49 protein-coding genes and 1 tRNA gene (2 of these 50 cut by a window edge) are annotated in these 57,465 nt (G+C 71.3%); 29 read left to right on the top strand and 21 right to left on the bottom strand.

Annotation, left to right across the window (positions count from 1 at the left end):
• Window positions 1-489, top strand: the 3' end of a protein-coding gene (locus ACRAKF_RS09245) for an APC family permease (RefSeq protein ID WP_447036449.1). It extends 1,077 nt beyond the left edge of the window; 489 of the gene's 1,566 nt are visible here — the last part of the coding sequence; its start codon lies off the left edge, out of view; the stop codon is at window positions 487-489.
• A gap of 58 nt (window positions 490-547) precedes the next feature.
• On the opposite strand, the gene ACRAKF_RS09240 is transcribed toward ACRAKF_RS09245, so the two are convergent.
• Both ACRAKF_RS09240 and ACRAKF_RS09235 read right to left on the bottom strand, forming a co-directional pair.
• A complete protein-coding gene (locus tag ACRAKF_RS09240; protein ID WP_447036448.1) occupies window positions 548-1,945 on the bottom strand; it encodes a GntT/GntP/DsdX family permease in 1,398 nt (465 codons plus the stop codon).
• 49 nt (window positions 1,946-1,994) lie between these two features.
• The gene (locus ACRAKF_RS09235) at window positions 1,995-2,516 is read right to left on the bottom strand and encodes a gluconokinase (protein ID WP_447041888.1); all 522 of its coding nucleotides are present in this window, start codon (window positions 2,514-2,516) and stop codon (window positions 1,995-1,997) included.
• A gap of 138 nt (window positions 2,517-2,654) precedes the next feature.
• Between ACRAKF_RS09235 and ACRAKF_RS09230 the strand changes: the two genes are divergently transcribed.
• From ACRAKF_RS09230 to ACRAKF_RS09215, 4 genes are all read left to right on the top strand, one after another.
• A complete protein-coding gene (locus ACRAKF_RS09230; protein ID WP_447036447.1) occupies window positions 2,655-3,356 on the top strand; it encodes a FadR/GntR family transcriptional regulator in 702 nt (233 codons plus the stop codon).
• A gap of 37 nt (window positions 3,357-3,393) precedes the next feature.
• Window positions 3,394-3,795 (top strand): YchJ family protein, encoded by a 402-nt coding sequence (locus tag ACRAKF_RS09225; RefSeq protein WP_447036446.1) that lies wholly within the window; start codon window positions 3,394-3,396, stop codon window positions 3,793-3,795.
• A gap of 341 nt (window positions 3,796-4,136) precedes the next feature.
• On the top strand, window positions 4,137-7,013 hold the full coding sequence (locus ACRAKF_RS09220) for a peroxidase family protein (RefSeq protein ID WP_447036445.1): 2,877 nt from the start codon (window positions 4,137-4,139) through the stop codon (window positions 7,011-7,013).
• Window positions 7,000-8,457, top strand: coding sequence for a hypothetical protein (locus tag ACRAKF_RS09215; protein ID WP_447036444.1), 1,458 nt, complete (start codon window positions 7,000-7,002; stop codon window positions 8,455-8,457). Before ACRAKF_RS09220 ends, ACRAKF_RS09215 begins: the two co-directional genes overlap by 14 nt.
• A gap of 21 nt (window positions 8,458-8,478) precedes the next feature.
• On the opposite strand, the gene ACRAKF_RS09210 is transcribed toward ACRAKF_RS09215, so the two are convergent.
• Window positions 8,479-10,044 (bottom strand): acetolactate synthase large subunit, encoded by a 1,566-nt coding sequence (locus tag ACRAKF_RS09210; protein WP_447036443.1) that lies wholly within the window; start codon window positions 10,042-10,044, stop codon window positions 8,479-8,481.
• 391 nt (window positions 10,045-10,435) lie between these two features.
• On the opposite strand from ACRAKF_RS09210, the gene ACRAKF_RS09205 reads away from it, so the two are divergent.
• The 6 genes from ACRAKF_RS09205 to ACRAKF_RS09180 all read left to right on the top strand — a co-directional run bounded on the left by ACRAKF_RS09205 (window position 10,436) and on the right by ACRAKF_RS09180 (window position 16,093).
• On the top strand, window positions 10,436-11,137 hold the full coding sequence (locus ACRAKF_RS09205; RefSeq protein WP_447036442.1) for a bleomycin resistance protein: 702 nt from the start codon (window positions 10,436-10,438) through the stop codon (window positions 11,135-11,137).
• Between the two features lie 105 nt (window positions 11,138-11,242).
• Window positions 11,243-11,425, top strand: a complete 183-nt coding sequence (locus ACRAKF_RS09200) for a hypothetical protein (RefSeq protein ID WP_447036441.1) — start codon at window positions 11,243-11,245, stop codon at window positions 11,423-11,425.
• Window positions 11,422-11,511, top strand: a complete 90-nt coding sequence (gene kdpF / locus ACRAKF_RS09195; RefSeq protein WP_447036440.1) for a K(+)-transporting ATPase subunit F — start codon at window positions 11,422-11,424, stop codon at window positions 11,509-11,511. The genes ACRAKF_RS09200 and kdpF overlap by 4 nt, the downstream gene beginning before the upstream one ends.
• A gap of 7 nt (window positions 11,512-11,518) precedes the next feature.
• Complete coding sequence (kdpA, locus tag ACRAKF_RS09190; RefSeq protein ID WP_447036439.1) at window positions 11,519-13,183, top strand: potassium-transporting ATPase subunit KdpA; 1,665 nt, start codon at window positions 11,519-11,521, stop codon at window positions 13,181-13,183.
• Window positions 13,180-15,378 carry a potassium-transporting ATPase subunit KdpB gene (kdpB, locus tag ACRAKF_RS09185; protein WP_447036438.1) on the top strand — a complete coding sequence of 733 codons (2,199 nt, stop codon included), beginning with the start codon at window positions 13,180-13,182 and terminating at the stop codon, window positions 15,376-15,378. Before kdpA ends, kdpB begins: the two co-directional genes overlap by 4 nt.
• Before the next feature lie 37 nt (window positions 15,379-15,415).
• Window positions 15,416-16,093 (top strand): potassium-transporting ATPase subunit C, encoded by a 678-nt coding sequence (locus ACRAKF_RS09180; RefSeq protein WP_447036437.1) that lies wholly within the window; start codon window positions 15,416-15,418, stop codon window positions 16,091-16,093.
• A 58-nt stretch (window positions 16,094-16,151) separates the two neighbouring features.
• Here ACRAKF_RS09180 and ACRAKF_RS09175 read toward each other — a convergent pair.
• Window positions 16,152-16,239, bottom strand: a tRNA-Leu gene (locus tag ACRAKF_RS09175).
• Window positions 16,240-16,426: 187 nt separating this feature from the next.
• Between ACRAKF_RS09175 and ACRAKF_RS09170 the strand changes: the two genes are divergently transcribed.
• The 3 genes from ACRAKF_RS09170 to ACRAKF_RS09160 all read left to right on the top strand — a co-directional run bounded on the left by ACRAKF_RS09170 (window position 16,427) and on the right by ACRAKF_RS09160 (window position 19,188).
• Complete coding sequence (locus tag ACRAKF_RS09170) at window positions 16,427-17,752, top strand: M20/M25/M40 family metallo-hydrolase (RefSeq protein ID WP_447036436.1); 1,326 nt, start codon at window positions 16,427-16,429, stop codon at window positions 17,750-17,752.
• Window positions 17,753-17,977: 225 nt separating this feature from the next.
• Window positions 17,978-18,211, top strand: coding sequence for a chaplin ChpH (gene chpH, locus ACRAKF_RS09165; protein WP_447036435.1), 234 nt, complete (start codon window positions 17,978-17,980; stop codon window positions 18,209-18,211).
• Window positions 18,212-18,348: 137 nt separating this feature from the next.
• Window positions 18,349-19,188, top strand: a complete 840-nt coding sequence (locus tag ACRAKF_RS09160) for a chaplin (protein ID WP_447036434.1) — start codon at window positions 18,349-18,351, stop codon at window positions 19,186-19,188.
• 137 nt (window positions 19,189-19,325) lie between these two features.
• On the opposite strand, the gene ACRAKF_RS09155 is transcribed toward ACRAKF_RS09160, so the two are convergent.
• Window positions 19,326-19,514 (bottom strand): DUF5703 family protein, encoded by a 189-nt coding sequence (locus ACRAKF_RS09155; protein WP_447036433.1) that lies wholly within the window; start codon window positions 19,512-19,514, stop codon window positions 19,326-19,328.
• Between the two features lie 47 nt (window positions 19,515-19,561).
• Here ACRAKF_RS09155 and ACRAKF_RS09150 point away from each other — a divergent pair, with 47 nt between their 5' ends.
• Entirely contained in the window at window positions 19,562-20,344 is a 783-nt protein-coding gene (locus tag ACRAKF_RS09150; RefSeq protein WP_447036432.1) for a hypothetical protein, read from the top strand.
• A gap of 84 nt (window positions 20,345-20,428) precedes the next feature.
• Here the strand turns inward: ACRAKF_RS09150 and ACRAKF_RS09145 are convergent, their stop codons facing one another.
• A complete protein-coding gene (locus tag ACRAKF_RS09145; protein ID WP_447036431.1) occupies window positions 20,429-22,747 on the bottom strand; it encodes an AAA family ATPase in 2,319 nt (772 codons plus the stop codon).
• Entirely contained in the window at window positions 22,744-23,724 is a 981-nt protein-coding gene (locus ACRAKF_RS09140; protein ID WP_447036430.1) for an aldo/keto reductase, read from the bottom strand. Before ACRAKF_RS09140 ends, ACRAKF_RS09145 begins: the two co-directional genes overlap by 4 nt.
• Before the next feature lie 258 nt (window positions 23,725-23,982).
• Between ACRAKF_RS09140 and ACRAKF_RS09135 the strand changes: the two genes are divergently transcribed.
• The gene (locus tag ACRAKF_RS09135; RefSeq protein ID WP_447041886.1) at window positions 23,983-25,038 is read left to right on the top strand and encodes an LLM class F420-dependent oxidoreductase; all 1,056 of its coding nucleotides are present in this window, start codon (window positions 23,983-23,985) and stop codon (window positions 25,036-25,038) included.
• A 283-nt stretch (window positions 25,039-25,321) separates the two neighbouring features.
• Entirely contained in the window at window positions 25,322-26,110 is a 789-nt protein-coding gene (locus ACRAKF_RS09130; RefSeq protein ID WP_447036429.1) for a ferritin-like domain-containing protein, read from the top strand.
• Here the strand turns inward: ACRAKF_RS09130 and corA are convergent.
• Window positions 26,088-27,086: a magnesium/cobalt transporter CorA gene (gene corA / locus ACRAKF_RS09125; RefSeq protein ID WP_447036428.1), complete on the bottom strand. Its 999-nt coding sequence runs from the start codon at window positions 27,084-27,086 to the stop codon at window positions 26,088-26,090. The genes ACRAKF_RS09130 and corA overlap by 23 nt on opposite strands.
• Before the next feature lie 118 nt (window positions 27,087-27,204).
• On the opposite strand from corA, the gene ACRAKF_RS09120 reads away from it, so the two are divergent.
• The 4 genes from ACRAKF_RS09120 (at window position 27,205) to mshC (ending at window position 30,790) form a co-directional block, all read left to right on the top strand.
• Entirely contained in the window at window positions 27,205-27,891 is a 687-nt protein-coding gene (locus ACRAKF_RS09120; protein WP_447036427.1) for a histidine phosphatase family protein, read from the top strand.
• Between the two features lie 121 nt (window positions 27,892-28,012).
• A complete protein-coding gene (locus tag ACRAKF_RS09115; RefSeq protein ID WP_447036426.1) occupies window positions 28,013-28,603 on the top strand; it encodes a DUF3090 domain-containing protein in 591 nt (196 codons plus the stop codon).
• Entirely contained in the window at window positions 28,567-29,388 is an 822-nt protein-coding gene (locus ACRAKF_RS09110) for an SCO1664 family protein (protein WP_447036425.1), read from the top strand. The genes ACRAKF_RS09115 and ACRAKF_RS09110 overlap by 37 nt, the downstream gene beginning before the upstream one ends.
• A 172-nt stretch (window positions 29,389-29,560) precedes the next feature.
• The gene (gene mshC / locus ACRAKF_RS09105) at window positions 29,561-30,790 is read left to right on the top strand and encodes a cysteine--1-D-myo-inosityl 2-amino-2-deoxy-alpha-D-glucopyranoside ligase (protein ID WP_447036424.1); all 1,230 of its coding nucleotides are present in this window, start codon (window positions 29,561-29,563) and stop codon (window positions 30,788-30,790) included.
• Window positions 30,791-30,884: 94 nt separating this feature from the next.
• Here the strand turns inward: mshC and ACRAKF_RS09100 are convergent, their stop codons facing one another.
• The 10 genes from ACRAKF_RS09100 to ACRAKF_RS09055 form a co-directional block, all read right to left on the bottom strand.
• Window positions 30,885-32,024, bottom strand: a complete 1,140-nt coding sequence (locus ACRAKF_RS09100) for a PAC2 family protein (protein WP_447036423.1) — start codon at window positions 32,022-32,024, stop codon at window positions 30,885-30,887.
• A 153-nt stretch (window positions 32,025-32,177) separates the two neighbouring features.
• Window positions 32,178-32,849, bottom strand: a complete 672-nt coding sequence (locus ACRAKF_RS09095; protein WP_447036422.1) for a FadR/GntR family transcriptional regulator — start codon at window positions 32,847-32,849, stop codon at window positions 32,178-32,180.
• A gap of 91 nt (window positions 32,850-32,940) precedes the next feature.
• A complete protein-coding gene (locus ACRAKF_RS09090; protein ID WP_447036421.1) occupies window positions 32,941-33,717 on the bottom strand; it encodes a ferredoxin reductase in 777 nt (258 codons plus the stop codon).
• Window positions 33,710-34,339 (bottom strand): sulfite oxidase-like oxidoreductase, encoded by a 630-nt coding sequence (locus tag ACRAKF_RS09085; protein ID WP_447036420.1) that lies wholly within the window; start codon window positions 34,337-34,339, stop codon window positions 33,710-33,712. The genes ACRAKF_RS09090 and ACRAKF_RS09085 overlap by 8 nt, the downstream gene beginning before the upstream one ends.
• Window positions 34,336-35,697 (bottom strand): amidohydrolase, encoded by a 1,362-nt coding sequence (locus ACRAKF_RS09080; protein WP_447036419.1) that lies wholly within the window; start codon window positions 35,695-35,697, stop codon window positions 34,336-34,338. Before ACRAKF_RS09080 ends, ACRAKF_RS09085 begins: the two co-directional genes overlap by 4 nt.
• 21 nt (window positions 35,698-35,718) lie before the next feature.
• Window positions 35,719-36,510 (bottom strand): nucleoside phosphorylase, encoded by a 792-nt coding sequence (locus ACRAKF_RS09075; RefSeq protein WP_447041884.1) that lies wholly within the window; start codon window positions 36,508-36,510, stop codon window positions 35,719-35,721.
• Between the two features lie 125 nt (window positions 36,511-36,635).
• The gene (locus tag ACRAKF_RS09070; RefSeq protein WP_447036418.1) at window positions 36,636-38,246 is read right to left on the bottom strand and encodes an FAD-dependent oxidoreductase; all 1,611 of its coding nucleotides are present in this window, start codon (window positions 38,244-38,246) and stop codon (window positions 36,636-36,638) included.
• Between the two features lie 4 nt (window positions 38,247-38,250).
• The gene (glpK, locus tag ACRAKF_RS09065; RefSeq protein WP_447036417.1) at window positions 38,251-39,795 is read right to left on the bottom strand and encodes a glycerol kinase GlpK; all 1,545 of its coding nucleotides are present in this window, start codon (window positions 39,793-39,795) and stop codon (window positions 38,251-38,253) included.
• 70 nt (window positions 39,796-39,865) lie between these two features.
• A complete protein-coding gene (locus ACRAKF_RS09060) occupies window positions 39,866-40,657 on the bottom strand; it encodes an MIP/aquaporin family protein (protein WP_447036416.1) in 792 nt (263 codons plus the stop codon).
• A gap of 321 nt (window positions 40,658-40,978) precedes the next feature.
• The gene (locus ACRAKF_RS09055) at window positions 40,979-41,743 is read right to left on the bottom strand and encodes an IclR family transcriptional regulator (protein WP_447036415.1); all 765 of its coding nucleotides are present in this window, start codon (window positions 41,741-41,743) and stop codon (window positions 40,979-40,981) included.
• 267 nt (window positions 41,744-42,010) lie between these two features.
• Here ACRAKF_RS09055 and metH point away from each other — a divergent pair, with 267 nt between their 5' ends.
• The 3 genes from metH (at window position 42,011) to ACRAKF_RS09040 (ending at window position 48,300) form a co-directional block, all read left to right on the top strand.
• Window positions 42,011-45,547, top strand: a complete 3,537-nt coding sequence (metH, locus tag ACRAKF_RS09050) for a methionine synthase (protein WP_447036414.1) — start codon at window positions 42,011-42,013, stop codon at window positions 45,545-45,547.
• 99 nt (window positions 45,548-45,646) lie between these two features.
• A complete protein-coding gene (locus ACRAKF_RS09045; RefSeq protein ID WP_447036413.1) occupies window positions 45,647-46,342 on the top strand; it encodes an HAD-IA family hydrolase in 696 nt (231 codons plus the stop codon).
• Between the two features lie 350 nt (window positions 46,343-46,692).
• Entirely contained in the window at window positions 46,693-48,300 is a 1,608-nt protein-coding gene (locus ACRAKF_RS09040; protein ID WP_447036412.1) for an ABC transporter substrate-binding protein, read from the top strand.
• A gap of 113 nt (window positions 48,301-48,413) precedes the next feature.
• Here ACRAKF_RS09040 and ACRAKF_RS09035 read toward each other — a convergent pair whose 3' ends face one another.
• Together ACRAKF_RS09035 and ACRAKF_RS09030 are read right to left on the bottom strand one after the other, a co-directional pair.
• Entirely contained in the window at window positions 48,414-49,085 is a 672-nt protein-coding gene (locus ACRAKF_RS09035) for a response regulator (RefSeq protein ID WP_447036411.1), read from the bottom strand.
• A 14-nt stretch (window positions 49,086-49,099) separates the two neighbouring features.
• Window positions 49,100-49,981, bottom strand: a complete 882-nt coding sequence (locus ACRAKF_RS09030; RefSeq protein ID WP_447036410.1) for a RecB family exonuclease — start codon at window positions 49,979-49,981, stop codon at window positions 49,100-49,102.
• 130 nt (window positions 49,982-50,111) lie between these two features.
• On the opposite strand from ACRAKF_RS09030, the gene ACRAKF_RS09025 reads away from it, so the two are divergent.
• The 3 genes from ACRAKF_RS09025 (at window position 50,112) to ACRAKF_RS09015 (ending at window position 53,426) form a co-directional block, all read left to right on the top strand.
• The gene (locus ACRAKF_RS09025; RefSeq protein ID WP_447036409.1) at window positions 50,112-51,650 is read left to right on the top strand and encodes a site-2 protease family protein; all 1,539 of its coding nucleotides are present in this window, start codon (window positions 50,112-50,114) and stop codon (window positions 51,648-51,650) included.
• Window positions 51,651-51,710: 60 nt separating this feature from the next.
• Entirely contained in the window at window positions 51,711-52,613 is a 903-nt protein-coding gene (locus ACRAKF_RS09020) for a tRNA (adenine-N1)-methyltransferase (protein WP_447036408.1), read from the top strand.
• A gap of 231 nt (window positions 52,614-52,844) precedes the next feature.
• A complete protein-coding gene (locus tag ACRAKF_RS09015) occupies window positions 52,845-53,426 on the top strand; it encodes a hypothetical protein (RefSeq protein ID WP_447036407.1) in 582 nt (193 codons plus the stop codon).
• 60 nt (window positions 53,427-53,486) lie between these two features.
• Here ACRAKF_RS09015 and ACRAKF_RS09010 read toward each other — a convergent pair whose 3' ends face one another.
• Window positions 53,487-53,801: a ferredoxin gene (locus ACRAKF_RS09010; protein WP_447036406.1), complete on the bottom strand. Its 315-nt coding sequence runs from the start codon at window positions 53,799-53,801 to the stop codon at window positions 53,487-53,489.
• A gap of 255 nt (window positions 53,802-54,056) precedes the next feature.
• On the opposite strand from ACRAKF_RS09010, the gene arc reads away from it, so the two are divergent.
• Together arc and dop are read left to right on the top strand one after the other, a co-directional pair.
• Window positions 54,057-55,823, top strand: coding sequence for a proteasome ATPase (arc, locus tag ACRAKF_RS09005; protein WP_447036405.1), 1,767 nt, complete (start codon window positions 54,057-54,059; stop codon window positions 55,821-55,823).
• A gap of 213 nt (window positions 55,824-56,036) precedes the next feature.
• A protein-coding gene (gene dop / locus ACRAKF_RS09000; RefSeq protein WP_447036404.1) for a depupylase/deamidase Dop crosses the window boundary here: on the top strand, window positions 56,037-57,465 show its 5' portion. The gene runs 83 nt beyond the window's last position; only the first 1,429 of its 1,512 coding nucleotides appear in the window; it begins with the start codon at window positions 56,037-56,039; its stop codon lies beyond the right edge, outside the window.

Raw genomic sequence — 57,465 nt, 5'->3', positions numbered from 1 at the left:
GCCCCGGGCACGGGGTCGCTGCTCCAGACCGTCGTCTCCGTCGTGGTCGTCGTGGGCTTCGCCCTCACGGACGACGGCGCGGCCGGTGACCCGACCGCGCCCGTCCTGCACCTGTTCACCTGGGGCGGCAACATCGGTGCCCTCGGCGTGATCCTGCTGATGGCCACGGCCTCCGTCGCCGTCATCGTCTTCTTCGCCCGCAGGGGCGCCGCGCGGGCCCAGGCCTGGCGCATCGCGGCCTCCGCGCTGGCGGCGGCGGGCCTCCTGGTCATCGCCGCCTACACGGTCAAGGACTTCGACGTCCTGGTGGGCGCGGGCCCCGACTCCGCCCTGAGCTGGGTGCTGCCGGGCATCATCTTCCTGGCGGCCGCGATCGGAGTGGCCTACGGAGCGTTCCTGCGGGCCAGGAACCCCGCCGCCCACGCCAGGATCGGCCTGGGCAACGAGGCCTTCCGGCTGGAGAAGGCGTCGGGCTCGCCGGAGGGCTGAGAACCAACCCTCCGGCGAGCGAGAAGCGGTGCCCCGGGGCGGTGCCCCGGGGCGGGGGCTAGATGATCAGGGACAGCAGGAGGACCAGGGCTCCCGCCACCACGGAGATGATCGTCTCCATGATGGACCACGTCTTGATCGTCTGGCCGACGTCCAGGCCGAAGTACTCCTTGACCAGCCAGAACCCGGCGTCGTTCACGTGCGAGAAGAACAGCGAACCCGCACCGATGGCCAGCACGAGCAAGGCCGCGTGCGAGGTCGACATGTCGGCCGCCAGCGGCGCCGCGAGGCCCGCCGCCGAGATCGTCGCGACCGTCGCCGAGCCGGTCGCGAGCCGGATGGCCACCGCGATGAGCCAGGCGAGCAGCAGCGCGGGGATCGACCAGTCCTCGGAGAAGTCCAGGATCATCTGGCCCACGCCGACGTCGATGAGCGTCTGCTTGAAGCCGCCGCCCGCGCCCACGATCATCAGCACGCCCGCGATCGGGGCGAGGGACTTCTCGACCGTGACCGACAGCCGGTCCTTGGTGAAACCGGCCGCGCGGCCCAGCGTGAACATCCCGACGATGACCGCGGCGAGCAGGGCGATCAGCGGTGAGCCGACGACGTCGAAGACCCGCTGCACGGTGGTGTCGGGGTCGTCGACCACGATGTCCACCAGGGCCTTGGCCAGCATCAGGACGACCGGCAGCAGCACCGTGGCCACGGTGACGCCGAAGCCGGGGCGCTTCTCCAGGTCGTCCGACGACCGCTGCGGGATCATCTTCTCGGGGGCGGGTACGTCGACCCAGCGCGCCGCGACCTTCGAGAACAGCGGCCCCGCGATGATCACCGTGGGGATCGCCACGAGGACGCCGAGCGCGAGCGTGACGCCGAGGTTGGCCTTGACCGCGTCGATCGCGACGAGCGGGCCGGGGTGCGGCGGGATGAGGCCGTGCATCACGGAGAGCCCGGCGAGCGCGGGGATGCCGATCCGCATCAGCGAGTAGTTGCCGCGCTTGGCGACCATCAGGACGACCGGGATCAGCAGCACGATGCCGACCTCGAAGAAGAGCGGCAGACCGATCACCGAGGCGATGAGCACCATCGCCCACGGCATGGCGCGCCCGCCCGCCTTGGCGAGGATCGTGTCGACGATCTGGTCGGCGCCCCCGGAGTCGGCGAGCAGCTTGCCGAGGATCGCGCCGAGGGCGATGAGGACGCCCACGCCCGCGACGGTCGAGCCCAGCCCGCTCGTGAAACTCGTGATGACCTTGTCGAGCGGGGCGCCCGCGAAGGCACCCAGCGCGAGTGACCCGACGGTCAGCGCGAGGAACGCGTGCAGCTTGAACTTGGTGATGAGCAGGACGATGACGGCGATACCCGCGAGGACGGCGATCCCCAGCTGGGCATGGCCCGCCGAGGTGATCGCCTCGACGGGGTCCGCTGCCAGCATCTCGACGCTGAGATGGGTCACGGTTGATCCCTAGTACGAGAGGTGTTGTGGGAGTGCGTGGGGGGTGGGGCTACGGGGCTTCGAGGCCGCGCAGGGCCTCGACGGCCCGCTCGGTGATCTCCTCGGGGCTGCCCGAGACGTCGACGGCGACGCCCGCCTCGTCCGCCCCGAGGGGCTGGAGCGTGGCGAACTGCGAGTCGAGGAGCGCGGTCGGCATGAAGTGGCCCTGCCGGTGCGACATCCGGTCCTCGATGAGCTTCCGGTCACCGGTGAGGTGGACGAAGGTGATCCCGGGGGCCGCGGCGCGCAGCCGGTCCCGGTAGCCGCGCTTCAGCGCCGAGCTGCTGACCACGCCGCCCTTGCCCGCGCGGCCGTCCGCCCAGGCGCCGATGGCGTCGAGCCAGGGCCACCTGTCGTCGTCGGTGAGCGGGGTACCGGACGACATCTTCTCGATGTTCGCCGGCGGGTGGAAGTCGTCGCCCTCGGCGTACGGGACGCCGAGCCGGTCCGCGAGCAGGGGCCCGATCGTGGTCTTGCCGGTCCCTGCCACGCCCATGATCACGACGACGTGGGGGGTGCGCCGTTCCTTCATCGCGTCCTGCCTCGCTGTCTTCATCGACATCGGTCTTTCGTTCACGTCACTGAAACCTATTAGGTCTGACGAATTCAAGAGTCTGTGACATAAAAGTCTGACTTATTGTTCACGTGGCATGCCTCGTAGGCTTCCCCCATGACCGCTCAGGCCCGAGGGCTGCACTCCCGCGTACTGGAAAGCCTCGGGCCCGCCATCACGGCCGGCGAGTACCCGGCCGGAAGCGTCCTGCTCACGGACGAGCTCGCCCAGCGCTTCGAGGTGTCACGCTCCGTGATGCGCGAGGCGGTCCGGGTCCTGGAGTCCATGCGCCTCGTCGCGTCCCGCCGTCGCGTGGGCGTGACCGTGCTGCCCATCGAGCAGTGGAACGTCTACGACCCGCAGGTCATCCGCTGGCGGCTGGCCGGCGCCGAGCGGCCGCGCCAGCTCCGCTCGCTGACCGTGCTGCGCTCCGCGATCGAGCCGGTCGCGGCCGGGCTCGCCGCCCGGCACGCCACGGCCGCCCAGTGCGCGGAGCTCACCGAGTGCGCGCTCGGCATGGTCGCCCACTCGCGGGGCCACCAGTTGGAGGGCTATCTGCGGCACGACGTCGCCTTCCACCGGGTCATCCTCAACGCCTCCGGCAACGAGATGTTCGCGCGCCTCGGTGACGTCGTCGCCGAGGTCCTGACCGGCCGCACCGCCCACCAGGTGATGTTCGAGGACCCGGACCCGCCCGCCGTGACCCTGCACGTCAAGGTCGCCGAGGCGGTCAGGGAGGGCGACGCCGCCCGCGCCGAGGAACTGACCCGGGAGATCGCCCTGGGCGCCCTGGAGGAACTGGACATCCTGGCGCCCTGAGGCGCAGGCCATCCGGGGGTCGGTGACAATGGACGGCATGTCCCGACGCGCCACACGCCCCACGCCCTGCCCCTGCGGCCACCCCCAGCCGTACGAGAAGTGCTGCGGCGGTCTCCACCGGGGCGAGGCCGCGGCGAGCAGCCCCGAGGAGCTGATGCGCTCCCGCTACAGCGCCTTCGCCGTGCGGGACGAGGGCTACCTGCTGCGCACCTGGCACCCGCGCACGCGCCCGCCGCGCGTGGAGTTCGACCCGGCGATGCGCTGGACGGGCCTGGAGATCGAGGAGACCACCGAGGGCACCGCGTTCCACACCACCGGCACGGTGACCTTCCGGGCGCGCTACACCGACGGCGGCCGCCCCGACGCACTGCACGAGCGCAGCCGCTTCGAACGGCTGGACGGCGCCTGGGTGTACGTCGACGGCGCGTTCATCGACTGAGGCCCACGCGCCCTCGCCCCCGCGCCCTCGCCCCACGCGCCCTCACCCCACCCGTCGTGACCCGGCCACCGGCGCGGGTGCGCGCGTGGGGCTCCAGGGGAGCGGGGATTCACACGGGGTGTGTCCCCGTCGCGCCCGGTGCGCACCGCTGCCGCCCGGAAGCCGCCGACGGGCCCAAACACCCCGGCCCGACCGTCAGTTCGAGGCCCCGGAGCGCCCGCCCACATAGGCGGGAACCCTCGCTGCGGCCGACCGGGCCCGCCAGTAGCGTCTGGCTGCCCCGTCCCTCACGCAGTCCCGTACGCCGTATGCCCTACGCCGTGCGATGGAAGAGGCTCCCGATGGCCGACAGCGCACAGCACCAGCGGAGTTACGAGCGTTACATGGGCGGCAGCCCGGAGGCGGAGCGGCGGATATTCGAGCGCCTGGCCCGGGAGCTGATGAAGGTCCAGGAGAGGAACCGGCGCGCCGCCAAGGCCGCGGGGCCCGAGCGCGCCCTCCACGCCAAGGCCGCGCTCGGCGTGGAGAACGCCCGGCTCCGCTTCCATGACGACCTCCCCGACGCCCTGCGCGCGGGCTTCGCACAGCCCGGCGCCGAGTACCCGGCGACCCTGCGGCTCTCCAACGCGAGCGGCATCCGGTCGGCCGACGGGGCGCCCGACCTGCGCGGCGCCGCACTGCGCGTCACGGTCTCCGCCGAGGAGAGCCACGACCTGCTCGCCACCAACTTCCCCGTGTCGCACGCCCGTGACGCCCGCGAGTTCGTGGCGTTCGCCGTGGCCATGGCGGGGGCGACGAGCCGCCTGCGCAAGGCGGTGGGGCTCTTCGTCAAGCTGCCGCTCGCCATCGGCCCCACCGCGGCACGACGTATGCGCCGCAACGTCGGGGCCGCCGTCAAGCACCCGGTCGGCAGCCTCGCGGACGAGACGTACTGGAGCCGCAGCGCGATCCTCTGGGGCCCGGCGGGACCCGTACGGTACCTGCTGCGCCCCGTCTCCAACGGCGGTGCCACAGCCGACGCGACGCGGCGCGACCCGCACCACCTCGGCCGCGAACTGGAAACGCGGCTCGCCCGCCAGGAGATCGCCTTCGACCTCTGCGTCCAGCGGTACGTCGACGAGCGGGCCACGCCCATCGAGGACGGCTCCGTGGAGTGGACGGAGTCCGTCGCGCCCGCGCTGCCCGTCGCCCGGCTGACCGTCCCGAGCCAGGACCTCGACACCGCGGAGGCCCGCGCCGCGGCCGGGCGCGTCGAGACCACCGGGTTCAGCCCGTGGTTCACCACCGACGACTTCCGCCCCCTCGGCAACCTCAACCGGGCCCGCAAATCCGCGTACGAGGCGAGCGCCGCCCACCGCCACGGTCTGCGCTTCGTCACCGAGGAGCCGCTGCGCAACCGGGTGCTCGGCGCCCCCGTCGGCGCGGCGTTCCGCCTCCTGAACCGCTACGTGCCCTGGCACAGGCTGCCGCTGTCGGCGAGCCTGCTCAACCTCGTCTTCCTGCGCAAGACGCTGCGCCGCCTCAACCTCATCGACACCGACGTGCACGAGGCGCCGCCCAGGGCCGTGCCCGTGCCCACCCCGCCGCCCGACGAACGGCTGCGCACCTCGCGCTCGTACGACGGCACGTACAACGACCTGTCCAAGCCGCAGATGGGCGCCGTGGGCGCGGCCTTCGGCCGCAACCTCAAGCCCGTCCACCGCCCCGACCTCTTCGACGTCCCGAACCCCGTCGAGGTCAGCCGCCGGCTCCTGTACCGGGACACGTTCCTGCCCGCGACCTCGCTGAACGTCCTGGCCGCCGCCTGGATCCAGTTCCAGGTCCACGACTGGGTCGACCACCGTCGCCACAAGCCGGGAGGACCGACCGTCGAGGTGCCGCTGCCGCCCGGAAGCACCTGGCACAACACCCCCGGCGGCCCCGCCGAGCGCGTCATGCGCTTCGCCGAGAACGAGGGCGTCGAACTCCCCGGCGGCCGGCCCCCGCTGCTCTTCGCCAACGCGGCGTCCCACTGGTGGGACGGGTCCGAGGTGTACGGCGAGAACGAGCGGACCGCCACGTATCTGCGCGAGCCGGGCGGCGGCGCCAAGCTGCGCCTGGAGGAGGGCCATCTGCCCCTCGGCCAGAACGGCATCCCGCTGACGGGCTTCGCCGAGAGCTGGTGGACGGGCCTCAGCGCCATGCACACGCTCTTCGCCCGTGAACACAACGCGGTCTGCGACGCGCTGCGGCACGCCTACCCCTCGATGGGCGAGGAGAGCGTCTACCACACCGCGCGCCTCGTCGTCTCCGCCCTCATCGCCAAGATCCACACAGTGGAGTGGACCCCGGCGATCCTCGCCACCGAGGCCATCGACCTCGGCCTGCGCACCAACTGGGAGGGGCCGCCCGCGAACTGGCTCAACAAGCTCGGCCTGTGGCTGCTGGAATCCCACTCGCTGACCGGCATCCCCCGGACCCTCCCCGACCACCACAAGGCCCCGTACTCCCTGACGGAGGACTTCGTCACCGTCTACCGCATGCACCCGCTGATCCCCGACGACTTCGAGATGCGCGAGCACCGCTTCGGGCAGCGCCTCGAAACCCTCGGCTTCCGCGACATCCAGGGCGGCTTCGCCGAGGCCGCCATCCGCAAGACGGGTCTCGCCGACACGCTGTACTCCTTCGGCATCGCCCACCCCGGCGCGATCACCCTGCACAACTTCCCGCGCGCCCTCCAGCGGTTCGAGCGGGACGGCGAGATCATCGACCTGTCCGTCGTCGACCTGGTCCGCACCCGCAGGCGCGGCGTGCCCCGCTACAACGACTTCCGCGAGGGCCTGCACAAGCAGCGCATACGCCGCTTCGAGGACCTCTCGCAGGACCCCGCGACCGTGGCCGCGCTCAAGGACGTCTACCGCTCGGTCGACGAGATCGACACGGTGGTCGGCCTGTTCGCCGAGAACCCGCCGCACGGCTTCGGCTTCAGCGACACGGCCTTCCGCGTCTTCCTCCTCATGGCCACCCGGCGGCTCCAGAGCGACCGCTTCCTGACCGTCGACTTCCGCCCCGAGATCTACACCCCGCTCGGCATCGACTGGGTGCAGAAGGGCGGCATGAACACCGTCCTGCTGCGGCACTGTCCGGAACTCGCGGGGCTGCTGCCGCGCGGGGCCAGCGCCTTCGCCCCTTGGCGGCACGTCCAGCCGATGACCGGTGACGGCCGTGACGGCGGCTGAGGGCGGCCCGGGCGGGTCGTCCGGGCCGTCCGCGTCGTCCGCGTCGTCCGCGTCGTCCGGGGCCCACGGTTCCGACGACCCCGGCGGCCCCGGACACCCGGGACTCGCCGACCTGTTCACCCGGCCCCTCCTGGAGACGCTCTGGCGCCGCCGCACCCACCGGGTGAGCCGCGGCGCCACCGTCCCCGCGGGCTCGATGACGTACCGCTCACCGCACGAGCCGCGCCCCCTGACCGAGCTGGAGGAAGCGGTCCTCATCGCGCTGACCGGCTGTACGGGCCTGACCATGCCGGACCGTCCCTTCGACGATCCGCGCGACGGCAAGCCGATCATGGCCAAGCCCAACATGACCATGGCGGGCCGGACCGCAGGCAGCCCCGACAACGCCCAGGCCACGCACTTCTTCCTGATCAACGACTCGGGTACGTACTTCCTGCGCAGGCTCCCTCCGGCGCCCGACGAGCCGCTCGACGCCCGGCGGCTCGTCGAGCGGGCCCGGCAGGCCAAGGTGCGCGTCCTCGACCACCGCCTCGACGTCGCCGAGGGCATGCGCGACTTCCCTGCGTACCTGGACTCCAACCGCTTCCTGTCCAACCTGCCGGGAACGACCGTCCTCTTCCCGGTGGTCGACCTCTCCCACCAGTACATCAACGCCCTGATGTACCTGCTCACCCAGCCGGACGACGCCCGCCCCACCCTCGTCGACGACCGCAACTTCTACCGCCCGGCGGGCGTACGGAAGTGGATCCGCAACGGCTTCCTCAACCCCGGTCTGAAGCTGCCGCTCGGCGCGCTCGGCCCGCTGCGCACCCAGATCGAGGCGGACCTGCTCCTCCAGAACCTCATGCTGACCGCCGAGGCGATGGGGCTCGGCGCCTGGATCCACGCGTCCGTCAACCCGCAGATCGCCCTCGGCGACCCGAAGTTCTCCCGCGCCTACGGCAGGATGCTCGGGTTCACCTTCGTCACCCCCCGCTGGCACCCGCACGATGTGTGGCGCTGGCACGTCCCGCTCCCGAGGTACGCGGCGCTGCGCTCCCACCCGGTGGGCCTCACCTCGCCCGGGGGCGAACCCCTGATCCAGGCCGCCTGCCCGCCCGCGCACCGCACGATGAGGCAGGCGGTCGACGCGGTCGTCCGGGCCAAGTTCGGCCGGGGAGGCGTCTACGCCGACCCGGACGTGTTCAGCCGCATCTACCGCGAGGACTACGGGCGGCGCTACCTCGCGGAGGCGAGCGCGTACGAGGACCGGGTGGTCGCCTGCGCCCGCGACATCTGCGAGTACATCCTGCGGACGCACCGCCGCTTTCCCGCGCACGTCGACGCGGTCCACGTGCCCGGTATCTGGCTCCAGGTCCACCACGTGGAGGAGGACTACTACGAACGGTTCTTCCACCGCGGGCTCACCGAAGCGCACCTCCGGCACGGGGCTCTCTGGGACTGACGGCCCGGCGGCAGAACACCGCTAGCGGCCCAGCGGCGGCACCCGGCAGGCGATCAGCAGCGGCCCCGGCCCGGCGAGACCCCGCTTCAGCAGCGCCGCGAACTCCGCCGCCGTCGTGGCCCGTTCCGCGGGCACGCCCATGCCGCGGGCCAGGGAGACGAAGTCCAGGGACGGGCCCGAGAGATCCAGCAACCGCCGGGCACGGGTGCCGTCGGACCGCGCGCCCACCGCTCCCAGCTCCAGGTCCAAAATCGCGTACGAGCCGTTGTCGAAGACCACCGTCGTGACGTCCAGGCCCTCCCTGGCCTGCGTCCACAGGGCCTGCGGCGTGTACATCGAGGCCCCGTCACCGACCAGCGCGAGCACCGGCCGCTCCGGAGCGGCGACCGCCGCGCCCACCGCGAGCGGCAGGCCCTGCCCCATGGCGCCGCCGGTCAGCGTCAGCCAGTCGTGCGGGGGTGCGCCCGCGGTCGCGCCGGGGAGCCAGATGCCGCTGGTGTTGGCCTCGTCGACGACCACGGCCCCTTCCGGCAGCAGCGCCCCGATCACGGCGGCGGCCGACTCCGCGGTGAGGTCGCCGCAGGGCAGCGCGGGCCTGGCCGCCGCCTCCCGTACGGCGCACACGCCGCGCCCCACCACTTCGGCGAGGCCCTCCAGCGCGGCCGTCACGTCCTCGGCGCCCGCCGCCAGCGTGTGCACCGCGCACCCCTCGGGGGCGAGGTCGCCGCCCTGCCCCGGGTAGGCGAAGAACGACACGGGCGACGCGGCTCCGACGAGCACCAGGTGCCGTACGCCCGCCAGTTGGCGCGTGGCGCCGGACGCGAGGTAGGCCAGGCGCTCGACGGCGGGCCGCCCCGCGCCGCGTTCGAGGCGGGCGGGGAAGGTCTCGCAGAGCAGCTTCGCGCCGGTCGCCGCGGCCACCCGCCCCGCCGCCGTCAACGCCGCCCCGCGCACCGCGTCCCCGCCGAGCAGCAGGGCGGCGGGGACGCCCGAGCGCAGCGCGTCGGCGGCGCCCGTCACCGCGTCCACCGAGACCAGGCCGCGCCGCGCGGCGGGCGGCGGTGCGGCGGCCGGCGGTGCCCCCGCCTGGGACCAGGAGACGTCCGCGGGCACGATCAGCGTGGCGATCGCCCCCGGCGGGCCCACCGCGGCGGCGACGGCGGCCCTGACGTCTTCGGCCAGTTCGTCGGCGTGGTACGTGCGCCGCGTCCAGGCCGACACCGTGCCGGCGAGCGCCCCGATGTCGGACTCCAGGGGCGCGTCGAGCCGCTTGTGCCGCAGGGCGTGGTCGCCGACGACGTTGACGACGGGCGACGCGGCCCGCCGGGCGTTGTGCAGGTTGGGCAGACCGCCCGCGAGGCCGGGGCCGAGGTGCAGCAGCGTGCACGCGGGGCGTCCGGTCATCCGCCCGTACCCGTCGGCGGCTCCCGTGGCCACGCCCTCGAAGAGGCAGAGCACGGGCCGCAGTTGCGGGGCCTCGTCCAGGGCGGCCACGAAGTGCATCTCGGAGGTGCCGGGGTTGGCGAAGCAGGCGCGGACGCCCTGCTCCACGAGGCCGCTGATCAGGGTCTGCGCTCCGTTGGGCATGGCGTTCCGCCTCTGCTCGGTGGCGAGGGCGCGCGTGGGGCGTCCGCGCCCGGTGCGTGGGGGAGGCCAGTCTTCACGGGGTGCGGGCCGCGACGGCAGCCGCGATCCGGCCAGCCGCGGGGCCCCCGCCGGGCCCGAACCTGCGCCGGTAGTCGGTGGGGCTGAGCCCCGTCCGCCGGCGCAGCCTGGCCCGCAGATTCGCGGCGGTACCCAGGCCACTGCGGCGAGCGACAACATCGAGCCGCTCCCGCGCCCAGTCGAGCCGCACGGCCGGAAACCGCCCCCGGAACTCATCGGCCCACCGCCCGGGCGCGGCACGTCTACGCCACGCGCTGTAGAGAGGGACCCCGAAGCCCTGCGGGACTATTCAAACTGGACTAGTCTGCGGTGCATGCCCGAGAAAACGATCCCGCTCCTCCCGTGCCGAGCGATCCAGCCGGTGGTGGACTTCTACACCGCCCTCGGCTTCGAGACGACGTTCCTCCAGAAGAGCCCCTACGCCTACGCCGTCGTCGAACGCGGCGCGATACAGCTCCAGTTCTACGGCATGAAGCAGTACGAACCCACGGAGTCCCACTCCGGCTGCTACGTCCTCACCGACGACGTGGACGCCCTGCACGCCGCCTTCCGCGCCGGGCTCAAGGCGGCGTACGGCAGGATTCCGACGCGCGGCCTGCCCCGTATCGGACCGCTCAAGGACATGTCGTACGGAGTGCGGCAGTTCCTCATGACCGACCCCGGCGGCAACTGCGTCCGGGTCGGCCGGCCGATCAGCGACGACCCCTCCCTGCGCCCCGTCCCGAAGGAAACCTTCGCGCGGGCGCTGCACCTGGCCGACCTCTTCGTCGACTCCAAGCAGGACCTGCCCGGCGCCGCGAAGATCATCGACAAGGCGCTGGACCGCACGGACGAGCGGCCCACCGCGGAACAGGAGCTGCGCCTGCTGGTCCTGCGCGCCGACGTCGCCCAGCGGCTCGACGACGCGGAGCATGCCGACAGGCTGCTGACCAGGGCCGCCGCGCTCGTCCTCACGGCCGCCGAGCGGGAGACGGCGAGCGACGCCCTGACACGCCTCGCCGAGCTGACGGCGTAGCCGGAGGGGGAGCGGGTCAGGGGGAGCGGGGGCGGGACAGGGCAGCGGGACGGGGGAGCGGGCGTGCTGTCGTAAGAGACCCGTCAAGAGGGCCGTGGACGTCGTATGGACGGCGTCAACGGCGGCCGGATGCGGCTTGAACAGCGGTTTCCTTCAACCGTCAGAGCAAGCAGTTCATCCGTCCACTTCTTTCGGGAGCTCACGATGGCCGACGCGGCCTTCGTCGTCACCACACTCGCGCTCTTCGCGCTGGTGGCACTCGTCGCCAAGGGGGTGACGAAGCTGTGACCACCGAGAACATCGTCGGTCTCGTCGTGGCCCTCGCCCTCCTGGGCTACCTCGTCCTCGCCCTCATCTTCCCGGAGAGGTTCTGAGCACGACATGAGCCCAGTCCCAGCCGGTGTGCTCCAGCTACTCGCACTCATGGCGGCGCTCGCCCTCGCGTACCGCCCGCTCGGCGACCACATGGCCCGCGTCTACAGCTCGAAGAGACACCTTCGCGCCGAGAAGTGGATCTACAAGGCCATCGGTGCCGACCCGGACACGGAGATGCGCTGGCCCGCGTACCTGCGCGGTGTCCTCGCCTTCTCCGCGGCCGGCGTCCTCTTCCTCTATCTGCTCCAGCGGCTCCAGGGCACGCTGCCCGGCTCCCTCGGCTTCCGCTCCATCGACCCCGACCAGGCCTTCAACACCGCGGTCTCGTTCGTGGCCAACACCAACTGGCAGTCCTACTCCGGCGAGCAGGCCATGGGCCACGTCGTCCAGACGGGCGGCCTCGCGGTACAGAACTTCGTCTCGGCGGCGGTGGGCATCGCGGTCGCCGTGGCCCTCGTACGCGGCTTCGCGCGCTCCCGCACCGGTGAGCTCGGCAACTTCTGGGCCGACCTGGTGCGCGGCGTGGTCCGCGTCCTGCTGCCGATATCCGTGCTCGGCGCCCTCGTCCTCGTCGCCTGCGGAGCCCTCCAGAACTTCTCCGGCATCCACGAGGTCGGCCGGTTCGGCGGCGGCTCGCAGCAGTGGAACGGCGGCGCGATCGGCTCCCAGGAGGTCATCAAACTCCTCGGCACCAACGGCGGCGGCTACTTCAACGCCAACTCCGCCCACCCCTTCGAGAACCCCACCCCCCTCTCCAACCTCTTCCAGATCTTCCTGATCCTCCTCATCCCCTTCGCGCTGACCCGCACCTTCGGCCGGATGACCGGATCGCTCCGGCAGGGCCACGCGATCCTCGCCACGATGGTCACCATCTGGGTCGGCTTCACCGCGCTGATGATGTGGACCGAGTTCCACCACGGCGGCCCGGCGTTCGACCTGGCCGGCGGGGCGATGGAGGGCAAGGAGACCCGGTTCGGGATCGGCGGTTCGTCGCTCTTCGCGGTGGCCACCACCCTCACCTCCACCGGCGCCGTGAACTCCTTCCACTCCTCCTACACCGGCTTCGGCGGCGGCCTGGAGATGCTCGGCATGCAGCTCGGCGAGATCGCCCCCGGCGGCACCGGATCGGGCCTCTACGGCATGCTGATCATGGCGATCATCGCGGTGTTCATCGCGGGCCTGATGGTCGGCCGTACGCCGGAGTACCTGGGCAAGAAGATCGGCACCCGCGAGATCAAGTTCGCGGCGTGCTACATCCTCATCACCCCGGCGCTCGTACTGAGCCTCACCGCCGTGTCGATGGCGCTGCCCACGCCCAAGGACTCCCTGCTCAACTCCGGCGCCCATGGATTCTCCGAGATCCTCTACGCCTTCACCTCCGGCGCCAACAACAACGGCTCCGCCTTCGGCGGCCTGAGCGCCGACACGAACTGGTTCAACACCACGATCGGCCTCGCCATGCTCCTCGGCCGCTTCCTGCCGATGGTCTTCGTCCTCGCGCTCGCCGGATCACTGGCCGAACAGCGTCCCGTACCGGAGACGGCAGGCACCCTGCGCACCGAGAAACCGCTCTTCACCGGGTTGCTCGTCGGCACGATCACGATCATCACCGGACTCACCTACTTCCCCGCGCTCGCGCTGGGACCGCTCGCCGAGGGGCTCGCGTCATGAGCACGGACACCGAGAAGCACGAGGCGGCCGAGGCCACCCCGCACCACGAGAACAAGGCCGATACGGGCAACACCGAGGCGGGCAACACGGATACGGGCTACACGGATACGGGTAACACCGAGGCGGGCAAGGCCGATACAGGCAAGGCCGAGGCGGGCAAGGTCGGTGCCGGGCTCTTCGATCCGGCCCAGCTGCTCACGTCGCTGCCCGACGCCTTCCGCAAGCTGCACCCGCGGCTCATGGTCAAGGCCCCGGTGATGTTCGTGGTCCTGATCGGCTCGGTGGCCACCACCGTGCTCGCGGCTCTGGACCCGTCCGACTGGTTCGGCTGGGCGATCACCGCCTGGCTCTGGCTGACCACGCTCTTCGCCAACCTCGCCGAAGCCGTCGCCGAGGGCCGGGGCAAGGCGCAGGCCGACACCCTGCGCAGGGCCAAGACGGACACGATGGCCCGGCGGCTGACCGGGGGCGTCGAGGAGGCGGTGCTCGGCACCGCCCTGCGCGTCGGCGACCGGGTCGTCTGCGAGGCGGGCGACATCATCCCCGGCGACGGAGACGTCGTCGAGGGCGTGGCGTCCGTCGACGAGTCGGCGATCACCGGCGAATCCGCCCCCGTCATCCGGGAGTCGGGCGGCGACCGGTCCGCCGTCACGGGCGGCACGAAGGTGCTCTCCGACCGCGTCGTCATCGAGATCACGACGAAACCCGGTGAGACGTTCATCGACCGTATGATCAACCTGGTCGAGGGCGCGGCCCGGCAGAAGACCCCCAACGAGATCGCGCTGAACATCCTGCTCGCGTCCCTCACCATCGTCTTCCTGCTCGCCGTGGTCACCCTCAAGCCCTTCGCAAGCTATGCCGGGGCCGACGACCAGACCTCACTGATCGTCCTGACGGCGCTGCTCGTCTGCCTGATCCCCACCACCATCGGCGCCCTGCTCTCCGCCATCGGCATCGCGGGCATGGACCGCCTGGTGCAGCGCAACGTCCTGGCCATGTCGGGCCGGGCCGTGGAGGCCGCGGGCGACGTGTCGACGCTGCTGCTCGACAAGACCGGCACCATCACCCTCGGCAACCGCAGGGCCGCCGAGTTCGTGCCCGTACGAGGTGCCACCGAGGCCGAGCTCGCCGACGCGGCCCAGCTCTCCTCGCTGGCCGACGAGACGCCCGAGGGTCGCTCCGTCGTCGTACTCGCCGAGGAGCGGTACGGGCTGCGCGAGCGTCGCCAGGCTGAGCTGACCGGCGCGACCTGGGTGCCGTTCACGGCGCAGACCCGCATGTCGGGCGTGGATGTCGAGGGGCGCGCGGTCCGCAAGGGCGCGACCGCCTCGGTGCTCGCCTGGGTCGAGGAGCGCGGGGGAGCGGTCGCCGACGACACGTGGGCCCTGGCCGAGCAGATCTCCCGGGCGGGCGGCACCCCGCTGCTCGTCGCGGTGGAGGACGGCCGAGGCGCCCGCGTCCTGGGCGCCGTCCACCTCAAGGACGTCGTCAAGGAGGGCATGCGCGAGCGGTTCGACGAACTGCGCCGCATGGGCATCAGGACCGTCATGATCACCGGCGACAACCCGCTGACCGCCAAGGCCATCGCCGAGGAGGCGGGCGTCGACGACTTCCTCGCCGAGGCCACGCCCGAGGACAAGATGGCGCTGATCAAGCGCGAGCAGGCCGGCGGCAAGCTGGTCGCGATGACGGGCGACGGCACCAACGACGCCCCCGCCCTCGCCCAGGCGGACGTCGGCGTGGCCATGAACACCGGCACCTCGGCCGCCAAGGAGGCCGGGAACATGGTCGACCTGGACTCCGACCCCACCAAGCTCATCGAGATCGTCGGGATCGGCAAACAGCTCCTCATCACCCGCGGAGCCCTGACGACGTTCTCCATCGCCAACGACGTCGCCAAGTACTTCGCGATCATCCCGGCCATGTTCACGGTGGCGTATCCGAGCCTCGACAAGCTCAACATCATGGGCCTGGCCTCGCCCGAGTCCGCGATCCTCTCGGCGGTGATCTTCAACGCCCTGATCATCGTCGCCCTCGTCCCGCTCGCCCTGAAGGGCGTGCGCTACCGCCCGATGAGCGCGGACCGGATGCTCCGGCGCAACCTCGGCGTCTACGGCCTCGGCGGCCTCGTCGCCCCGTTCATCGGCATCAAGATCATCGACGTGCTCCTCTCCCTCATCCCCGGCCTGGGCTGACCCGGCCCCGGCCGACCAGAAAGCGTGCTGAGTCACCATGAACAACTCCGTAGCGAACACCGCACGGCTGCTCGGCGCGGGAGCCCGCGCCCTGCTCGTCCTCACCCTTCTCTGCGGCGTCCTCTACCCGCTCGCGGTCACCGGCGCCGCCCAGGCCCTCTTCGACGACAAGGCCAACGGCTCCGAGATACGGGCGGACGGCAGGAGCGTCGGCTCCGAGCTCATCGGCCAGCGCTACGACCTGCCCCTGAAGAAGGGCCAGGAGACGGCCGAACCGGACCTCAGATGGTTCCAGCCGCGCCCCTCGAACGGCCTGGGCGAGAACAGCGTGAACACCCGGTACGAACTCCTCGTGTCCGGCGCCACGAACCTCGCCGGCGACAGCGAGGACCTGATCAAGCAGGTGAAGGCCGCCAAGGCGGCCGTGATCGAGGACAACTCCACGCCCGGCCACGAGGTGCGCCCCTCCGAGGTGCCCGCCGACGCGGTCACGTCCTCGGGATCGGGCCTGGACCCGCACATCTCCCCGGCGTACGCGGACCTCCAGACGCGCCGCGTCGCGGCGAGGAACCACCTGGACCCGGCAGAGGTCGAGCGACTCGTCACGCACCACACCGAAGGCCGGACGCTGGGCTTCATCGGGGAGCCGCGGGTGAACGTCCTGAAACTGAACGTCGCCCTGAAGCAGCTCGTCGCCCGGAGCGACGAGAACTGAGCAGCCACGGCGATGCCGCAGGAAAAGCAAAAAACCCCAGGTGACCTGGGGTTTTAGCTGGTGTCCGAGGGGGGACTTGAACCCCCACGCCCGATAAAGGGCACTAGCACCTCAAGCTAGCGCGTCTGCCATTCCGCCACCCGGACAAGGTGTCTGTCTTCGCGGGGCGTTTCCCGCGGCGACAGAGAGAACATTACCAGGCTTCCCAGGGTCCCCGATCACCCCCGCCACCGCTGTGAACTGCTGATGACGGCACCCGCCCGGCCTTGGGCGCGGAGCCCCGGAGAGAGAGGATGAGGGGGACCACCAGCAGCGAATGCGGGAGGAGCCAGCGTGAGCGGGTCCAGCACGGGCAAGGCCGTCACCGGTGAGGACGAGGTCGTCGACCTCTGTCGCGAACTGATCCAGATCGATACGAGCAACTACGGCGACCACTCGGGCCCGGGTGAGCGCAAGGCCGCGGAGTACGTGGCCGAGAAGCTCGCCGAGGTCGGTCTCGAACCGAAGATCTTCGAGTCCCACCCCGGCAGGGCCTCCACGGTGGCGCGGATCGCGGGCGAGGACCCGTCGCGGCCCGCGCTGCTCATCCACGGCCACACCGACGTCGTGCCGGCCAACGCCGCGGACTGGACGCACCACCCCTTCTCCGGGGAGATCGCGGACGGCTGCGTGTGGGGCCGGGGCGCCGTCGACATGAAGGACATGGACGCGATGACCCTCGCGGTCGTCCGCGAGCGGATGCGCAGCGGCCGCAAGCCCCCGCGCGACATCGTCCTCGCCTTCCTGGCGGACGAGGAGGCGGGCGGCACGTACGGCGCGCGGCACCTCGTCGACAACCACCCCGACCTCTTCGAGGGGTGCACGGAGGCGATCAGCGAGGTCGGCGGCTTCTCCTTCACCGTCAACGAGAACCTGCGGCTCTACCTCGTCGAGACGGCCCAGAAGGGCATGCACTGGATGAAACTGACCGTGGACGGCACCGCCGGCCACGGGTCGATGATCCACAAGGACAACGCGATCACCGAGCTCTCCGAGGCCGTCGGACGCCTCGGGCGGCACAAGTTCCCGGTGCGGGTCACCAAGACCCTGCGGCACTTCCTCGACGAGCTCGGTGACGCACTCGGCACCGAGCTCGACCCGGAGAACATGGATGAGACGCTCGCCAAGCTCGGCGGCATCGCCAAGCTCATCGGCGCCTCCCTGCAGAACACCGCCAACCCCACGCAGCTCGCCGCCGGGTACAAGGTGAACGTGATCCCCGGGCAGGCCACCGCGCACGTCGACGGCCGCTACCTGCCGGGGTACGAGCAGGAGTTCCTCGCCGACCTGGACCGGCTCCTCGGCCCGAACGTGCGCCGCGAGGACGTGCACGCCGACAAGGCCCTGGAGACGACGTTCGACGGCGCGCTCGTCGACGCCATGCAGACCGCCCTGCGGGCGGAGGACCCGATCGCGCGCGCCGTGCCGTACATGCTCTCCGCGGGGACGGACGCCAAGTCCTTCGACGACCTCGGCATCCGCGGCTTCGGCTTCGCGCCGCTGAAGCTGCCGCCGGAGCTGGACTTCGCGGGCATGTTCCACGGGGTGGACGAGCGGGTCCCGGTGGACGGCCTCAAGTTCGGGGTCCGGGTGCTCGACCGGTTCATCGACGCCTCCTGAAGGAACGCCTCCGGCCTGAAGGGACGCGGCCTGAAGGAATGCGGCCCTGAACCGGCTGGACGACGACCTGATTAGTCGTTGAGACGACACTCCAACAATCGCCAGCCTGTACGTACTTGAATGAAAAGAGTGAAAGAGGTCATCTGCTCGTAGCCCCGCACCACCCTCCTCGTTACAGGTGATGCAGTCCGCAGCTTGGACTGCGTTTGCCTACGAGGAGGAATAATGATCAAGAAGATCGTCGCCGCTGTTGCCGCGACTGGTGGTCTCGTGCTCGCGGGTGCGGGTATCGCCACCGCCGACTCCGGTGCGCAGGGTGCCGCTGTGCAGTCCCCGGGCGTGCTCTCGGGCAATGTCCTCCAGATGCCCGTGCACGTGCCGGTGAACGCCTGCGGTAACACGGGCTCCGTGATCGGGCTGCTGAACCCCACCTTCGGCAACGTCTGCATCAACAAGTGACGTTGTTGCGCCTCATCCCCTTGAGGGTCTGAGTCCGTCGGCCCCGGAGCGCGCCATGCGCTCCGGGGCCGCGGGTATTCCGCGTCCGGGCGAACACGTCCGTACGTTCTCCGGAAGGCAAAAGGCAGGGAACAGCTATGCGACAGGTCACGCGCAAAGGCCTGACCATTATGGCCGCGGCGACCGGCGTACTCGCCGCGACCGGGGGTTACGCACACGCCGACGCGGGTGCCGACGGGAGCAGTTCGGATTCGCCCGGTGTTCTGTCGGGCAATTCCGTGCAGATTCCCGTTCACACCCCGGTCAACGTCTGCGGCAACACCGTGAGCGTCGTCGGGGCCCTCAACCCCGCAGCCGGCAACGCCTGCGTCAACGACGGGGGCGGTGATTCACGCAAGCCCTCCGGCGGCTCCGGGGCGGACGGTCACGCCAGTGACTCGCCCGGTGTCGGCTCCGGCAACCAGGTGCAGCTCCCCGTGGACGCGCCGGTGAACGTCTGCGGCAACAGCGTCACCATCGGCGGCCTCGCCAACCCCGTCGGCGGCAACGACTGCGCCAACGAGTCCGAGGGCTCCACGCCGCCACCGGGCCACGAGCATCCTCCGACGGATCCCGAGGACCCGGGTGACCCCGGCGATCCTGGTGACCCCGGCGATCCCGGTGATCCCGGTGACCCAGGTGATCCCGGCGATCCTGGTGACCCCGGTAACCCTGGTGATCCCGGCGATCCCGGTGAGCCCGGCAACCCCGGTGCCCCGGTCGTTCCGAACCAACCGGGCACGCAGGTCGTCACCCCGCCCAAGGGCGGCTCGCACCTCACGGATACCGGCGGTGACGCACGGGTGACGGATGCCGGCCGTGCTCCGCAGCTCGCGGACACCGGCAGCTCGCTGCCGCTCGGTGTCACGCTGCCGCTCGGCGCGGGCGCGCTGCTCGCGGGAACCGTCCTGTACCGCAGGGCGCGGGCGGCCGCCTGAGCCGCGGCACGGCCGGGCACGGTGGAACGGAGCGGGTCCCGCAGCCGTGGGCCGCTCCGTTTCCGCCGTTGTCCGGCGGTTCGGTCACGAGGTCACCGGGGCACGAGGTCTCCGGGGCACGAGGTCACCGGGTCGCGTCACCAGGTCGCCCGTAGCTGGCGGATGATCCGTCGCTTCAGCCGCACCCTGCGGCTGCCGTCGCGGTGCAGTCTCAGGCGGTCCAACTCCCACAGTCCGTACTCCGCGTGGTCAGTCAGCAGGCGTGTGGCTTCCTTGCGGGTGACCCCGCGCGGTACGTACACGTCGACAAATTCGTATTCCGGCATCGCATCTATTGTGCGGGCACGGGCCCGGTACGGATAGCGTCTGCACTATGTCTGATGCTGCGCAGCCCACCGCTGCCGAGGTACGTGCCGCCGCCGAGGCGGTCAAGACCGCGCTCGACCGCCACCTGGCCGCGGTCGAACGCAGGTCGGGCGAGGACGATCCGGCCGTGTACGAAGCGTTCAACGCGCTCGCCACGGCGGCCGAGGAGTACGACGAACTCCTCTACGACCGCCATGACGAGGTCACCCCCTTCGAGATCCCCGCCGCGGAGGACGCGCTGCCGCCCTACCGCGGCCCGGAGGAGGCCAACGCGCTCAGCGTGCTCATCCGCCGCGACTACGCCGTGGCGGAACCCCAGCGGCTGCTCGCCCAGGCCCAGCGGGTCGCCGACCTCGACGCGGGCGGGCCGGGCGGCAGCGGCCCCGCCGACACCCTGCACGGGGCGCTCGGCGTCCTCTTCGGGGAATTCGAACCGGACGAGATCGCCTCGCGGCACAAGGAGTTCGGCCTGGAGGAGGGCGACTCCACCCTCTGGGTGACCGCGGCGGACAGCGCCGCCGAACCGGGGGAGTGGCTGAGCGCCCCCTTCGACGAGGCCGATCCGCACCGGGTCGTCTGCCGCTTCGACGTCAGCGCGGTCTTCGACGACGAACTGGACGACGACGCCATCGACGGCCCCGACGCGGACGTCGACATCGACGCGGACCTGGCGGTGCCGCTCGACGAGGTGGACGAGGTGGACGAGATCGACGAGACGGACGGCCGAGGCGGCCCGGACGGTGCCGGGGCGCCCGGCGAGGACTCCCGGGCCCGCGGGGCCGGCCTCTGACGGCCCGGCCCCTGACCAGGCCGTAGCCGGACCGACGAAGCGCGCCGCTCCTTCGAGGAACGGCGCGCTTTCGTACGTCTGGGCTCAGGGCCTTGCCGGCGGCACCTGTGGGCGCAGCAGGGTCTGGAGGCGGGTCGTGCGGTCCTTCCAGAGGCGCTCCGCCACCGCTCGCGGCAGCGCCTGCTCGACGCCCTGCACGACCGACAAGTGCCGTTCCGCGCGGCTGAACGCCGTGTAGACCCACGGCCGCGTCAGTGACTGCGCCGCGTCGCCCGGCAGCACCACGACCGCCGCGGGCCAGCGCAGCCCCACGGCCTGGTGCGCCGTGAGCGCCCAGGCGTGCCGCACCTCCCGGTCCACCCGCTCCTTGGGTACGAGGACGGGGGCGCCGTCGCACTCCAGGTGCAGCCCCTCCGCGTCGGCCCGCACCACACGGCCCGGCGTCGCACGCCCGGCCGCCGGGATGTGGGCGACCCTGTCCCCGGGGTCGAAGCCGCCGAAGCGGCCGGGGCCGGGGTTCAGCCGCTCCTTCAGCGCGGCGTTGAGCGCGCGCGTGCCCGCGGCGCCGCCGTGCCCGGGTGTGATGACCTGGGTCTGCTCGGCGGGCACCCCGATCGCCCGGGGCACCGAGTCCGCGACGAGCTGAACGGTGCGGTGGATCGCCTCCGCGGCGTCGCGCACCGGGACGAGCACGACCTCCTTGCCCGGGGCCTCGACCTGGTGCAGCTCGCCGATGCCGATGCCCGAGGTCAGCTCACCGATGGGGCCGGGATCAGGGGTGCGGGAGACGATCTGCGGGCAGCAGCGCGCGGAGACGAGGTCAGCGAAGACCCGCCCGGGACCCGCCGACCACAGCACCGCCGGGTCTCCGCAGAGCACCAGGCGGGCGCCGTCCGGCAGCGACTCCACGAGCATCGCCGCGCTCTCCACGTCCAGTTGCGGGGCGTCGAGGACCACCAGGAGGTCCAGGGCGAGGGCGCCGTCCGCGTCCCGCCCGGGGCCCTCCTCGCCGGAGAGGAGTCCGGCCACCGTCACGGCGGCGTCCTCCAGGCCCGTCGCCCGCGCCAGGCGGCGCCTGCCGTCGGTGCTGTGGGCGGCGGCGTACACCCGCAGGCCGAGCGCCGCGGCGGCGGTCACCAGGGCGGCCGGTTCGCCGCGCGAGGCCTCGCCGCCGGAGTGCAGCACGAGGCCGTGCCCGGCGACGGCGCGGATCAGCTCGGCGGCGGAGCCCGAGGCCCCGGCGGCGGCCGTCTCCCACGCGGCTGCGTCCGGCCCCGAACCGTCCTCCTTCGGCAGGGAGTTGATCACTCGGGCGAGCCCGTCGGCGAGGCTCTCCTCCGCGAGGGCGCACCGCTCGAGGCCGATCAGGACACGCACCGGACGCTCCTGCTCCGTATCCGCGTCGCCATCCGGGTCGCCGTCCTCGGAGCCCCCGGCGCCCGAGCGCTGGACCGGCATCTCCGCCGTGTCGAGGGCGTCCTGGAAGGCCAGGGCGTCGCCCTCCGCGAGGGCGCTCTGCACCGCGGCGTCCGGGTCCGGCACCGCGCGCTGCCCGAGCGCGGAGGTCAGCGCCGCGAGGTCCAGCGCGGTGTGCCCCGCCACGGCCGCCTGCTCCAGGAGCCAGACGGTGACCGCACGGCCCCTGCGCTCGTCGTCGGGCCCGCACTCGGCGCCCAGCAGGGCCCTGGCGAACCCGTCGGCCTGCTCGGGGCGCACGCCCGTGACCCGCAGCAACTGCCACGGGTCCGCGCGCAGCCGTTCCTCGGCGCCCTCGCCGAGCACGGCTGCCGTCGGCCCGGCGAGCGCGTCCGGCGCGCCCCCCTCGGCGAGCACGGCACGCACCGCGTCGACGCTCTCCCCGGAGGGCGCCGCCGCCGACGGCCGCGGCGGGCGGACCGGCTCCGTGGCGGGGGCGGACGCGGGCCTGCGCGGGGCGGGCTCCGGCTCGCTGAAGGCGCTGATGACGGGCTTCTCGCCGCTCTCCACCGCGCGCACCGCCGCCAGCAGGTCGGCCGCCGTGCCGCTCAGCTTCGTCCCGGCCTCGATCGGCGCTTCCTTGGACGCCTTGCGCTGCTCGATCCGCTCCCGCAACTCCCGCTGCGCGGCGAGCTCGGCCTCGGCCTCGGACAGCTCGGCCTTCGCGGCCGCGTCCCCGGCCACGTCCCCGGCCACGTCCTCGGCCACCGCGTCAGTAGCCCCATCAGCCGTCCGATCAGCCGTCCGATCAGCCGCCTCATCGCCGGTGGCGGCTGCTTCTTCGCCGGTGGCGTCGCCGCCCGACGACGCGCCGTCACCTCCGGCGGCCTCGTCCGCCGGAGGCGCGGTCTCCTCCGTTCCGGTCGGCTCCGCCTGCTCCGCGGCAGCGGCCCCGGGGTCCTCCGCGGCAGCGGGTTCCGTACTCACAGCGTGCTCCAGTCGTGATCGGGATAGCGGTGCACGGGCGCCGACACGTCGTCGAGCGCCTGGCAGATCTCGTCAGGAAGACTAAGGGTCTCCACTGACAACGCGGCCGTGAGCTGCTGCGCGTTGCGCGCACCGACGATCGGTGCCGTCACTCCCGGGCGGTCCCGCACCCAGGCCAGGGCGACCTGGAGGGGGCTCGCGGCGAGCCCGTCGGCGGCCGTGGCCACCGCGTCGACGATGCGGGCCGACGCGTCGTCCAGGTACGGGGCGACGAACGGCGCCAGGTGGTCGGAGCCGCCGCGCGAGTCGGCCGGGGTGGCACGGCGGTACTTCCCGGTGAGCACGCCCCTGCCGAGCGGCGACGAGGGCATCAGGCCCACCCCCAGGTCGATGGCGGCGGGCAGCACCTCGCGCTCCACGCCTCGCTGGAGCAAGGAGTACTCCATCTGGGTGCCCGCGATGCGGGTGCGGGCGCCCGGCACCGCGAGCTGCCACGTCGCGGCCTTGGCGAGCTGCCAGCCGCAGAAGTTGGAGACGCCCGCGTACCGCGCGCGTCCGCTGCTGACCGCGATGTCGAGCGCCTGCAAGGTCTCGTCGATCGGCGTCCCCGGGTCGAAGGCGTGGAGCTGCCAGAGGTCCACGTGGTCCGTGCCGAGGCGGGCGAGCGAGGCGTCGAGGGCGGCGAGCAGATGGCCGCGCGAGCCGTCGCAGCGGCGCTCGGGGTCGGGCACGCTGCCCGCCTTGGTGGCGATGACCAGGTCACGCCGGGGCACGAGCCGCTCGATCAGCCGCCCGAGGAGATACTCGGCCTCGCCGTCGCCGTACACGTCCGCGGTGTCGACCAGCGTGCCGCCCGCCTCCCAGAACACCTTGAGAAGGTCGGCGGCGTCGCCCTCCTCGGTGTGCCCCCAGGTGAGGGTGCCGAGTCCGATCCGGGACACGCGAAGGCCGGTCCGGCCGAGATGCCTCTGCTCCATGGGCGCTGAGATTACTCATCGGGCCCCGCCCGTGGGCGCCCCTGTGGACAAACCAGCAACTGTGGACAACCCCGTCACCGGCCTCGCCACCCGCCTCGTCCCCACCTCGCCACCCGCCTCGTCCCCACCTCGCCACCCGCCTACTCCCCACCTCGCCACCGGCCCCGTCCCCGGCACCCCTGACGAATCCTGTGCCCGCGCGCTAAAGTCCGCGGCACAGGGACGTTACTCATGAGTACAGCGGTTAGGGGATCGGCCATGCAGCTCGGCATCAACCTCGGTTACTGGGGCGGCGGGATGGACGCGGACAATCTCGCGGTCGCCAGGGAGGCCGACAAGCTCGGCTACGCGGTCTGCTGGGCCGCCGAGGCCTACGGCTCGGACGCCGCGACGGTGCTCTCCTGGGTGGCGGCGCAGACGGAGCGCATCGACATCGGGTCCGCGATCTTCCAGATCCCGGCCCGCCAGCCCGCGATGACCGCGATGACGGCGGCCACCCTCGACTCGCTCTCCGGCGGCCGCTTCCGCCTGGGCCTCGGCGTCTCCGGACCGCAGGTCTCCGAGGGCTGGTACGGCGTGAAGTTCGACAAGCCGCTGGCACGCACGCGTGAGTACGTCGAGATCGTCCGCAAGGCCATGACCCGTGAGCGCCTCTCCTACGAGGGCGAGCACTGGACGCTCCCGCTGCCCGGCGGCCCCGGCAAGCCCATCAAGCTGACCGTCCACCCCCAGCGCGAGCACATCCCGCTGTACATCGCCGCGATCGGCCCGAAGAACCTGGAGCAGACCGGCGAGATCGCCGACGGCGCCCTGCTGATCTTCCCGGCCGCCGAGCACCTGGAGGAGACCGCGCTGCGGCATCTGCGGGCCGGGCGCGAGAAGGCGGGCAAGACCATGGAGGGCTTCGACGTCGTCCCGACGCTGCCGCTCGCCCTCGGCGAGGACTCGCGGGTCGGCGCCCTCGCGGACATGTTCCGGCCGTACACCGCGCTGTACGTCGGCGGCATGGGGAGCCGCAAGCAGAACTTCTACAACCAGCTCGCGCAGCGCATGGGGTACGAGAAGGAGGCCGCCGAGATCCAGGACAAGTACCTGGCGGGCGACAAGGACGGGGCCGCGGCCGCCGTCCCCCAGCGGCTCATCGACTCGACGACGCTGCTCGGCTCGGTGGACCGGATCGCCGACCGGATGCGGGCCTACGCCGACGCCGGTGTCACCACGCTCACGCTGTCCCCGGCGGGCTTCACGCTGGACGAGCGGATCGCCGCGCTGCGGGCCGGCACGGAGGCCGCGGAGCGGGCAGGTCTGGCGTGACCGGAAGCGAGGGGTTCGCCGGACCGGCGTAACGGGGAGGAAAGGATTTCCGCGGCCGTGGTGGGGGCTCGGGGGGTCTTCCCCGCCACGGCCGTCACCCGGAACAACGCTTCACGCGGCCCGCGGTTACGGCCGCGGGCCGCCGCCGGCCCGACGTCCGGCCGACACGCCCTGTGCCACCTGTTGCCCGGCCGCGATTCCCGCACTTGACTGTTTCTTTGCGGAGGTCCACTCGCCGGTCCACGCGCAGAGGCATGGCATGGAGGGCATGGAGGTGCCAGTGATGCTTTCGGCCAGGAGTGTCTTCGAGGAGATCCTCGCCGACGACGAGTCGTTCCGGCTCTTCTGTTCGATCGCCGCCAGTGGTGAGGCCCAGGGCGGCTGGGAGAACGGCCGGATCGCCGCGCTCGTCCCCGAGACCGAGGGCGCGCTGGCGCCCAAGATCAGCCGGCACGGCGCCGACGAGGACAAGCACGGCAGGATCTTCCGCGCGCTGCTGAAGAAGCGCGGCCTGCTCCCCGTCGACGTACCCCCGGAGACGGACTACACGATGCTCCTGGAGCAGCACGGCATCGGCCTCGCGCACGAGAAGCTGAAGGCGGACAAGCCGCTCTCGGTGCGGGACGTCGTCACGTATCTCGCGCACAGCAGGGTCACCGAACAGCGCGCCTCCGAACAGATGAGGCTGCTGCGCAAGCACTTCGCCGACCACCCGGACATCGGCCGCGCGGTCCGCATGATCTCGGCCGACGAGGACAAGCACCTCGCCTACTGCCACGAGGAGTTGCTGCGCCTCGCCGCCGCCGGGCACGGCCCTGCGATCCACCGGGCCCTGCGCGAGTGCGCACTCGCCGAGATCCGCGTCTACCGCGAGGTGAGCCTCGCCGTGATGGACCACATGGGGCGCATCCTCGGCTGGCCCGCCGCCAAGCGGAAGACGCTCGCCGCGGGCATCCACGCCGTGTACGCCTACGAGCGCGTCGCCGGCTGGCGGCGGATGGTCTCCCTGACCCCGCCGGAGCGGCGCGACGCCCTGGGCGGCCCCGCGGTCACAGCCACCCCCGCCGCTTGAACATGCGGTAGAGGACCACTTCGAGGACGACCATCAGGACGATCACGGCCGGATAGGTCCACGTCCAGTGCAGTTCGGGCATGTGGTCGAAGTTCATGCCGTAGATGCCGGCGATCATCGTGGGGACCGCGGCCATGGCCGCCCACGCCGAGATCTTCCGCATGTCGTCGTTCTGCCGGACGCTCATCTGCGCCAGGTGCGCGGACAGGATGTCCGACACCAGCCGGTCGAGCCCCTCCACGGACTCGTTGACGCGCGTCAGGTGGTCGTTGACGTCCCGGAAGAAGGGCTGCGCCGTCTCGTCCACGAACGGCACCGAAGGGCCGAAGGGGCCCGCTCCGGAGAGCCGCGCCACGGGCAGCGCCAGGGGCCCGGTGGCCCTGCGGAACTCCAGGATCTGCCGCTTGAAGTTGTAGATCCTGGACGCCGTGTTGCGCGAGCCCCCGTCGTCCGGCGAGAAGACCTCCGCCTCCAGGACCTCCAGGTCGGCCTGGAGCTCGTCGGCGACCTCCAGGTAGTGGTCGACGGAGGCGTCGGCGATCGAGTACAGGACCGAGGTCGGGCCGTGCCTGAGCACCTCCGGCTCGGCCTCCAGGCGGTGGCGTACGACGCCGAGCGGGGCGCCCTCGCCGTGGCGGACGGTCACCACGAACGAGTCGCCCACGAAGATCATGACCTCGCCGGAGGAGACGGTGTCGCCGGCCGGTTCGTAGACGACCGGCTTGAGCACCATGAACAGCGAGTCGTCGTACACCTCCAGCTTGGGCCGCTGATGGGCCTTGAGCGCGTCCTCCACGGCCAGCGGATGCAGTCCGAACTCCTCGCTGACCTGGTCGAACTCCGCTTCCGTCGGTTCGTGCAGGCCGACCCAGATGAACGCGTCACCCGTGGCGCGCGCCTCGTCGAGGGCGTCGGAGAAGTCATGGGGGCCCTCGCTCCGACGGCCTTCGCGGTAGATGGCACAGTCGACGATCATGCAGTGCAGTCTTCCCGGCCACCCCGGACCTTGCACTCCCCCGACGCACACGGAGGTTCCACGCCACGGGGCGCAACGCGCGTGGGGAGCGTTTGACGGCAGGATCTAGGCTGTCGGCATGCCCACGCTGATCCTCGTCCGGCACGGACGTTCCACCGCCAACACCGCGGGCCTGCTCGCCGGATGGACCCCCGGCGTGGCCCTCGACGAGCGCGGCGCCGCGCAGGCCGCCGCGCTGCCGGACCGGCTCGCCCCCGTGCCCGTCGCCGAGGTCGTCACGAGCCCCCTGCAACGCTGCCAGGAGACCGTCGCGCCGCTGCTCGCCGCCCGACCGGGCCTGCGGGCGCACAGCGACGACCGCATCGGCGAGTGCCACTACGGCGACTGGTCGGGCCGCAAGCTCGCCGAGCTGGCCGGGGAGCCGCTGATGGAGGTCGTCCAGCAGCACCCCTCGGCCGCCGCCTTCCCCGGCGGCGAGTCCATGCGGGCCATGCAGACCCGGGCGGCCGAGGCGGTGCGCGAGTGGAACGCGCGCGTGGAGCGCGACCACGGCGAGGACGCCACGTATCTGATGTGCTCGCACGGGGACGTCATCAAGTCCCTTGTCGCGGATGCCATCGGGCTCCACCTGGATCTGTTCCAGCGCATCTCCGTGGAGCCCTGTTCCGTCACCGTCATCCGCTACACGCGGCTGCGCCCGTTCCTCGTGCGCCTCGGGGACACCGGAGACTTCGCGTCGCTCGCGCCCCGGCAGGAGCCGCCGGGAAGCGACGCGACAGTGGGAGGCGGTGCGGGCGCACCGTGATCGTCACTCGCAGTAGGGTGAAGCGGCTGCGGCAGGTCCCCTGACCCGTCCAGCCGCCCAGCCGCCGCGTCGGACCCGTCGCGGCACCCGTACCCCGCAGTCGATCCCATGGAGACAGGTCGTGTCCCGTCAGGTGTTCCTCTACGACCCCCCGGAGCGTTTCGTCGCGGGAACGGTCGGGCTGCCCGGACGGCGCACGTTCTTCCTTCAGGCCTCCGCGGGCGTCAGGGTGACCAGCGTCGCCCTGGAGAAGACCCAGGTCGCCGCGCTCGCCGAGCGCATGGAGGAACTCCTCGACGAGGTCGTGCGCCGCAGCGGCGGCAACGCCGCCGTGCCGGCCGTCGTGCCCACCGAGGTCGCCGACAGCGCCCCGCTCGACTCCCCGGTCGAGGAGGAGTTCCGCGTCGGCACCATGGCCCTCGCCTGGGACGGCGAGCAGGAGCGGATGATCGTCGAGGCGCAGGCGCTCGTCGAGCTCGACGCCGACTCCGAGGACGATCTCGCGGAAGCCGAGGAAAGGCTTCTTCAGGACGACGAGAACGGCCCCCCGATGCTCCGCGTCCGGCTCACCGGGGCGCAGGCCCGCGCCTTCACCAAGCGGGCCCTCGACGTCGTGAACGCGGGCCGCCCGCCGTGCCCGCTCTGCAGTCTCCCGCTCGACCCGGAAGGACACGTATGCCCGCGCCAGAACGGATACCGGCGGGGCGCGTGAGCACCGACCCCGTCGCGCTCCTCACCCACGGCGAGCTGACCGTGCGCGGGCAGATCCGCGAGGCCTCGAACGCGGTGCTGTACTGCACGGTCGCCCACGAGGGCGAGGAGGCCGTCTGCGTCTACAAGCCGGTCGCGGGGGAGCAGCCCCTGTGGGACTTCCCCGACGGCACGCTCGCACAGCGCGAGGTCGCGGCGTACGAGGTGTCGCGGGCCACCGGCTGGGACCTCGTACCGCCCACCGTGCTGCGGGACGGGCCCTACGGCCAGGGCATGTGCCAGCTCTGGATCGAGGACTCCGGGGACGACGGACTGCTCGCCCTGGTCGACGCCGACGAGCCGGAGGACGGCTGGAAGGCGATCGGCCGCGCCCAGGTGGACGAGGACCGCACCGCGCTGCTCGTGCACGCCGACGACGCGAGGCTGCGGCGGCTCGCGGTGCTCGACGCCGTGATCAACAACGGTGACCGCAAGGGCGGCCACCTCCTCACCGTCGACGGCCGTCTCTACGGCATCGACCACGGCGTCACCTTCAACGCCGACGACAAGCTGCGGACGCTGCTCTGGGGATGGGCGGGCGAGCCCCTGACCGACGAGGCCACCGAGGTCCTGCGGGGCCTGCGGGACGCGCTCAAGGAGGGCGCCGCCCTCGCCGAGCGGCTCTCCGGGCTCATCACCGCGGCGGAGGCGGACGCGCTCCGCGCGCGGGTGGCCGCACTGCTGGAATCCGGGCGCCACCCGAAGCCGTCGGGGGAGTGGCCCGCGATTCCGTGGCCGCCCGTCTAGGCCATCGACGTAGGCCGTGGGCCGCGGCGCGTGTGCCCCGGCCGCGGACACCCTCGTACGGCACCGCACATATCGCCCAGGAGCGCCATCCGGCACGGGCTCTTCTCGGCCGAGTGCCCTATTCCTTGATCCCCACTCGTATACGGACGCTCCGTCCGGTTACGCTCAAGGCATGCATGCCTGGCCCGCTTCTGAGGTCCCCGCCCTTCCTGGCAAGGGCCGCGTCCTCCGGATCCACGACACCGCGACCGGTGGACTCGTCACCCTTGACCCCGGTCCCGTCGCCCGTATCTACGTCTGCGGCATCACTCCGTACGACGCGACCCACATGGGTCACGCGGCGACCTACAACGCGTTCGACCTCGTGCAGCGCGTGTGGCTCGACACCAAGCGGCAGGTTCACTACGTCCAGAATGTGACCGACGTGGACGACCCGCTCCTGGAACGCGCCAAACGCGACGGAAAGGACTGGGTCGAGCTCGCCGAGGGCGAGACCGCTCTGTTCCGTGAGGACATGACCGCACTGCGGCTGCTGCCGCCGCAGCACTACATCGGAGCCGTCGAGGCGATACCCGGCATCGTGCCGCTCGTCGAACGGCTCAGGGACATGGGCGCCGCCTACGAGCTGGAGGGCGACGTCTACTTCTCCGTCGAGTCCGACAGCCACTTCGGGGAGGTGTCCGGGCTCGACGCCGCCGCGATGAAGCTGCTCTCCGCCGAGCGCGGCGGCGACCCCGAGCGCCCCGGCAAGAAGAACCCGCTCGACCCGATGCTCTGGATGGCGGCCCGCGAGGGCGAGCCCGACTGGGACGGCGGCAGCCTCGGCCGCGGGCGCCCCGGCTGGCACATCGAGTGCGTCGCCATCGCCCTGGACCACCTGGGCATGGGCTTCGACGTGCAGGGCGGGGGATCGGACCTCGCCTTCCCGCACCACGAGATGGGCGCCTCGCACGCGCAGGCCCTGACCGGCGAGTACCCCTTCGCCAAGGCGTACGTACACGCCGGCATGGTCGCCCTGGACGGCGCCAAGATGTCCAAGTCCAAGGGCAACCTCGTCTTCGTGTCGGCGCTGCGGCGCTCCGGGGTCGACCCGGCCGCCATCCGCCTCGCCCTCCTCGCGCACCACTACCGCGCCGACTGGGAGTGGACGGACGGGGTCCTCGAAGAGGCCGTCGAGCGGCTCGGCCGCTGGCGCGCGGCGGTGTCCCGCCCCGACGGGCCGCCTGCCGAGGAGCTCATCGAGGAGATGCGGGCCGCTCTCGCGGACGACCTGGACGCGCCCGCGGCTCTGGCCGCCGTCGACCGCTGGGCGGCCGCCCAGGCCGCTTCGGGCGGTACGGACGAGGGCGCCCCAGGGGTGGTCTCCCGGGCCGTCGACGCGCTCCTTGGCGTGGCCCTGTAGCCGTCCCGTCCCTCCCCACCTTGAACGGGCCGCTCCGGAAGTCCAGGAGCGGCCCGTCACAGTTCGTGGCCGGGGGCGCGTTGAAGCCGCGCCGTCAGTCGTCCGAGGAATCCGACGGCGAATCGGACGGTGAATCGGACGGCGAATCGGACGGTGCATCAGGTGGGGAATCCGGCGTGGAGTCGGGCGTCGTGCCGGGAGTCGTGTCGCGCGGGCCCGACGAGCCCTCGCCGTCGCCCTCGCTACCGCCGTCACTCCCGCTCTCGCCCTCGGCCCCCTGCTCGGCCCGCTGGGCCGGCTTGGGCTTCGGCGGACGGACGCGGTCGCCGGGGGCGTCGCGCAGATACGCGGCACCCTCACCGTCCGTCGCGTGCGTGCCGCTCTGGCCGGGCCCGCCGTCGCGGCGCCGCAGATAGCGCTCGAACTCACGGGCGATGGCCTCGCCCGACGCCTCCGGGAGCTCGGCGGTGTCCCGCGCCTCCTCCAGGGACTGCACGTACTCCGCGACCTCGCTGTCCTCGGCGGCGAGCTGGTCCACACCGAGCTGCCAGGCGCGCGCGTCCTCCGTCAGCTCGCCCAGCGGGATGCGCAGGCCGATCAGGTCCTCCAGGCGGTTGAGCAGCGCGAGCGTGGCCTTCGGGTTCGGCGGCTGCGAGACGTAGTGCGGCACGGCGGCCCAGAGGCTGACGGCCGGGACTCCCGCGTGCGTGCACGCCTCCTGGAGGATGCCGACGATGCCCGTAGGACCCTCGTACTTCGTCTCCTCCAGGTCCATGGTGCGCGCCAGGTCCGGGTCGGACGTCACGCCGCTGACCGGGACGGGCCGGGTGTGCGGGGTGTCGCCGAGCAGCGCACCCATGATCACCACCAGCTCCACGCCCAGTTCGTGCGCGAAGCCGAGGATCTCGTTGCAGAACGACCGCCAGCGCATCGACGGTTCGATGCCCCGGACCAGGACGAGGTCACGCGGCTTCTCGCCGCCCACGCGGACCACGGAGAGCCGGGTCGTCGGCCATGTGATCTTGCGCACCCCGTCGTCCAGCCAGACGGTCGGGCGGTTGACCTGGAAGTCGTAGTAGTCCTCGGCGTCCAGCGCCGCGAACACCTCGCCCTTCCACTCCTTGTCGAGATGCGCGACCGCGGTGGAGGCGGCGTCGCCGGCGTCGTTCCAGCCCTCGAACGCGGCCACCATGACCGGGTCGACCAGCTCGGGAACCCCCTCGAGCTCGATCACCCAGGCCTCCTTCCGACGTTCCCTTGCGTACGCCCCAACCTTACGGCGTCGGCGGGGGCCCCACGCAGCCCCCTCGTGTGGGGGAGTGCGTGATCACTGCCCACGCCCGGCACCGGGAAACAGCCGGTTCGGCTGGTGTCGCGGCGGCCGGTGTCACAGCGTGGAGCGCAGCCACTGCTCGACGCTCGCGATGTGTACCGTCGCCCACGACCTGGCCGCCTCCGCGTCGCGGTCGCGCAGCGCCCCGAGGATCGCGCGGTGTTCGTGCAGCGTGCGGCTGACGGCGTCCTCCTGGGTCAGGCCGCGCCAGACGCGGGCCCGTGTGGTCGGCCCGGAGAGACCGTCGAGCAGGGAGCACAGGACGGAGTTCCCCGAGGTCTTGACGATGCCGCGGTGGAACTCCAGGTCGCAGGCGACCAGCTCCTCCACGCAGGGCGCGCTCCCCAGGGCGTCCAACTGGCCGCTCAGCACGTCCAGTTCCGCGTCGGTGATGTGCGCGCAGGCCATCGCGGTGGCCGCCGGTTCGAGGATGCGGCGCACCGCGAGGAACTCCAGGACCGTGTCGTCGCGGTGGAAGTCCACGACGAAGCTCAGGGCCTCCAGGAGGAGTTGCGGGTCGAGGCTGGTCACGTACGTGCCGTCGCCCTGGCGCACGTCGAGGATGCGGATCAGCGAGAGCGCGCGGACCGCCTCGCGCAGGGAGTTGCGCGACAGGCCGAGGTCCGCGGCGAGTTCGCTCTCCTTGGGCAGCCGGTCCCCGGGGCGCAGGGCACCCGAGACGATCATTCCCTTGATCTTCTCGATGGCCTCGTCGGTGACAGCCATGGGGACCTCGCCTCAACAGTCAAAAGGGCCGGACGATACATCCGATGTATCAGGCGATTATGGCCCGCTCGCCCGCCGAAGCGCACCGGAGTCAGCCGAAGCGCTCGATCCTGATCCGGTCCACCGGCTGGCCGCCCTCCACAAGGAGCCGCGACGCGTGCTCAGCGAAGCCGTTCGAGCCGCAGACGTACGCCTCCCAGCCGTCCTCGGGCCCCGCGCCCAGGAACGGCGCCAGATGCGCCGCGGTCAGACGCCCCTCGGTGCGGGTCAGGACGACGGTGGTCTCGTCGCCGTACTCGTCCGCGTAGATCAGGTCCTCGCGCGTGCGCGCCGACACGATCAGGCGCAGCGGCAGGGCGAGCCCCGCGCGGCGGTGGTGGCGCACCATCGACATCAGCGGCACGACCCCGGAGCCGGCCCCCAGCAGCAGCGCGGGCCGGTCGCCGGGCCAGGCGAAGAAACCGGACAGCGGACCGCGCACCTCCACGGTGTCGCCGACCCGGGCCACCTCGTGCAGATGCCCCGACACCTCGCCGTCGAGCACATGGTCGAGGGTCAGCTCGATCTCGCCGCTGTCGTCCGGCGCCGAGGCGATGGAGTAGTGCCGCTGGGCGACATAGCCGTCCTCCGCCGTGAGCCGCAGCATCAGATGCTGCCCCGGCAGATGGCCCTCCCACTCGGGGACCTTGAGCCGGAACGTCGACGCGCCCGGGGTCTCCCTGCGCACCCCGGTGATCAGCGCCCGCTGCCACAGACGTCCGGCACGCTCGCTCACGGCGATCCGGCCGGGCACGGCGAACCGCGTCGGCGGCACGAAGCCCTCCGCGGCCCGCGGGGAACCGTTTTCGGAGTACGGGATGTCAGTCACCTGCGTAACGCTCCTCGGCCCACGGGTCGCCCCGGTGGTGATAGCCGTTCCGCTCCCAGAAGCCCGGCTCGTCGTGGTCGAGGAGCCGCAGCCCGGCGATCCACTTGGCGCTCTTCCAGAAGTAGAGATGCGGCACGATCAGCCGGGCGGGGCCGCCGTGCTCCGGGGGCAGCGGCTCGCCCCCGTACTCCCAGACGATCCACGCCCGGCCGCCGGTGACGTCGGCGAGCGGCAGATTGCTGGTGTACCCGGTGTGGGAGTACGCGACGACGTGGGAGGCCGCCGGGAGCGGGCGGACGGCGGCGAGGAAGCTGTCCAGACTCACCCCGCCGAAGCGCACCCCGAACTTCGACCAGCTCGTCACGCAGTGGATGTCGCCCCGGTACTCGGCCGAGGGCAGCGTGTGCGCCTCGTCCCAGCCCCAGGTGCGCGGCTCCGCGACGAGACCGTCCACGCGGAACGTCCAGTCGGCGGCGGCCAGGCTCGGCGTCACCTCGGCGGAGAGGACGGGCCAGCCGTCACGGGCGTCGTACTGGCCCGGGGGCAGGCGCGGATCGCGGTCGGCGGCGCGGGCGCGGCCGGTGAAGCCGCGGGTGGGTTCGTGTCCGGTGTCCGGGGTCATACCGTGCTCGTCTCCTGGTGGCCGCCCGCGGCGACGGTCAGGTCACGCAGGACCGCGGGCTCGTCGAGCGTGCGCAGAACGCGCTCCCGCATCAGCACACGCCCGTCCACCACAGTGTCCCGCACGTCACCGGCGGCCGCGGCGTACGCCAGCGTCGACCACGGGTCGTGCCGGGGCGCGAGGTGCGGGCGGCCGAGCTCGACGACGATCAGGTCGGCGCGCTTGCCCGCCTCCAGCGAGCCGAGCTGATCACCGAGGCCGAGCGCCCGCGCCGACTCGATGGTCGCCATCCGCACGGCCTGCTCGGCACCGACCGCCGTGGGGTCGCCGCCCGCCTTGTGCACCAGCGCGGCCATCCTCACCGCGCCGAGCACGTCGAGGGTGTTGGAGCTCACGGCACCGTCCGTGCCGAGGCCGACCGTGACGCCCGCTTCGAGCAGCTCGGGCACGCGCGCGATGCCGCAGCCCAGCTTCAGGTTCGACACCGGGCAGTGCGCGACGGCCGTGCCCGTGCGGGCCAGCGTCGCGATCTCCGCGTCGGTGAGGTCGACGGCGTGCGCGAGCAGCGTGTCCGGGCCGAGCACGCCGAGCGAGTCGAGCAGCTCCACCGGACGCATGCCGTGCTGCTCCAGGACCGTCGCCACCTCGCCCGCGTTCTCCGCCGCGTGCAGGTGCAGCAGGGCGCCGTGCTCCCGGGCCAGCGCGGCGATCTCCGTGAGCTGCTCGGGGCCCAGCGTGTACGCGGAGTGCGCGAAGACCACGGGCCGCGTGCCCGGGCCCGGGGCGCGGCCCTTCAGGTACGCGCTCGCCCAGCCGAGCCGCTCCGCGTAGGGCCGGCCGTCGGGCGGCTCCGGCACATCCATGAACGTGGGCCCGCTCAGCAGCCGCCAGCCGGCCTCCCGCGCCACGGCGTCGGCCGCCTCGTGGAACCAGTACATGTCGAGCGCCGCCGTGACCCCGCCGCGCACGGACTCGGCGATCGCGCCCCGCAGCCCGGCCGCCACCGTCTCCGGCGCGAGGAGCGCGGCCTCGCGCGGGATGACCCGGCCCAGGAACCCTTGCAGGGTGAGGTCGTCGGCGATGCCGCGCAGCAGGTTCATCGCGAGGTGCGTGTGCGTGTTGATCAGACCCGGCAGCACCAGACAGTCCCGGGCGTCGATCTCCCGCGCGGCCGTGTACGAGGCGCGCAGCCGGTCGGCGGGGCCGACCTCCACGATCCGTCCGGCGCGCACGGCGACCGCGCCGGCCGGCACGACGGTGCCCGCCGCGTCGACGGTCAGCACGTCGCCGCCGTGCACCAGCAGGTCCAGGTCGCTGGAGCCGCCGCGGTCCTGGGCGGGCAGGTCAGTGTGGGGCATCGGTTCCGCTCTCCCGGGTCGCTACGGTCGCTGTGCTCGTTCGGTGCTCGGGGCCGAGACCAGGAGGCGCAGCGCGTCCAAGGCTACGCGGGCAGCCCGGTCGACCCCGGCGGCGACCACCTCGCGGTGCGGGTCGTAGCCGCCGGACGACAGGGGCGCCTCGTCGTCGACCAGCTCGTCCGCGTTGGCGCCGTCCACCACCAGGGCGCCGCCCGCGGTCAGACCGTGCGTGGAGGCGAAGACGTACAGCGCCGAGAGCTCCATCTCGATGGCCGCGACGCCCGCTCGCGCGTACGCGTCGCCGGGCAGCGGCAGGAAGCCGGGCTGGAACGCGGCCCGCGTCCACACCACGCCCCGGTGGTGGGGCGCGTCGGCCGCCCGAGCCGCCCGCTGGAGGGCGATGACCGCCTCCGGCGCGGCGAACGCCGGGTACTCCGCGGGGATGAGCTGCTGGGTCACGCCGTCATCGCGTACCGCCGCGTCCGCGATGACCAGGTCGCCGTCGCGGATGCCGGCCCTGATCGCGCCCGCCGTGCCGAGCCGCAGGAAGGTGCGGACGCCGGCCGCGGCGAGCTCCTGGAAGAGCAGCAGCGCACCGGGCGCGCCGACGCCGTGCGAGGCGACGACGACGGGGGTGCCCCGCCAGTCCCCGGTGAAGGTGCGGTACTCGCGGTGGTACGACACCTCCTTGGCGTCGGCGAGGAGCGCGGCGACGGCCTCCGCGCGGCCCGGATCACCGACCACGACCGCCTGGGCGGGCAGCCCGGTGGTGGGCACGCGGGTGATGGGCTGGGCGTCGGACGGCGGCGTCATGGAAGAGCTCACGCCGGTGATCGTACGCAGCGCCGGACACGGATAAGGGGCGGCCCCCATGGGAACCGCCCCGGGAACCGCCCCTTACCGGACACTCGACCGCTCGTACGGTCGGCCCCTGTCGCTCAGGCCTTCTTGCCCAGCAGGTCGTCGACCTTGCCGCGCACGTCGTCCGTGGCCAGGCCGCGGATCGTCAGCGTGGTGCGGCGGCGCAGCACGTCGTCCGCCGTCTCGGCCCACTCGTTGTCGCGGGCGTAGACGACCTGCGCCCAGATCTCCGGGGCGTCGGGGTGGACGCGCTCGGCGAGCTCCGGGTTCTCGTTCGCCAGGCGGGCGATGTCGAAGGAGAGCGAGCCGTAGTGCGTCGCCAGGTGCTTGGCGGTGTCGGCGGCCATGCGCGGGCCGGGCGCCGGGCCGTCCACCAGGAGGCGGTGCGCGACGGCACGCGGGTTGGCGATGCCGGGCAGCGGCAGCTTCTTCGGCAGCTCCGAGATCGGCTCGTAGTCGTCGCCGAGCGGGTGGCCGGGAAGCGCCTCCAGCTTCTTCATCACCGTACGGCCGATGTGGCGGAAGGTCGTCCACTTGCCGCCCGCGACCGACAGCATGCCGCCGCGACCCTCGCTGACGACCGTCTCGCGCTTGGCCTTGGAGGTGTCGCCGGGGCCGCCGGGCAGCACCCGCAGACCCGCGAAGGAGTACGTGATCAGGTCACGCGAAAGCTGCTGGTCGCGGATGGAGAACGCGGCCTCGTCCAGGATCTGGGCGGTGTCGGCCTCGGTGACGCGCACGTCCGCCGGGTCGCCCTCGAACTCCTCGTCGGTCGTGCCGAGCAGCAGCATGTCCTCCCACGGCAGGGCGAACGTGATGCGGTACTTGTCGATCGGCGTGGCCAGCGCGGCCTTCCAGGGGGCGGTGCGCTTGAGGACCAGGTGCGCGCCCTTGGAGAGGCGGATGGAGGGCGCCGCGTCCGGGTTCTCCATCTTGCGCAGGTGGTCGACCCACGGGCCGGTGGCGTTCAGCACCAGACGGGCGTTGACCCCGAACTCGTCGCCGCTCATGCGGTCCTTGAGCTCGGCGCCCGTGACCCGGCCCTTGGTGAAGCGCAGGCCCGTGACCTCGGCGTGGTTGAGGACGGCGGCGCCGGCCTCGACGGCCGCGCGGACCGTCATCAGAGCCATGCGGGAGTCGTTCATCTGGTCGTCGCCGTAGACGGCCACGGCCTTCAGGTTGTCGGTGCGCAGCTCCGGCACGTCCTGCGCGGCCTTGGAGGGCGAGAGCAGGTGGCCGACGCCGTCGCCGAACGCGGACAGCGCGCTGTACGCGAACACGCCCGCGCCCAGCTTTGCGGCGCCGTGCGGGCCGCCCTTGTAGACGGGCAGGTAGAAGGTGAGCGGGTTCGCCAGGTGGGGAGCCACCTGGCGGGACACCGCGCGACGCTCGAAGTGGTTCTCCGCGACCAGCTTCACCGCGCCGGTCTGCAGGTAGCGCAGGCCGCCGTGGAGCAGCTTGGAGGAGGCGGAGGAGGTGGCGCCGGCGAAGTCACCGGCGTCCACCAGGGCCACCCGCAGTCCCGACTGCGCGGCATGCCAGGCGGTGGAGATGCCCAGGATTCCGCCGCCGATCACCAGGAGGTCGTACGTCGCCTTGGAAAGCTGCTCCCGGGTCTCGGCGCGGCTCGGGTTGAGGCCGGCAGCCGGATGCGTCCCGAGGGCAGGGACGCTCTGCAGGGTGGTCATTGTCTTACTCCTCGCCACTCTCATCGAGCCAACCCATGGACCGCTCGACGGCCTTGAGCCAGCTCTTGTACTCACGGTCGCGGGTGCCCGCGTCCATGTGGGGGGTCCATTCCGCGGCCCGCCGCCAGTTGGCGCGCAGCTCGTCGGTCGAGGACCAGAAGCCGACGGCGAGACCGGCGGCGTAGGCGGCACCGAGGCAGGTCGTCTCGGCCACCATCGGGCGCACCACGGGCGCGTCGAGGAAGTCCGAGATGGTCTGCATCAGCAGGTTGTTGGAGGTCATGCCGCCGTCGACCTTGAGGGCCGCGAGCTCGACGCCGGAGTCCTTCGTCATGGCGTCGGTGATCTCACGGGTCTGCCAGGCCGTGGCCTCCAGGACGGCGCGCGCGATGTGCGCCTTGGTGACGTACCGCGTCAGACCGGCGATCACACCGCGGGCGTCGGAGCGCCAGTACGGGGCGAACAGACCGGAGAAGGCCGGCACGAAGTAGGCGCCGCCGTTGTCCTCGACCGACGACGCGAGCGTCTCGATCTCGGCGGCGGAGTTGATCAGGCCCATCTGGTCGCGCATCCACTGCACCAGCGAACCGGTGACGGCGATGGAGCCTTCCAGGGCGTAGACCGGCTTCTGGTCGCCGATCTGGTAGCCGACCGTGGTCAGCAGGCCCGAGTAGGAGTTGATGGCCTTGTCACCGGTGTTCATCAGCATGAACGTGCCGGTGCCGTACGTGGACTTGGCCTCGCCCTCGTCGAAGCAGGTCTGGCCGAACAGGGCCGCCTGCTGGTCGCCGAGCGCGGAGGCGACGGGGATGCCGCCGAGCAGGTCGCCGAGCTTGCCGCCGGTGACCTCGCCGTAGACCTCGGCGGAGGAGCGGATCTCGGGAAGCATCGCCGTCGGCACGCCGATGGACTCGCAGATCTTCTCGTCCCACTGCATCTTGTGCAGGTTCATCAGCAAGGTGCGGGAGGCGTTGGTGACGTCGGTGACGTGCCTGCCGCCGTTCGTGCCGCCGGTCAGGTTCCAGATGACCCAGGAGTCCATGGTGCCGAAGAGGATGTCGCCGGCCTCGGCGCGCTCGCGCAGACCCTCGACGTTGTCGAGCAGCCAGCGGGCCTTCGGGCCCGCGAAGTAGGAGGCCAGCGGCAGGCCGGTCTCGCGGCGGAAGCGGTCCTGGCCGACGTTGCGCCCCAGCTCCCGGCAGAGCGCGTCGGTGCGGGTGTCCTGCCAGACGATGGCGTTGTGCACCGGCTCGCCGGTGTTCTTGTCCCACAGCAGCGTGGTCTCACGCTGGTTGGTGATGCCGATCGCCTTGATGTCGTCGCGGGTGATGCCGGCCTTGGAGACGGCCCCGGCCACGACCTCCTCGACGTTGGTCCAGATCTCGGTCGCGTCGTGCTCGACCCAGCCCGGCTTCGGGAAGATCTGCTCGTGCTCCTTCTGGTCGACGGAGACGATCCGGCCGTCCTTGTCGAAGACGATGCAGCGGCTCGACGTGGTGCCCTGGTCGATGGCCGCGATGAAGGGGCCTGCGGTGTGTGCGTCGGTCACGGTGTGCTCCAGAAAGTTCTTTGCTGTCGGTCTCAGGCGTCTTTGCCGGTCATCGGTCGCTGTCGCGGGTCTACTTGAACGCGACGTTGTAGAGACCGCCGGCGATGGCGCCGCCGATCAGCGGGCCGACGATCGGGACCCAGGCGTACGACCAGTCCGAGCTGCCCTTGTTCGGCAGCGGGAGCAGGGAGTGCACGATGCGCGGACCGAGGTCGCGGACGGGGTTGATCGCGTACCCCGTGGGGCCACCGATGGAGAGACCGATGCTGACCACGACGAGCGCGGTGATCAGGGCGCCGAGGGTGCCGAGGCCGTTGCCGCTGTCGTTCAGGCCCTGCGTGAGGATCGCGAGGACCAGGACGATCGTGGCGATGATCTCCGTGAGCACGTTCTGGGCGTAGTTCCGGATTTCCGGGCCGGTCGTGAAGATGCCGAGCACCGGGCCGGCCGAGGGAGCGGTCTTCTGGTCGACCATGCCCTCCTCGGCGGGCTGTGCCGCGAGGATCTCGGGGTCGGTCAGGTGGGCCTTGAACTGACCCAGGTAGGCGAGCCACACCAGCACGGCGCCGATCATCGCGCCGAGGAGCTGCGAGGCCAGGTAGAGCGGAACATCGCTCCACTTGGTGCCGCCCTCGATGGCGAGACCGAGCGTGACCGCCGGGTTGAGATGGGCGCCGGAGACGCCCCCCGCGATATAGGCGCCGGTCAGTACGGCGAAGCCCCACCCGAAGGTGATCGCGAGCCAGCCGGCGTCCTTGGCCTTTGAGCGCTTGAGCGTGACGGCGGCACACACGCCACCGCCGAGCAGGATGAGCACGGCGGTACCGATGGTCTCGCCGATGAAGATGTCGGAGCTGGACACCCGCGACTCCTTTGTCCTTCGTCCAGGGGAAGGCGAACCCCGGGTCCCTCCGGTGGTCCGCGACCTCAGGTGAGGTCGTTGCCGGCCCGTGGCGTTGTCCCACTCTAACGCGTAATGCCGGTAGGTGTTCGACAATGCCGACCGATGGACGCGAGTCTCACCCCGGGGTTACTTGCTCGTCAAGAGTTCTGTTATTGAAAACACGATCGTTATTGATCGCTTCGACCTATCGGTCCAGGCAGGGCCCGGCCAGGGACGATTCGGTCCATCGATGGTCGCCCCGGGCCCCGACGTACGCACGTCGGCGCGACGGCCGCGGGCTCAGAAACGCCCGGCGCCCAGGTCCCTGGAGACGGCGCGCGCGCAGTCCCGCACGGCGGCGATCAGCTCGGGGCGCAGCTCCCCGTCCCGGCAGACCCGCTCCACGGCACCGGTCACGCCGACCGCGCCGACCGGCATGCGGCGCCGGTCGTGGATGGGGGCCGCGACGGACGCGATGCCCTCCCAGGTCTCCTCGACGTCGGCCGCGTACCCGCGCGCGCGGGTGATGTCCAGGACGCCCTCGAAGCCGTCGGGGTCGGTCACCGTGCGGGCCGTGAGCGGCCTGCGCTCGGCCTCCAGGGCTTCGTTGTGCGCGACCGGGTCGTAGGCGGAGAGCACCTTGCCGAGGGCCGTGGAGTGCAGCGGCTGCATGGCGCCCACCTCCAGGACCTGTCGGCTGTCGTCGGGCCGGAAGACGTGGTGGACGATGAGCACGCCCTGCTGGTGCAGCACGCCGAGGTGGACGCTCTCGCCGCTGGAGCGGGCCAGGTCGTCGGTCCACACCAGGGCGCGGGCCCGCAGCTCGTGCACGTCCAGATAGCTGTTGCCCAGGCGCAGCAGCTCGGCGCCCAGCTGGTAGCGGCCGGAGGCGGAGTCCTGCTCGACGAAGCCCTCGGCCTGGAGGGTGCGCAGGATGCCGTGTGCCGTGCCCTTGGCGAGATCGAGCGAGGAGGCGATCTCCGAGAGACCGAGCCGTCGCTCACCGCCCGCGAGCAGCCGCAGCATGGCCGCGGCCCGTTCGAGCGACTGGATGTTGCGTGCCATCGCAGCCCCTACCTCCGATCCCCACACCAATACTCGACGTTCGACAATGCTGAACACTATCGGTCGTTGTCGACCTCCCGCTAATGCCCGGACAGCCTGTGTTGCCCCCCTTTCCCCCCTCAGGGGCCACTTCAAGCCGCGGCGGAGCCACCCGTCCGCCCCGTGGACGCCTTCACCGCGAGAAGGAGGTGCCCGCTACCCTGGCCGGGTGCACCTTCCAGCAGAGGGCGCAAAGCCGACAGCCGTCGCACTCCAGGGAGCTCCTCAATGGCCTCGTCGCCTACCCCTTCGTCACCCTCCATCCCCGTTTCGCCCGAGAGCAGGACCCGGGCCGACGCCCTCCGCGAGGCCCTCGCCACCCGTGTCGTGGTGGCCGACGGTGCGATGGGCACGATGCTCCAGGCGCAGGACCCCACGTTGGAGGACTTCCAGCAGCTCGAGGGCTGCAACGAAGTCCTGAACGTCACCCGGCCCGACATCGTGCGCTCCGTCCACGAGGAGTACTTCGCCGTCGGCGTCGACTGCGTGGAGACCAACACGTTCGGCGCGAACTTCGCCGCCCTGAACGAGTACGACATCCCCGAGCGCAACTTCGAGCTCTCCGAGGCCGGAGCCCGCATCGCCCGCGAGGTCGCCGACGAGTTCACGGCATCGACGGGTCAGCAGCGCTGGGTCCTCGGCTCCATGGGCCCCGGCACCAAGCTGCCCACCCTCGGCCACGCCCCGTACGGCATCCTGCGCGACGCCTACCAGATCAACGCCGAAGGCATGATCGCGGGCGGCGCCGACGCCCTCCTGGTGGAGACCACCCAGGACCTCCTGCAGACCAAGGCGGCCATCCTCGGCGCCCGCCGCGCCCTGGACGCCACCGGCGCGAACCTCCCGGTGATCTGCTCCGTCACCGTCGAGACCACCGGCACGATGCTCCTCGGCTCCGAGATCGGCGCCGCCCTGACGGCCCTGGAGCCGCTCGGTATCGACATGATCGGCCTGAACTGCGCCACCGGCCCCGCCGAGATGAGCGAGCACCTGCGCTACCTCGCCCGCCACTCGCGCGTGCCGATCTCCTGCATGCCCAACGCGGGCCTGCCGGTCCTCGGCAAGAACGGCGCCCACTACCCCCTGACGGCCCCGGAGCTGGCCGACGCCCAGGAGGCCTTCGTACGCGACTACGGCCTCTCCCTGGTCGGCGGCTGCTGCGGCACCACCCCCGAGCACCTGCGCCAGGTCGTCGAGCGCGTCCGCGGCGTCGAGACCGTACGCCGCGAGCCGCACCCCGAGCCGGGCGCCGCCTCGCTGTACCAGACGGTGCCGTTCCGCCAGGACACCTCGTACCTGGCGATCGGCGAGCGCACGAACGCCAACGGCAGCAAGAAGTTCCGCGAGGCCATGCTGGAGGGCCGCTGGGACGACTGCGTGGAGATGGCGCGCGACCAGATCCGCGAGGGCGCGCACATGCTCGACCTGTGCGTCGACTACGTCGGCCGGGACGGCGTGAAGGACATGGAGGAGCTGGCCGGACGCTTCGCCACCGCCTCCACCCTCCCCATCGTCCTGGACTCCACCGAGCTGCCCGTGCTGCGGGCCGGCCTGGAGAAGCTGGGCGGCCGCGCGGTCATCAACTCCATCAACTACGAGGACGGCGACGGCCCCGAGTCCCGCTTCACCAAGGTCGCCGCGCTGGCCAAGGAGCACGGCGCCGCCCTGATCGCGCTGACCATCGACGAGGAGGGCCAGGCCCGCACGGCCGAGCACAAGGTCGCCATCGCCGAGCGCCTCATCGACGACCTCACCGGCAACTGGGGCATCCACGAGTCGGACATCCTCATCGACACCCTGACCTTCACCATCTGCACCGGTCAGGAGGAGTCACGGGGCGACGGCGCCGCGACCATCGAGGCGATCCGCGAGCTGAAGAAGCGCCACCCCGACGTGCAGACCACGCTGGGCCTCTCCAACATCTCCTTCGGTCTCAACCCGGCCGCCCGCGTCCTGCTCAACTCCGTCTTCCTGGACGAGTGCGTCAAGGCGGGCCTGGACTCCGCGATCGTGCACGCCTCCAAGATCCTGCCCATCGCGCGCTTCGACGACGAGCAGGTCACCGTCGCCCGCGACCTCATCTTCGACCGCCGCGCCGAGGGCTACGACCCCCTCCAGAAGCTCATGGAGCTCTTCGAGGGCGTCTCCACCAAGTCGATGAAGGCGGGCAAGGCCGAGGAACTCCTCGCCCTGCCGCTCGGCGAACGCCTCCAGCGCCGCATCATCGACGGCGAGAAGAACGGCCTGGAGACCGACCTCGACGAGGCCCTGGAGACCCGCCCGGCGCTCGACATCGTCAACGACACCCTCCTGGAGGGCATGAAGGTCGTCGGCGAGCTCTTCGGCTCCGGCCAGATGCAGCTGCCCTTCGTGCTCCAGTCCGCCGAGGTCATGAAGACGGCCGTGGCCCACCTGGAGCCGCACATGGAGAAGTCGGACGCCGAGGGCAAGGGCACCATCGTCCTGGCCACCGTCCGCGGCGACGTCCACGACATCGGCAAGAACCTCGTCGACATCATCCTGTCGAACAACGGCTACAACGTCGTCAACCTCGGCATCAAGCAGCCCGTCACCGCGATCCTGGACGCCGCCGCCGAGCACCGCGCCGACGTGATCGGCATGTCGGGCCTCCTCGTCAAGTCCACCGTGATCATGAAGGAGAACCTGGAGGAGCTCAACCAGCGCGGCATGTCCGCCGACTTCCCGGTGATCCTCGGCGGCGCCGCTCTCACCCGCGCCTACGTCGAGCAGGACCTGCACGAGATCTACCAGGGCGAGGTCCGCTACGCCCGCGACGCCTTCGAGGGCCTGCGCCTGATGGACGCCCTCATCGCCGTCAAGCGCGGCGTGCCCGGCGCGACGCTGCCCGAGCTCAAGCAGCGCCGCGTCCCCACCAGCGCGACGACCGCCGTCCTCGACGTCACCGAGGAGGAGGGGCCCGCCCGCTCCGACGTCGCCACGGACAACCCCGTGCCCACCCCGCCCTTCTGGGGCTCCCGTGTCGTCAAGGGCATCCAGCTCAAGGAGTACGCCTCCTGGCTCGACGAGGGCGCGCTCTTCAAGGGCCAGTGGGGCCTGAAGCAGGCGCGCACGGGTGACGGGCCCTCGTACGAGGAACTCGTCGAGCGTGAGGGACGCCCGCGGCTGCGCGGCTGGCTGGACGAGCTGCACACCAAGAACCTCCTGGAGGCGGCCGTCGTGCACGGCTACTACCCGTGCGTCTCCAAGGGCGACGACCTGCTCATCCTCAACGACGACGGCTCGGAGCGGACCCGCTTCTCCTTCCCGCGCCAGCGCCGCGGCCGCCGGCTCTGCCTCGCGGACTTCTTCCGCCCCGAGGAGTCCGGGGAGACCGACGTCGTCGGCTTCCAGATCGTCACCGTCGGCTCGCGGATCGGTGAGGCGACCGCCGAGCTCTTCGCCGCCGACTCCTACCGCGACTACCTCGAACTGCACGGCCTGTCCGTGCAGTTGGCCGAGGCGCTCGCCGAGTACTGGCACGCGCGCGTGCGCGCCGAGCTCGGCTTCGGCGGCGAGGACCCCGCCGGCGTGGAGGACATGTTCGCCCTGAAGTACCGCGGCGCCCGCTTCTCGCTCGGCTACGGCGCCTGCCCCGACCTGGAGGACCGCGCCAAGATCGCCGACCTGCTGCGGCCCGAGCGGATCGGCGTACACCTCTCGGAGGAGTTCCAGCTCCACCCGGAGCAGTCCACGGACGCGATCGTCATCCACCACCCCGAGGCGAAGTACTTCAACGCGCGCTGATCCGGGACAGCCGTACACTGGTCGGTCCAGTGCAGGCCGGTTGCCTTGCCGTCTAGGCGGGCGACCGGCCTTCTCGTCCCTCATGGAAGGTGTGGTCGCATGACCAGTACGGTTCCCGCGCTCAACACCCGAATGGCCGAAGGCTCGGCGTTGCAGGCCGTTCTCCTCGACATGGACGGAACACTCGTCGACACCGAGGGCTTCTGGTGGGACGCCGAGGTCGAGGTGTTCGCCCGCCTCGGGCACACGCTCGACGAGGCCTGGCGTGAGGTCGTCGTCGGCGGCCCGATGACGCGCAGCGCGGCCTTCCTCATCGAGTCCACCGGCGCCGACGTCACCGTCGCGGAACTCACCGTGCTGCTCAACGACTGCTTCGAGGACCGCATCAGCCGCTCGCTGCCGCTGATGCCGGGCGCCGCCCGGCTGCTCGCCGAACTCGCCGCGCACGACGTCCCCATGGCGCTCGTGTCCGCCTCGCACCGGCGCATCATCGACCGTGTGCTCGACTCGATCGGCGCCCACCACTTCACGCTCACCGTCGCGGGTGACGAGGTGTCCCGCACCAAGCCCCACCCCGACCCCTATCTGCTCGCCGCCTCGGGGCTCGGCGCCGACCCCGCGAGATGCGCTGTCATCGAGGACACCGCGACCGGGGTGGCCGCCGCGGAGGCCGCGGGCTGCCGCGTGGTGGCGGTGCCGTCGGTCGCGCCGATCCCCCCGCTCACGGGACGCACGGTCGTCCCGTCCCTCGAACACGTCAACCTGCCTTTCCTGCAAGGCCTCATGACCCTCTGACAGGTCGGACAGGTTCGCTTCCGAACCTGATCCAATGTGTGACCTTTCCCACCTGCGCGGGGGTCGACAGTGGGGGCAGCATGTGCAGTGACCCCTTCCAGGGCCCCTGCGGGCGTGACGTTGTGTCCCGATTAGTGGGAGCGTGCACGAAACCTTCCGGTGTTGGGTTATCAATGCGTCCACGCCCGGTTTCACTGCGTGATTGATGCTCCGCGGCCACCCTTTCCGGCGCCCAACTGCCGCGGACTAATGTCATCGCGAGAACATCGCCCCACCCCCCGTGCACCCCCATCAACCCCACCCCGCGTTGCGGGTTTCACGGGATCCAAGAGCTCTGGAGAACGTCGAGCATGAACCGCAAGACTTTGGTGCTGCCGGCTGTCATAGGTCTGCTCGCCCCCGCCCTCGCCGCCTGTGGCGGATCGGGCAGCGGAGACGGTGACGACGCGATCGCTGTCGGCACCACGGACGCGTTCGCCATCTCGAAGAAGGCGCCGGCACCCTTCGATCCCGCGTACGCCTACGACGCCGGTTCCTGGAGCCTGCTGCGGCAGACCCTCCAGACGCTGATGGCCCTGCCGCGCGCCGGGGGCGACCCGCAGCCCGAGGCCGCCGAGCAGTGCGGCTTCACCGACACGGGCAACGAGCGCTACTCCTGCACCCTGCGCAAGGGCCTGAAGTTCTCCGACGGCGAGCCGCTGACCGCCGCCGACGTGAAGTTCTCCATCGAGCGGGTCCGCGACATCAAGATCAAGGACTCCAGCGGCGTCGACGCTCTGGTGTCGAACGTCCAGGAGATCGAGACGCAGGGTGACCGCGAGGTCATCTTCCACCTCAAGACCTCGGACGCGACGTTCCCGTACAAGCTGGCCACGCCGGCCGCCGGCATCATCAGCAAGGACGACTACCCCAAGAACAAGCTCCGCGACGGCTTCGAGATCTCCGGCTCCGGCCCGTACATCGCGAAGCAGGAGGTCGAAGGCGACCGTCTGGTGAAGACGGTCTTCAGCAAGAACCCCCACTACAAGGGTGAGTTCAAGCCGCAGAGCGACACGGTGGAGCTGCACAGCTTCAACGACACCAAGTCCATGGGCGAGGCGCTCGAGGACGGCGACATCGACGTGATGGCGCGCACCATGTCGCCCGAGCAGGTCGAGAAGCTCGACGGGTCCTCCGACGAGAAGATCGACCTGGTCGAGATGCAGGGTCTGGAGATCCGCTACCTCGCCTTCAACACCGAGGCCGCGCCGGCCAAGAGCAAGGCCGTCCGCCAGGCCATGGCGCAGGTCATCGACCGCGGCGCGCTGACCTCCTCGGTGTACGGCGCGACGGCCGACCCGCTGTTCTCGCTGGTGCCGAGCACCATCACCGGCCACGCCAACTCGTTCTTCAACAAGTACGGCGACCCGGACACGGCCAAGGCCCGCTCCGAGCTGAGCAAGGCGAACATCACCACTCCGGTGAAGATGACGCTGAACTACACCACCGACCACTACGGTCCGGCGACGAAGAAGGAGTTCGAGGTGCTCCAGAAGCAGCTCAACGACTCCGGTCTGTTCGACGTCTCCATCAAGGGCACGCCCTGGGGCACCTTCCGCCCCGCCGAGCGCGACGGCAAGTACGCCGTGTACGGCATGGGCTGGTTCCCCGACTTCCCCGACGCCGACAGCTTCATCGCGCCCTTCCTCGACAAGGGCAACTTCCTCGGCTCGCCGTACGCGAACGACGAGATCATCGACCAGCTGATCCCGACCTCGCGCCGCGAGGCCGACCGGCTGGCCGCGTCCAAGAGCATCCGCAAGATCCAGGACATCGTCGCCGAGGACGTCCCCGTCCTGCCGCTCTGGCAGGGCAAGCAGTACATCGCCGCGCGGGACGACATCACGGGCGTCGAGTACGCCCTCAACTCCGCCTCCAGCCTCCAGCTGTGGGAGCTCGGCCGCGGCGTCGGCGAATGACACTCTGACGCGTCGCCATCGCGGCCCGCACACAGCGCGGAAGGCGGCCGCCCCTCAGGGGGCGGCCGCCTTCGTCGTTCGTGGCCCCGGGGAAACCGCGGGCCGGGGCGGACCTACTGGGCGCCGGGGCGGACCAGGCCGCTCTCGTACGCGTACACCGCGGCCTGCACCCGGTCGCGCAGGCGCAGCTTGGTGAGCACATGCCCGACGTGCGTCTTCACGGTCGTCTCGCTCACGAAGAGGTCCGCCGCGATCTCCGCGTTCGACAGGCCGCGCGCCACCAGCTTCAGCACCTCGACCTCGCGCTCGGTGAGGGTGTGCAGGGTGTCCGGCACCGGCTCGTCGCCGGAGGGCAGATGCGCGGAGTACTTGTCGAGCAGGCGGCGCGTGATGCTCGGCGCGAGCATCGCCTCGCCCGCGGCGACCACGCGGATCGCCTGCACCAGCTCGTTCGCCGGGGCGTCCTTGAGCAGGAAGCCGCTGGCGCCGGCGCGCAGCGCCTCCACCACGTACTCGTCGAGGTCGAAGGTGGTCAGGACCAGGACCTTCGCCGGACCGTCCCGGCCGGGGCCGGTGATCTGCCGGGTCGCCTCGACGCCGTCCATCCGCGGCATGCGGATGTCCATGAGCACCACGTCGGGCTGGAGTGCCCGGACCTGGTCAAGAGCCTGAAGGCCGTCTCCGGCCTCGCCGACGACCGCGATGTCCTGCTCGGCCTCCAGAATCATCCGGAAGCCGGTGCGCAACAGCGGCTGGTCATCGACCAGTAGGACACGGATGGCCACGTAACTCTCCTTAGCTAGGCCGGGCCCATTCTGCCCTGCTCGCCCTCGGCCGACTCGGGCGCCCTGAGAGGAAGCGGATACGGCGGGGGAGTCCCGCCGAATTCAGGACATACCGCCTGGTGATCGCACCAACCGCACAATTTGGTCGGACGGGGGCGCCACTCGCCCGTCGCGGTGGCCAGCTCGATCGCCTCCCAGAGGGCGAGCAGCTTCCGCTCCACCCGCTCCAGATCCGCCACCACCGGGTCATACGTGACGACGTCACCACTGCCCAGATAGACGAGCTGGAGGCGGCGCGGGACCACGCCCTTCAGCCGCCACACCACCAAGGCGTAGAACTTCATCTGGAACAGCGCGCCCTCCGCGTACTCCGGACGCGGGGCCTTGCCCGTCTTGTAGTCCACGATCCGCACGTCGCCCGAGGGGGCCACGTCGACGCGGTCGATGATGCCGCGCAGCCGCAGCCCCGAGGCCAGCTCGGCCTGCACGAACAGCTCGCGCTCCGCCGGCTCCAGGCGCGTCGGGTCCTCCAGGGTGAACCAGCGCTCGACCAGCTTCTCCGCGTCCGACAGCCAGCGCGCCATCCGCTCGCCCTGCGGATCGTCGGCGAACAGCTCGGTCAGCTCCGGCTTGGTCTCGCGCAGCCGGTCCCACTGGCCGGGGATCAGCGACTTGGCGCGCGGCGCCGTCCGCTCGCTCGCCGGAGCGTCGAAGAGACGCTCAAGGACCGCGTGCACCAGGGTGCCCCGCGTCGCCGCCTCGCTGGGCTTCTCGGGCAGCTTGTCGATCACCCGGAAGCGGTACAGCAACGGGCACTGCATGAAGTCACCCGCGCGCGAGGGCGACAGGGACGCCGGGCGCGCGGCCGCCGCGGCGCCTTCGGAGCTGGTTTCCATGGGAACAGACCCTACGGCCCGCCACTGACAACGGACGCATACCATCGACGACGAACCCTCTCGCCCTGCATGATCGTGTGGGTAACCACGCCATACCGGGGCGAGGGACGCTTTCGATCGAGGGGACATCGTGGACGAACGCGGCGAGAGCGGCAGGCCGCAGTCCGACGGCACCGAGGGCCCACGTCCGAGCGGGAAGGCCGGCGCCTCCGGGTCGCCGCGCCCGCTCGACGTGGCCGACGAGCGGCCCGAGGCCCGGCCGATCACTCCACTCGACAAGTCTCCCGAGGCCCCACACCCCGAGGACGGCACCCCCACCGAACCGAACACCACGCGACCGAGCCCTGCCGAGAACCGGGATCCGGCCCCCGCCGATGAGCAGGCGCCCGCCGATGGTGCGGCGCCCGCGCCCAAGCCGGACCCGGCGCCCGCCCCCGCCCCCGCCGAGGCGCGCGAGCGGGTGCCGGGCGAGCGCGGTCCCGGGCGGCGCAAGAGCGGACCGCCCAAGACGCGGAAGGGCCCCGGTGGCGGCCTGCTCATGGGCAGGCCGTTCGGCGTGCCCGTGTACGTCGCACCGAGCTGGTTCCTCGTCGCCGCCCTCATCACCTGGGTCTTCGGCGGCCAGCTCGACCGCGTCCTGCCGGAACTGGGCGGCGTCCGCTACCTCGTCTCGCTCTTCTTCGCCGTCGCCTTCTACGCCTCCGTACTCGTCCACGAACTGGCCCACACCGTCGCGGCCCTCCGCTTCAAGCTGCCGGTGCGCCGGATCCAGCTCCAGTTCTTCGGCGGCGTCTCGGAGATCGAGAAGGAGTCGGAGACCCCGGGCCGGGAGTTCGTCCTCGCCTTCGTCGGCCCGCTGCTCTCCCTCGTGCTCGCCGGGGTGTTCTACGCGGGCATGCGCGCGGTCGAGCCCGGCACCGTCCCCGGCGTCCTGCTCGCCGGACTGATGATCTCCAACCTCATCGTCGCCGCCTTCAACCTCCTGCCCGGCCTGCCCCTGGACGGCGGCCGCATGCTCCGCGCCGTCGTCTGGAAGATCACCGGCAAGCCGATGAGCGGCACCATCGCCGCCGCCTGGGTCGGCCGCGCGCTCGCCGTCTCCGTACTGATCGGACTGCCCCTGCTCAACCAGTCCGGCGCCCTCGGCGGCGACCCCCAGGAAATCAGCGGCATGGACACCGTCACCGACGCCCTGCTCGCCGCGATCCTCGCCGCCATCATCTGGACCGGCGCAGGAAACAGCCTGCGCATGGCCCGCCTGCGCGAACACCTGCCCGAACTGCGCGCCCGCACCCTCACCCGCCGCGCGGTGCCCGTCGAGTCCGGCACCCCCCTCTCCGAAGCGCTGCGCCGCGCCAACGACGCGGGCGCCCGCGCCCTGGTGGTGGTCGACCCCGACGGCGACCCGAAGGCCGTCGTCCGTGAGGCGGCCATCGTCTCCGTGCCCCAGCACCGCCGCCCCTGGGTCACGGTCAGCGGCCTCGCCCAGGACCTCACCGAGGGGATGCGCGTCTCCGCCGAGCTGTCGGGGGAGGAGCTGCTCGACACGCTCCGGGCCACCCCCGCCACCGAGTACCTCGTCGTCGAGGACTCCGGCGAGATCTACGGAGTCCTCTCCGCGGCCGACGTCGAGCGGGCCTTCGTCAAGGCGATGGCCCGGCCCTCCTGAAGGCCCCCGGCGGCCGCCACCGTGGTCGGCGGTGTCCGCCGCGGCCGGTAGGCTGGTCACATGTCCGAACCGACCGGTGCCGCCCGCCGTCGCGGGCCCTTCAAGGTCGGGGACCAGGTCCAGCTCACCGACCCCAAGGGACGCCACTACACGTTCACGCTCGAGGCCGGGAAGAATTTCCACACCCACAAGGGTTCCTTCCCCCATGACGAGCTGATCGGCGCTCCCGAGGGCAGTGTTGTCCGTACCACGGGGAATGTCGCCTACCTGGCGCTGCGACCCCTGCTCCCCGACTACGTCCTGTCCATGCCCCGCGGCGCCGCCGTGGTCTACCCCAAGGACGCGGGGCAGATCCTGGCCTTCGCCGACATCTTCCCCGGCGCTCGCGTCGTCGAGGCGGGCGTGGGCTCGGGCTCGCTGAGCAGCTTCCTGCTCCGCGCCGTCGGCGACGAGGGAATGCTGCACTCGTACGAGCGCCGTCAGGACTTCGCCGACATCGCCCGGCAGAACGTGGAGCGCTACTTCGGCGCCCCCCACCCCGCCTGGCAGCTCACCGTGGGCGACCTCCAGGACAACCTCAGCGACACCGAGGTCGACCGGGTCATCCTCGACATGCTCGCCCCCTGGGAGTGCCTGGAGGTCGTCTCCAAGGCGCTCGTCCCCGGCGGCATCCTCTGCTGCTACGTGGCGACCACCACCCAGCTCGCGCGGACCGTGGAGTCCATCCGCGAGATCGGCGGCTTCAACGAGCCGACCGCCTGGGAGTCGATGATCCGCAACTGGCACGTCGAGGGCCTGGCCGTCCGCCCCGACCACCGCATGATCGGGCACACCGGCTTCCTGCTCACCGCCCGCCGCCTCGCGGACGGCGTCGAGCCCCCCATGCGCCGCCGCCGCCCCGCCAAGGGCGCGTACGGCGAGGACTACTCCGGACCCAACGCGGACGGCGGCACCCCGCGCTGACCCGCGCGACAGGCCCCGTCCAATGAGCAGGCGCCGCCGCCGAGTTCCCTGACCGACCAGGGAACTCGGCGGCGGCGCCGTTTCGTTGACGAGGCACCAGCCGCGTACCGGAAGCCGCGGACCGAACCAGGCCGAGTGCCCCCGGACCCCGGTGTTCCACCTCACTGTGACGTATGGCACGATGCTGGCCACCTCCCCCACCGGCACAGCCCTCACAGGAGACACTTCCTCGTGCAGCACCCCGCCGTCCCGGAACTGGCACACACCGCCGCCCGCCCCATCCACTGGCTGGCCACCGCGGCCGCGCTGGCCGCCGTCGTCGCGGGCTCCGCCTTCATCGAGCCCGACGCCGCCACGGCCGCCCAGACGGGGGCCAAGGCGCACACCAGAGCCGCCGCGGGCGCACCCGTCCCGGCGCCCGACCCCGCGTCCGTGGACTTCCCGCTGAACTGCGGCACCGCGAAGTCCGTCGTGAAGGAGAAGGCCTTCGGCGACCTGGACGGGGACGGCCGGGCCGAGACCGTCGCCGTGGTGCACTGCCGCGCCGGTTCGGGCACCCCGCCCGACGGCGTCTACGTGATCACTCGCCCCGGCACCGGAAAACCCCGCGTGGTCGCGACACTCGTCGACCCCGCGGACCGGCTCAACACCACCGACTTCGCCGTACGCGACGGCGCGGTCACCGCGACCCTGCTCGGATACTCGTCACTGGACGTCCCCCGCTGCTGCCCCGACCGGAAGGACGCGGCCAAGTGGCAGTGGAAGGACGGCACATTCGAGAGGACGACGCCGGCCGGAGCGCGCGACGTCTAGCGCGCGACGTTCAGTGCGCGACGTCCGACACGGCGCGGGCGCCTCACCGGGTGAGGCGGATCACTCAGCGTCAGGGCCGTAGACCTCGACCTGGTCCGAAACCCGGCGCACATGGATGCAGTCGCCCGGACACTCCTTCGCGGAGTCGGTGACATCACGCAGGAGCGGCAACGGCACCGGCGTCGTGGCTCCGGGCGCCTGCAGCAACTCGTCGTCGCCGCTCTTCACGTAGGCCAGTCCGTCGATGTCCAGTTCGAAGACCTCCGGCGCGTACTGCGCACAGATGCCGTCCCCGGTACAGAGGTCCTGATCGATCCAGACCTCCAGAAGGTCGTGGCCCTCACTGCCGGTCTCGGCCTCGTGCCGCACGGTCATCTCTCCTGCCGGTAGCTGCGCCGAGCGGGCCGACCACACGGTAAGTCGGGCCAGCTCTGACGGGTGTTGAACACTTCGACGATACAACCGCCCGCTTTCCGATGTTGTTGGGTGGGTATTCACCTGAGAGTGAGGGAGAGCGCAAGGGTGAAGATCGGACACACCCCCATCCTGTTTGTGATCTAGGGGTTTCAATCGACACCCACCCAGGTAGGGTCTGGAAGCGTCCAGCTCCCCTTGGAGGAGGTGAGGACCGTGGCAGCCCACGACGACGACATCAACCGCGGCATCCGGCCGGGGCGAGGGTCTGAAGACCCCGCCGGTCAGGTTGCCTATCTCGAGCAGGAAATCGCCGTCCTGCGACGAAAGCTCGCCGACTCTCCGCGTCATACGAGGATTCTCGAAGAGCGGATCGTCGAGCTGCAGACCAACCTGGCCGGCGTGTCAGCACAGAACGAACGGCTCGCCAACACGCTCCGCGAGGCCCGCGACCAGATCGTGGCCCTCAAGGAGGAAGTCGACCGGCTCGCACAGCCGCCGGCCGGCTTCGGAGTCTTCCTCGTGGCCAACGAGGACGGCACGGCCGACATCTTCACCGGGGGCCGCAAGCTCCGGGTGAACGTCAGCCCCAGCGTGGAGCTCGAAGAGCTCAGGCGCGGCCAGGAAGTCATGCTCAATGAAGCGCTCAACGTGGTCGAGGCCATGGAGTACGAGAGCGTCGGCGACATCGTCACCCTCAAGGAGATCCTCGAGGACGGCGACCGCGCCCTGGTGGTCGGACACACCGACGAAGAACGAGTGGTGCGGCTCGCCGAACCCCTCCTCGACGTCACCATCCGCCCGGGCGACGCCCTGCTGCTCGAACCCCGCTCCGGCTACGTCTACGAGGTCGTGCCCAAGAGCGAGGTCGAAGAGCTCGTCCTCGAAGAAGTCCCCGACATCAGCTACGAGGCGATCGGTGGCCTCGGCGGCCAGATCGAGATGATCCGGGACGCCGTCGAGCTCCCGTACCTCTACCCCGATCTCTTCAAGGAGCACGAACTGCGGCCGCCCAAGGGCGTGCTGCTGTACGGGCCCCCCGGCTGCGGCAAGACGCTGATCGCGAAGGCCGTCGCCAACTCGCTCGCCAAGAAGGTCGCCGAGGTGACCGGCCAGCCCACGGGGAAGAGCTACTTCCTCAACATCAAGGGCCCCGAGCTCCTCAACAAGTACGTCGGTGAGACCGAGCGCCACATCCGCCTGGTCTTCCAGCGTGCGCGGGAGAAGGCGAGCGAGGGCACCCCCGTCATCGTCTTCTTCGACGAGATGGAGTCGCTCTTCCGCACCCGCGGATCCGGCGTCAGCTCCGACGTGGAGAACACCATCGTCCCGCAGCTCCTCGCCGAGATCGACGGCGTGGAGGGCCTGGAGAACGTCATCGTCATCGGCGCCTCCAACCGCGAGGACATGATCGACCCCGCGATCCTGCGCCCCGGACGACTCGACGTGAAGATCAAGATCGAGCGCCCGGACGCCGAGGCGGCCAAGGACATCTTCGCCAAGTACCTCACCGAACGACTGCCCCTGCACGCCGACGACCTCACCGAGCACAGCGCCGACCGGCGCGCCACGGTGCACGGCATGATCCAGTCCGTCGTCGAGCAGATGTACGCCGAATCCGAGGAGAACCGCTTCCTCGAGGTGACGTACGCCAACGGCGACAAGGAAGTCCTCTACTTCAAGGACTTCAACTCCGGCGCCATGATCGAGAACATCGTGGGCCGCGCCAAGAAGATGGCCATCAAGGCCTTCCTCGAAGCGGACCAGAAGGGCATCAGGGTCGCTCACCTCCTCCAGGCTTGCATCGACGAGTTCAAGGAGAACGAGGACCTGCCCAACACCACCAACCCGGACGACTGGGCCAGGATCTCCGGAAAGAAGGGCGAGCGGATCGTGTACATCCGCACCCTCGTCACCGGAAAGCAGGGCGCGGACACCGGACGCTCCATCGACACGGTGGCCAACACCGGTCAATACCTCTAGAACACAGGGCGGCTGCGGGTGTCCTTCACGGGTACCCGCGGCCGTCTGCTTTTCAATGAAGGCAATGATCTCCCCACCAGCGCAAAGGCGTTCTAGTCTCTTCGGTACCGCCGAGTCGCGCAGTGCGGGGACGGGCACCGCACGCGCACTGGAGCACCAGCGGTACTTGAGCGCCGTTCCCGAATGGGAGCGCCGCCGGGCAAGGAGGGCCGCATGACCGTACGGCGAGTAATGGGCATCGAGACGGAGTACGGCATCTCCGTCCCCGGCCATCCCAACGCCAATGCCATGCTCACCTCATCCCAGATCGTCAACGCGTACGCAGCGGCGATGCACCGGGCGCGACGCGCCCGCTGGGACTTCGAGGAGGAGAACCCGCTGCGGGACGCGCGAGGTTTCGACCTCGCCCGCGAGGCCGCCGACGCCAGCCAGCTGACCGACGAGGACATCGGCCTCGCCAATGTCATCCTCACCAACGGAGCGCGTCTCTACGTGGACCACGCGCACCCCGAATACAGCTCACCGGAGATCACCAACCCCAGGGACGCGGTCCTCTGGGACAAGGCCGGCGAGCGCATCATGGCCGAGGCGGCCGACCGCGCGGCGCAGCTCCCCGGAGCCCAGCCGATCCACCTCTACAAGAACAACACCGACAACAAGGGCGCGTCCTACGGCACGCACGAGAACTACCTGATGAAGCGGGAGACCCCCTTCTCGGACATCGTGCGCCACCTGACGCCGTTCTTCGTCTCCCGCCAGGTCGTCACGGGCGCGGGACGGGTCGGCATCGGCCAGGACGGCCATGAGCACGGCTTCCAGCTCAGCCAGCGCGCCGACTACTTCGAAGTGGAAGTGGGCCTGGAGACGACCCTGAAGCGGCCCATCATCAACACCCGTGACGAGCCGCACTCCGACGCCGAGAAGTACCGCAGGCTGCACGTCATCATCGGCGACGCCAACCTCTCGGAGATCTCGACCTACCTGAAGCTCGGCACCACCTCCCTCGTGCTCGCCATGATCGAGGACGGCTTCATCGCGGTGGACCTCGCGGTCGACCAGCCGGTGCGCACCCTGCACCAGGTATCCCACGACCCGTCGCTCAAGCACCTCGTCACACTCCGCAGCGGCCGGTCACTCACCGCCGTACAGCTCCAGATGGAGTACTACGAACTGGCCCGCAAGTACGTGGAGGAGCGGTACGGCTCCGACGCGGACGAACAGACCAAGGACGTGCTGACCCGCTGGGAGGACGTGCTCGGCCGCCTGGAGAGCGATCCGATGAGCCTCTCGGGCGAGCTCGACTGGGTCGCCAAGCGCGAACTCATGGAGGGCTACCGGCGCCGTGACAACCTCGACTGGGACGCGCCGCGCCTCCACCTGGTCGACCTCCAGTACGCCGACGTACGGGCCGAGAAGGGGCTGTACAACCGCCTGGTCGCCCGGGGCAAGATGAAGCGGCTCCTCGACGAGGCGGACGTGGAGCGCGCAGGCACCAAGCCGCCCGAGGACACGCGCGCGTACTTCCGCGGCCGGTGCCTGGAGCAGTACGCGGACGACGTGGCCGCCGCCTCCTGGGACTCCGTCATCTTCGACCTGCCCGGTCGTGACTCTCTGCAACGAGTGCCGACCCTGGAGCCCCTGC

The sequence above is a fragment of the Streptomyces sp. DSM 118878 genome (genome assembly GCF_052936595.1).
The sequence above is the reverse complement of the archived record's forward strand: the minus strand, read 5'-3'. Positions and strand labels throughout refer to the sequence as shown.

Excerpts from the sequence above, each read along its gene's own strand:
- ACRAKF_RS09205 (WP_447036442.1), top strand. The coding sequence starts at position 10,436 with ATGCCCGAGAAAACGATCCCGCTCCTCCCGTGCCGAGCGATCCAGCCG.
- ACRAKF_RS09200 (WP_447036441.1), top strand. The coding sequence starts at position 11,243 with ATGGACGGCGTCAACGGCGGCCGGATGCGGCTTGAACAGCGGTTTCCT.
- ACRAKF_RS09160 (WP_447036434.1), top strand. The coding sequence starts at position 18,349 with ATGCGACAGGTCACGCGCAAAGGCCTGACCATTATGGCCGCGGCGACC.
- metH (WP_447036414.1), top strand. The coding sequence starts at position 42,011 with ATGGCCTCGTCGCCTACCCCTTCGTCACCCTCCATCCCCGTTTCGCCC.
- ACRAKF_RS09220 (WP_447036445.1), top strand. The coding sequence starts at position 4,137 with ATGGCCGACAGCGCACAGCACCAGCGGAGTTACGAGCGTTACATGGGC.
- ACRAKF_RS09030 (WP_447036410.1), bottom strand. The coding sequence starts at position 49,981 with ATGGAAACCAGCTCCGAAGGCGCCGCGGCGGCCGCGCGCCCGGCGTCC.
- ACRAKF_RS09040 (WP_447036412.1), top strand. The coding sequence starts at position 46,693 with ATGAACCGCAAGACTTTGGTGCTGCCGGCTGTCATAGGTCTGCTCGCC.
- ACRAKF_RS09210 (WP_447036443.1), bottom strand. The coding sequence starts at position 10,044 with ATGCCCAACGGAGCGCAGACCCTGATCAGCGGCCTCGTGGAGCAGGGC.
- ACRAKF_RS09055 (WP_447036415.1), bottom strand. The coding sequence starts at position 41,743 with ATGGCACGCAACATCCAGTCGCTCGAACGGGCCGCGGCCATGCTGCGG.
- ACRAKF_RS09110 (WP_447036425.1), top strand. The coding sequence starts at position 28,567 with ATGCCCGCGCCAGAACGGATACCGGCGGGGCGCGTGAGCACCGACCCC.
- chpH (WP_447036435.1), top strand. The coding sequence starts at position 17,978 with ATGATCAAGAAGATCGTCGCCGCTGTTGCCGCGACTGGTGGTCTCGTG.
- ACRAKF_RS09095 (WP_447036422.1), bottom strand. The coding sequence starts at position 32,849 with ATGGCTGTCACCGACGAGGCCATCGAGAAGATCAAGGGAATGATCGTC.
- ACRAKF_RS09085 (WP_447036420.1), bottom strand. The coding sequence starts at position 34,339 with ATGACCCCGGACACCGGACACGAACCCACCCGCGGCTTCACCGGCCGC.
- mshC (WP_447036424.1), top strand. The coding sequence starts at position 29,561 with ATGCATGCCTGGCCCGCTTCTGAGGTCCCCGCCCTTCCTGGCAAGGGC.
- ACRAKF_RS09135 (WP_447041886.1), top strand. The coding sequence starts at position 23,983 with ATGCAGCTCGGCATCAACCTCGGTTACTGGGGCGGCGGGATGGACGCG.
- ACRAKF_RS09230 (WP_447036447.1), top strand. The coding sequence starts at position 2,655 with ATGACCGCTCAGGCCCGAGGGCTGCACTCCCGCGTACTGGAAAGCCTC.
- ACRAKF_RS09150 (WP_447036432.1), top strand. The coding sequence starts at position 19,562 with ATGTCTGATGCTGCGCAGCCCACCGCTGCCGAGGTACGTGCCGCCGCC.
- ACRAKF_RS09140 (WP_447036430.1), bottom strand. The coding sequence starts at position 23,724 with ATGGAGCAGAGGCATCTCGGCCGGACCGGCCTTCGCGTGTCCCGGATC.
- ACRAKF_RS09120 (WP_447036427.1), top strand. The coding sequence starts at position 27,205 with ATGCCCACGCTGATCCTCGTCCGGCACGGACGTTCCACCGCCAACACC.
- ACRAKF_RS09180 (WP_447036437.1), top strand. The coding sequence starts at position 15,416 with ATGAACAACTCCGTAGCGAACACCGCACGGCTGCTCGGCGCGGGAGCC.
- ACRAKF_RS09155 (WP_447036433.1), bottom strand. The coding sequence starts at position 19,514 with ATGCCGGAATACGAATTTGTCGACGTGTACGTACCGCGCGGGGTCACC.
- corA (WP_447036428.1), bottom strand. The coding sequence starts at position 27,086 with ATGATCGTCGACTGTGCCATCTACCGCGAAGGCCGTCGGAGCGAGGGC.
- kdpB (WP_447036438.1), top strand. The coding sequence starts at position 13,180 with ATGAGCACGGACACCGAGAAGCACGAGGCGGCCGAGGCCACCCCGCAC.
- ACRAKF_RS09070 (WP_447036418.1), bottom strand. The coding sequence starts at position 38,246 with ATGACCACCCTGCAGAGCGTCCCTGCCCTCGGGACGCATCCGGCTGCC.
- ACRAKF_RS09020 (WP_447036408.1), top strand. The coding sequence starts at position 51,711 with ATGTCCGAACCGACCGGTGCCGCCCGCCGTCGCGGGCCCTTCAAGGTC.
- ACRAKF_RS09080 (WP_447036419.1), bottom strand. The coding sequence starts at position 35,697 with ATGCCCCACACTGACCTGCCCGCCCAGGACCGCGGCGGCTCCAGCGAC.
- ACRAKF_RS09010 (WP_447036406.1), bottom strand. The coding sequence starts at position 53,801 with ATGACCGTGCGGCACGAGGCCGAGACCGGCAGTGAGGGCCACGACCTT.
- ACRAKF_RS09225 (WP_447036446.1), top strand. The coding sequence starts at position 3,394 with ATGTCCCGACGCGCCACACGCCCCACGCCCTGCCCCTGCGGCCACCCC.
- ACRAKF_RS09045 (WP_447036413.1), top strand. The coding sequence starts at position 45,647 with ATGACCAGTACGGTTCCCGCGCTCAACACCCGAATGGCCGAAGGCTCG.
- ACRAKF_RS09075 (WP_447041884.1), bottom strand. The coding sequence starts at position 36,510 with ATGACGCCGCCGTCCGACGCCCAGCCCATCACCCGCGTGCCCACCACC.
- kdpA (WP_447036439.1), top strand. The coding sequence starts at position 11,519 with ATGAGCCCAGTCCCAGCCGGTGTGCTCCAGCTACTCGCACTCATGGCG.
- ACRAKF_RS09235 (WP_447041888.1), bottom strand. The coding sequence starts at position 2,516 with ATGAAGGAACGGCGCACCCCCCACGTCGTCGTGATCATGGGCGTGGCA.
- ACRAKF_RS09130 (WP_447036429.1), top strand. The coding sequence starts at position 25,322 with ATGCTTTCGGCCAGGAGTGTCTTCGAGGAGATCCTCGCCGACGACGAG.